The 42,815-nt window shown below is 43.7% G+C and carries 33 protein-coding genes and 1 pseudogene; 20 read left to right on the top strand and 14 right to left on the bottom strand.

Going from position 1 to position 42,815, the window contains the following annotated elements:
- Positions 1 to 72 precede the first annotated feature (72 nt).
- Positions 73 to 1,383, bottom strand: a complete 1,311-nt coding sequence (murA, locus tag K1M91_RS18575) for a UDP-N-acetylglucosamine 1-carboxyvinyltransferase (RefSeq protein WP_232803756.1) — start codon at positions 1,381 to 1,383, stop codon at positions 73 to 75.
- A gap of 140 nt (positions 1,384 to 1,523) precedes the next feature.
- Positions 1,524 to 2,402 (bottom strand): hypothetical protein, encoded by an 879-nt coding sequence (locus K1M91_RS18570; RefSeq protein WP_232803755.1) that lies wholly within the window; start codon positions 2,400 to 2,402, stop codon positions 1,524 to 1,526.
- Positions 2,403 to 2,547: 145 nt separating this feature from the next.
- On the opposite strand from K1M91_RS18570, the gene K1M91_RS18565 reads away from it, so the two are divergent.
- From K1M91_RS18565 to dtd, 3 genes are read left to right on the top strand one after another with little or no spacing between them, the layout of a single operon-like run.
- Positions 2,548 to 3,474, top strand: a complete 927-nt coding sequence (locus K1M91_RS18565; protein ID WP_282561190.1) for a virulence factor BrkB family protein — start codon at positions 2,548 to 2,550, stop codon at positions 3,472 to 3,474.
- Positions 3,474 to 4,451 (top strand): prolyl aminopeptidase, encoded by a 978-nt coding sequence (gene pip, locus K1M91_RS18560; RefSeq protein WP_232803754.1) that lies wholly within the window; start codon positions 3,474 to 3,476, stop codon positions 4,449 to 4,451. Before K1M91_RS18565 ends, pip begins: the two co-directional genes overlap by 1 nt.
- On the top strand, positions 4,426 to 4,863 hold the full coding sequence (gene dtd / locus K1M91_RS18555) for a D-aminoacyl-tRNA deacylase (protein WP_232803753.1): 438 nt from the start codon (positions 4,426 to 4,428) through the stop codon (positions 4,861 to 4,863). Before pip ends, dtd begins: the two co-directional genes overlap by 26 nt.
- A gap of 44 nt (positions 4,864 to 4,907) precedes the next feature.
- On the opposite strand, the gene K1M91_RS18550 is transcribed toward dtd, so the two are convergent.
- Together K1M91_RS18550 and K1M91_RS18545 are read right to left on the bottom strand one after the other, a co-directional pair.
- Complete coding sequence (locus tag K1M91_RS18550) at positions 4,908 to 5,939, bottom strand: acyltransferase family protein (RefSeq protein WP_232803752.1); 1,032 nt, start codon at positions 5,937 to 5,939, stop codon at positions 4,908 to 4,910.
- 59 nt (positions 5,940 to 5,998) lie between these two features.
- Positions 5,999 to 6,316, bottom strand: coding sequence for a hypothetical protein (locus K1M91_RS18545; RefSeq protein ID WP_232803751.1), 318 nt, complete (start codon positions 6,314 to 6,316; stop codon positions 5,999 to 6,001).
- A 180-nt stretch (positions 6,317 to 6,496) separates the two neighbouring features.
- Between K1M91_RS18545 and K1M91_RS18540 the strand changes: the two genes are divergently transcribed.
- Positions 6,497 to 9,355, top strand: coding sequence for an insulinase family protein (locus K1M91_RS18540; RefSeq protein ID WP_232803750.1), 2,859 nt, complete (start codon positions 6,497 to 6,499; stop codon positions 9,353 to 9,355).
- Between the two features lie 64 nt (positions 9,356 to 9,419).
- Here the strand turns inward: K1M91_RS18540 and K1M91_RS18535 are convergent, their stop codons facing one another.
- Positions 9,420 to 10,424, bottom strand: coding sequence for a D-alanine--D-alanine ligase (locus tag K1M91_RS18535; protein WP_232803749.1), 1,005 nt, complete (start codon positions 10,422 to 10,424; stop codon positions 9,420 to 9,422).
- Between the two features lie 227 nt (positions 10,425 to 10,651).
- Here K1M91_RS18535 and K1M91_RS18530 point away from each other — a divergent pair, with 227 nt between their 5' ends.
- From K1M91_RS18530 to K1M91_RS18510, 5 genes are all read left to right on the top strand, one after another.
- A complete protein-coding gene (locus tag K1M91_RS18530; RefSeq protein ID WP_232803748.1) occupies positions 10,652 to 11,002 on the top strand; it encodes a hypothetical protein in 351 nt (116 codons plus the stop codon).
- A 285-nt stretch (positions 11,003 to 11,287) separates the two neighbouring features.
- Positions 11,288 to 11,554 (top strand): YihD family protein, encoded by a 267-nt coding sequence (locus K1M91_RS18525; RefSeq protein ID WP_232803747.1) that lies wholly within the window; start codon positions 11,288 to 11,290, stop codon positions 11,552 to 11,554.
- Between the two features lie 97 nt (positions 11,555 to 11,651).
- Complete coding sequence (gene ccoG / locus K1M91_RS18520; RefSeq protein WP_232803746.1) at positions 11,652 to 13,076, top strand: cytochrome c oxidase accessory protein CcoG; 1,425 nt, start codon at positions 11,652 to 11,654, stop codon at positions 13,074 to 13,076.
- 8 nt (positions 13,077 to 13,084) lie between these two features.
- Positions 13,085 to 14,062: a serine/threonine protein kinase gene (locus K1M91_RS18515; protein WP_232803758.1), complete on the top strand. Its 978-nt coding sequence runs from the start codon at positions 13,085 to 13,087 to the stop codon at positions 14,060 to 14,062.
- Positions 14,063 to 14,094: 32 nt separating this feature from the next.
- Entirely contained in the window at positions 14,095 to 14,706 is a 612-nt protein-coding gene (locus K1M91_RS18510; RefSeq protein WP_232803745.1) for a thiol:disulfide interchange protein DsbA/DsbL, read from the top strand.
- Between the two features lie 761 nt (positions 14,707 to 15,467).
- On the opposite strand, the gene K1M91_RS18505 is transcribed toward K1M91_RS18510, so the two are convergent.
- The 3 genes from K1M91_RS18505 to K1M91_RS18490 all read right to left on the bottom strand — a co-directional run bounded on the left by K1M91_RS18505 (position 15,468) and on the right by K1M91_RS18490 (position 21,972).
- On the bottom strand, positions 15,468 to 16,841 hold the full coding sequence (locus K1M91_RS18505; RefSeq protein WP_232803744.1) for a glycoside hydrolase family 18 protein: 1,374 nt from the start codon (positions 16,839 to 16,841) through the stop codon (positions 15,468 to 15,470).
- Positions 16,842 to 17,596: 755 nt separating this feature from the next.
- Positions 17,597 to 19,048: a glycosyl hydrolase family 18 protein gene (locus K1M91_RS18495; RefSeq protein WP_282561189.1), complete on the bottom strand. Its 1,452-nt coding sequence runs from the start codon at positions 19,046 to 19,048 to the stop codon at positions 17,597 to 17,599.
- 155 nt (positions 19,049 to 19,203) lie between these two features.
- The gene (locus K1M91_RS18490; protein ID WP_232803743.1) at positions 19,204 to 21,972 is read right to left on the bottom strand and encodes a glycosyl hydrolase family 18 protein; all 2,769 of its coding nucleotides are present in this window, start codon (positions 21,970 to 21,972) and stop codon (positions 19,204 to 19,206) included.
- 351 nt (positions 21,973 to 22,323) lie between these two features.
- Between K1M91_RS18490 and K1M91_RS18485 the strand changes: the two genes are divergently transcribed.
- Positions 22,324 to 23,964 carry an AMP-binding protein gene (locus K1M91_RS18485; protein WP_232803742.1) on the top strand — a complete coding sequence of 547 codons (1,641 nt, stop codon included), beginning with the start codon at positions 22,324 to 22,326 and terminating at the stop codon, positions 23,962 to 23,964.
- 53 nt (positions 23,965 to 24,017) lie between these two features.
- Here the strand turns inward: K1M91_RS18485 and K1M91_RS18480 are convergent, their stop codons facing one another.
- Positions 24,018 to 24,530 (bottom strand): ACT domain-containing protein, encoded by a 513-nt coding sequence (locus K1M91_RS18480; protein ID WP_232803741.1) that lies wholly within the window; start codon positions 24,528 to 24,530, stop codon positions 24,018 to 24,020.
- 331 nt (positions 24,531 to 24,861) lie between these two features.
- On the opposite strand from K1M91_RS18480, the gene K1M91_RS18475 reads away from it, so the two are divergent.
- The 3 genes from K1M91_RS18475 (at position 24,862) to K1M91_RS18465 (ending at position 28,332) form a co-directional block, all read left to right on the top strand.
- The gene (locus K1M91_RS18475; RefSeq protein ID WP_232803740.1) at positions 24,862 to 25,824 is read left to right on the top strand and encodes an alpha/beta hydrolase-fold protein; all 963 of its coding nucleotides are present in this window, start codon (positions 24,862 to 24,864) and stop codon (positions 25,822 to 25,824) included.
- 233 nt (positions 25,825 to 26,057) lie between these two features.
- Entirely contained in the window at positions 26,058 to 26,885 is an 828-nt protein-coding gene (locus K1M91_RS18470; RefSeq protein WP_232803739.1) for a DUF6502 family protein, read from the top strand.
- Positions 26,869 to 28,332, top strand: coding sequence for a DUF5666 domain-containing protein (locus K1M91_RS18465; RefSeq protein ID WP_232803738.1), 1,464 nt, complete (start codon positions 26,869 to 26,871; stop codon positions 28,330 to 28,332). Before K1M91_RS18470 ends, K1M91_RS18465 begins: the two co-directional genes overlap by 17 nt.
- A gap of 88 nt (positions 28,333 to 28,420) precedes the next feature.
- On the opposite strand, the gene K1M91_RS18460 is transcribed toward K1M91_RS18465, so the two are convergent.
- Positions 28,421 to 29,680 (bottom strand): CBS domain-containing protein, encoded by a 1,260-nt coding sequence (locus K1M91_RS18460; protein ID WP_232803737.1) that lies wholly within the window; start codon positions 29,678 to 29,680, stop codon positions 28,421 to 28,423.
- Positions 29,681 to 30,139: 459 nt separating this feature from the next.
- Between K1M91_RS18460 and K1M91_RS18455 the strand changes: the two genes are divergently transcribed.
- Positions 30,140 to 31,084 (top strand): ChbG/HpnK family deacetylase, encoded by a 945-nt coding sequence (locus tag K1M91_RS18455; RefSeq protein WP_232803736.1) that lies wholly within the window; start codon positions 30,140 to 30,142, stop codon positions 31,082 to 31,084.
- On the opposite strand, the gene K1M91_RS18450 is transcribed toward K1M91_RS18455, so the two are convergent.
- Positions 31,070 to 32,578 (bottom strand): YifB family Mg chelatase-like AAA ATPase, encoded by a 1,509-nt coding sequence (locus K1M91_RS18450; RefSeq protein WP_232803735.1) that lies wholly within the window; start codon positions 32,576 to 32,578, stop codon positions 31,070 to 31,072. The two genes, K1M91_RS18455 and K1M91_RS18450, sit on opposite strands and share 15 nt — an antisense overlap.
- A 671-nt stretch (positions 32,579 to 33,249) precedes the next feature.
- On the opposite strand from K1M91_RS18450, the gene ilvG reads away from it, so the two are divergent.
- The 5 genes from ilvG to K1M91_RS18425 all read left to right on the top strand — a co-directional run bounded on the left by ilvG (position 33,250) and on the right by K1M91_RS18425 (position 40,059).
- Complete coding sequence (gene ilvG / locus K1M91_RS18445; RefSeq protein ID WP_232803734.1) at positions 33,250 to 34,893, top strand: acetolactate synthase 2 catalytic subunit; 1,644 nt, start codon at positions 33,250 to 33,252, stop codon at positions 34,891 to 34,893.
- A gap of 2 nt (positions 34,894 to 34,895) precedes the next feature.
- Positions 34,896 to 35,156 carry an acetolactate synthase 2 small subunit gene (gene ilvM, locus K1M91_RS18440; protein ID WP_232803757.1) on the top strand — a complete coding sequence of 87 codons (261 nt, stop codon included), beginning with the start codon at positions 34,896 to 34,898 and terminating at the stop codon, positions 35,154 to 35,156.
- A 154-nt stretch (positions 35,157 to 35,310) separates the two neighbouring features.
- Positions 35,311 to 37,158 (top strand): dihydroxy-acid dehydratase, encoded by a 1,848-nt coding sequence (gene ilvD / locus K1M91_RS18435; RefSeq protein ID WP_232803733.1) that lies wholly within the window; start codon positions 35,311 to 35,313, stop codon positions 37,156 to 37,158.
- A gap of 149 nt (positions 37,159 to 37,307) precedes the next feature.
- Entirely contained in the window at positions 37,308 to 38,840 is a 1,533-nt protein-coding gene (gene ilvA / locus K1M91_RS18430) for a threonine ammonia-lyase, biosynthetic (protein WP_232803732.1), read from the top strand.
- Between the two features lie 130 nt (positions 38,841 to 38,970).
- Complete coding sequence (locus K1M91_RS18425) at positions 38,971 to 40,059, top strand: hypothetical protein (protein WP_232803731.1); 1,089 nt, start codon at positions 38,971 to 38,973, stop codon at positions 40,057 to 40,059.
- A 272-nt stretch (positions 40,060 to 40,331) separates the two neighbouring features.
- On the opposite strand, the gene K1M91_RS21465 is transcribed toward K1M91_RS18425, so the two are convergent.
- Positions 40,332 to 40,454 carry a hypothetical protein gene (locus tag K1M91_RS21465; protein ID WP_282561188.1) on the bottom strand — a complete coding sequence of 41 codons (123 nt, stop codon included), beginning with the start codon at positions 40,452 to 40,454 and terminating at the stop codon, positions 40,332 to 40,334.
- 92 nt (positions 40,455 to 40,546) lie between these two features.
- The gene (locus K1M91_RS18420) at positions 40,547 to 41,239 is read right to left on the bottom strand and encodes a hypothetical protein (protein WP_232803730.1); all 693 of its coding nucleotides are present in this window, start codon (positions 41,237 to 41,239) and stop codon (positions 40,547 to 40,549) included.
- 129 nt (positions 41,240 to 41,368) lie between these two features.
- Between K1M91_RS18420 and K1M91_RS18415 the strand changes: the two are divergent.
- A pseudogene (locus tag K1M91_RS18415) lies at positions 41,369 to 42,025 on the top strand (IS4 family transposase); the annotation flags it as partial.
- Positions 42,026 to 42,226: 201 nt separating this feature from the next.
- On the opposite strand, the gene K1M91_RS18410 reads toward K1M91_RS18415, so the two are convergent.
- Positions 42,227 to 42,601 carry a hypothetical protein gene (locus K1M91_RS18410; RefSeq protein WP_232803729.1) on the bottom strand — a complete coding sequence of 125 codons (375 nt, stop codon included), beginning with the start codon at positions 42,599 to 42,601 and terminating at the stop codon, positions 42,227 to 42,229.
- Positions 42,602 to 42,815: the final 214 nt, after the last annotated feature.

Here is a 42,815-nt window from a genome sequence, read left to right as displayed (position 1 = left end):
CACTGGCGTTTGCTATAATGTGGCTGCCTATGTACTGCTGAACAAAATCTATACAGCAAAGATCAACAGACCCTAGCCACATAGGGACAGCAAAGGCGTTGTTTTTGTTTGACAGTCAGTTGTGTGGGAAGCGTGACGGTGAATTGTTACACCTAAATTGGCGAATTTACCGATCAGGTTTTGATAACCGCGGTCTAAATGATGGATATCTGAAATATCTGTATGCTCGGTTGCAATCAGTCCAGCCAGAATAAGTGCGGCGCCTGCACGTAAGTCACTGGCTTTAACAGGGGCGCCAGATAAACTAGGTGTTCCAATAATACTTGCTGTATTTCCTTTCACGCGGATATTGGCGCCAAGGCGGCACAATTCTGCGACATGTTGAAAGCGCTCGGGATATACAGTATCCGTCACTTGAGATACGCCAGCTAAGCTGACACACAGTGTCATCCATTGAGGTTGTAAATCAGTGGCGAATAATGGGTAAGGTCCAGTTTTAATAGAAATGGGTTTCAAAGTTCGTCGTTGAGCGTCTAAGGTAATACTGTCATCTTCACAGTAAACTAAGGCCCCTGTTGCGGTTAAACTATCAATTAGGGCAGTGAGGTGTGATGGTTGTACTTGTTTAACGGTCAATTTACCTTTGGTGATAGCCGCTGCTATTAAGTAAGTTCCAGCCTCAATGCGGTCTGCAATAGCATCAATTTCTGCAGCCTGTAACTCAGCCACGCCCTCTATCACTAAGGTATTGCTGCCTTTACCAAAAATTTGCGCGCCCATGGCGTTGAGCTGATCCACTAAATTATCTATTTCTGGTTCGATCGCGGCGTTAAACAAGCGCGTTGTGCCATCGGCTAATACTGCTGCTAGTAATAAGTTAACCGTTGCGCCGACAGATGAGATTGGAAAAGTAAAATCAGCCCCTTTTAGCCTGCCTGCATGGGCGTGAATATTACCGTGAGAAAGTTCTACCTTGGCTGAGAGGGCCTGCATACCTGCAATGTGTAAATCAACCGGCCTTGGCCCCCAGGCACAACCGCCAGGCAATGCCACACTGGCTTGACCAAGGCGAGCCAATAACGGGCCGAGAACATAAATAGATGCGCGCATTTTAGTTACTAAATGATACGGCGCCTGATAACCATCGCACTCTCGGGTATCTATCGTTAGGCGTGAGCCTTGCAGCTCAACCTTTGCACCAAGATAGCGCAACACGTCCGCCATGGTATCCACATCATCAAGTTGTGGCACATTATTGATAATTGAAGTGCCACGACAAAGTAGAGTGGCAGCCATTAGAGGAAGCACGGCATTTTTTGCGCCGGAGATAATGACATCACCTTGCAGTGATTGGCTAGCGGGTACTTGATAAACTTCTTTCATCACATTTGCTCTGATTAATTAAGCGGTATTAATAAGTTAACCTGTTAATCTGGCAATATTTGGGAGCAAAAATGACGAATTATGGCAAGCAGGAAAGAAAAATCAGCCGCCTTTTTGACGTGACGGCTGAAGGAGAGTGCTTAAATTGCGGTCCAAACTAATTCTTCACCGGCAAATTGCGTCGCTGATGATTGCTGATCATAGATGCCGTCATTATCTTCATCAAGAGAGAGTAAGTAACTCCCCCCTTGCTGTTCGATCTTAAGCTTGCTGTTGTCACCTGATAGTATCAAGGCTTCTTCAACCACGGAAAGACTTACAGCTCCTTCTAGACTATGAACAACCGTGCCACTGGCTGCAGTTGGTAACATGCTATTGCCGCTATAAGTTAAGCTGACAGTTTTACTGGTGATGCTGATACCGGTTTGATTCTCAGTACGCACCAAATCTTGTTTGATGGTGAAAAAGCTATCTCCTTGTCCATCCATCAAGATGGAAAATTTACCCTGAAGGGTATCATCAAAGGCTTGATAGTTGTTGAGTGAACTAGGTGCCATTTTTAGGTTAAACGCATCATAAGCGATAGCAATAGCTGTGCTGCTACCCTCCATAAGATCAAAGCTAAACTTGCCATTTAATGCCATATCGGCATTCATTTTACAGCTGTTAAAAGTAAATGAGGCTTTTTTTCCTTCATTGGTCATCGCGTAAACTAAATCACCGCTGAGTGGACAAGCGTCACTGCCTGCTAGATCACTTTGGCGCCCCTGAGCACTACTCGTTAATTGATTTTCAAATTGGCGAACTAAATTTAACGAACTCGTGCCCAAGCTGCCACTACCAATGGTAGCTTGGCTTAATACTTGTGCGTTGGTGGTATTGATGGCAGCCTGAGCCGAGGGGGTTGTCACAGTTGTTGTAGTTGCCGTTTCATCACTACCGCTGCCACCACCGCCACAAGCGGTTAATGTTGCTACAGAAAGGGCGATGCATATAAGCGATTTGCGAGCCGATAACATAATATAAAATTCTCAAGGTGGAAGAAAAAATCCATTATACTGTAAAGAGATAGTGTTGTTTGTGACTTTTTTTTGTCTTTTTTGTCTTTTTTGTCTTTGATCAAACAATCAAATATCAGTTCGTTATTTTCCAGGGAAGCATCAAATGCTAAATACACGCAAAGGTTACCAGCAACAGCTTGCTTTATGCGGCCGACACGGCATGGCGTTCGCAATTTACCTGTTTTATCGCTCTCGTGAAGATCGGGTTAAGGTGACGGCAGGCTACCTCGCTTATGTCACTCTATTATCTCTGGTGCCGATGTTGGCGGTGGTGTTTTCGGTCATGTCGGCGTTTCCCGTATTTCAAGAAATGCAGGGGCTCATTGAAGACTTTGTGTACAGTAATTTTGTGCCTGCGGCAGGTGATGCTGTAAGGGAAAACATGAATGGTTTTATTGCCAATACCAGCGAAATGACGGCGATGGGGATCGCGGCTTTAATGGTCGTTGCACTACTATTGATTTCTGCTATTGATCAAAACCTTAATCACATTTGGCGGGTGAAGAAAAAGCGCAACATAGCCAGCGCCTTTGCGATGTATTGGATGGTGTTAACCTTGGGGCCGGTGATTGTGGGCTCGAGTATTGCGATGAGCTCGTATGTGGTTTCAATGAACTTTATTACGGATCCTGATTTAATTACTCATGGGCAAAAAATGCTCGCGTTATTGCCACTGCTTATTTCCACACTCATGTTTTTAGGCGTTTATACTTTAGTGCCTAATATTAGAGTGAAAGTTCGCCATGCTATTGTTGGCGCGTTGGTGGCAGCAATACTGTTCGAGCTATCAAAGAAGGGTTTTGCTTTCTATATTACTCAGTTTCCTTCCTACGAGGCGATTTATGGTGCGCTAGCCGCCATTCCAATTTTATTTGTTTGGATTTACCTAAGTTGGACCATAGTGTTATTTGGTGCTGAGCTTACCGCTGCGTTGGGGGATTATCCCGGCCTGATGGTACTAGATAAAAAGCAGTCAACGACGCCCAATGAGGCTGCTGAGCTGCCGCCGATTGAATATAAGGACAATTAATGAAAACACTCTACCCTAACATTCAGAGCTATGCCCAATATCAAGTGCCTGTGAGTACAATACATTCTTTATACGTTGAAGAATCAGGCAATCCTAATGGTATTCCGGTGTTGTTTATTCATGGTGGTCCGGGTTCAGGTTGCAGTGCTGAGAGTCGTCGATTTTTTGACCCTGAGCTTTATCGAATTGTGGTGTTTGACCAGCGTGGCTGTGGTCGCTCGACGCCACATGCCAGCTTGGAGGAGAATAATAGCCAAGCCTTAGCGTCTGATATTGAAGTAATTCGCCAGCATCTTGGAATTAATGCGTGGCTGCTATTTGGTGGCTCTTGGGGCAGTACGTTGGCTCTTTTGTATGCTCAGGCTTATCCTGAGCGTGTTACTGGCCTGATTTTACGTGGCATTTTCTTATCTCGCCAGCAAGATTTTGACTGGTTATACCAACCCGATGGCGGTGCTGCGCAAGTTTTCCCTGATTACTATCAAGAGTTTGCCGCGCCCTTAGGTCATGAATTGGCTATCGAAAATAGGCTGGGGCAATATTACTCATTATTAACTTCCAATAATGAGCTAGAACGTTTAGCAGCAGCAAAAGCTTGGTGTATATGGGAAGGACGCATTAGCACCTTGCATGCTAAAGAGGATGTTTCTGACATCTATGGCGAGCCTCATTTAGCGCTCTCAATGGCACGTATATCGGCTCACTATTTTGTTAACAATAGCTTTATCAAGCAGCCCATATTATCGCAAATGGAAAAGATCGCGCATTTACCGGCTATGGTGATTCATGGTCGATACGATATGGTCTGCAAGCTAGAAAATGCGACTAGCTTAGTTGAATATTGGCCTAGTGCGCAGCTGCAAATTGTGCCAAATGCTGGTCATAGTGCAATGGAAACAGGTATGATTGACGCCTTGTGTAAAGCAACTTCGGCTATGGCTAAAATTATATATGATCGCTCTCATTCAACGAGTTAGCAGCGCTAGCGTTACTGTAGAACAGAACATCACTGGAGAGATTGGGCAAGGTTTATTAATTTTACTTGGCGTTGAAAAAGGCGATGATGCCGCTAAAGCTAAACGCTTGTGTGAAAAGGTGCTGAGTTATCGCGTGTTTAGCGATGCGCAAGGCAAGATGAATTTGAATGTGCAGCAAGTGGGTGGCAGTGTTTTAGTGGTATCACAATTTACTTTAGCTGCGGATACTAAAAAAGGCACTCGACCTGGCTTTTCTCGTGGCGCCGATCCCACTGAAGCTGAACATTTGTACGATTTATTCTCTGACTATTGCCGCCAAACAGGCATTAACACCCAAAACGGCGTGTTTGCTGCAGATATGCAAGTGCAGCTTAACAACGATGGGCCGGTTACTTTTTGGCTTCAAGTTTGAGTGCTGAGTTCTGCGCTATAGTGGCTCAACAATATTGAAGCACGTTATGGCACCAGTCTTTTTAAAATGGGTAGCTTGGCCAAAGTCATGGTCGCTAACAGAGATATAGCAAGCACGCAAATGGTCAATGCAGGAATGGCCAACCAGTTGCTGGCAAAAAAATCATAGTAGCCATTGCTTATTTCTCGTACCGGAATGAGAAACAATGGGTGAATTAAGTAAATACCTAAGCTGTACTTGGATACTAAACTTACCCATTGACGCCACCTTCCAGTAATACGCTCCCCATAGGTTTGTGCTAGCACAAACAACATGCCAGCAATAATGACTGTATTCAGGCTTTTATAACCCATAAAAAAGATGTGATATTCACCATGTTGATGGCTTAAATACCAAGTGCCGAAAAAGTTAAAGGTGAGCATCCCCAAGCCCGCAGCGAGCCAAAGGGGCAGCTCGGCGCTGTTATCACGATTGAACAAGTACCAGCCCAGTAATAGGTAACCACTGTAAAGAAGTAAGTTTTCTCGTAAGAAGCTCTCAACATTTAACCAGTGTATCAGTGTTAGTAGTAACCACGCCGCCAGTAATAATTTGAATCGTTCCGGGTTGATGACCCGTAGCAGTGGAATTAATAAAGGAATGACAAAGTACAAAGGAATGAAATCGTAGAAAAACCACAGGTGATACCAAACCGGAGTATTGGTGGCGGCTTCAACTAGGTCCATGGTTTTATCTTGTTGCCAGCCGCCATTGCTAAAGCCGCCGGCAAAGGCGTAGATAAGGCTCCAAATTACAAATGGTATCGCCACCTTAGCGAGGCGACGATGTAAATAGTAACTACAATCAAATTCACGCTTATCCGACAGTAGCAAGGCTCCACTTATTAGCATAAATACCGGCACGGCCCAACGCGTTAAACTGTTAATCCCCGCTGCTGCTAACCACTCAAAATCTGGAATTTGACCATACAAGTACCGCCACGGACCTAAGACATGGATCGCAACCACCGCGAACGCAGCGCAACAGCGTAATAAGTCGAGATAAAAAATGCTTGGACGAACACTAGTAAAAGTCATAACTCAATTTATTTGCTGAGTGAAACTAATAAGTGTCTTTATGGTAAACCATAACAGAATTATCTCGTTAATATTTCTACAATTTCACGCGTATTTTTGATGATCTTGACTGTATCGCTTTCAATCTCTACCCATTCATATATATCGTCTTTTTTGCCAGGGCGTTTAATGCCATAGTGATACAGGTCGAGGTCTAGTATCTCACCGCGATGTAGCTTTTTTTGCCAGCCAGGTGGTAGCTCGCCACCTCGCTCGACTTTCTTTTCTAACCCTGGAGGTAAGGGTTTGTCTTGTTTATCATTTTTGGCCTGAGCGACACTAGAAAGTAATACCGCAATAACAATTGTAATGAGCCGTATGTTCAATATGTTCATCATTGTTTTCCTAACGTGAAACCAACTGGATAATGAGAGCTTTAATGTGAGAAAGCATGGCATAGGCGTAAGCTTTTCACGAATTAAACTTGTTTAATTTTATATCCGCTTGAGCTGCAACCATTTTGCGCTAACATAGTCTAACTCCATCGAATCGATGTTCTTCATAATGAGGTTTGCTCTATGAGATCTACTCTGGCATTTTGTCGCCGTTTTATTATTTTATGCATTGTGGTTACTGCGCCCCTTCATGCACAAGTGATCACTAGCCCCAATGACGATCGCGCTTATAAGGTGATCACATTAGATAATCAGCTTGAAGTATTGCTTGTGTCCGATCCTGAAGCCAAAAACAGTGCCGCCACTATCGCAGTGCCGGTGGGCAGCATGCACAATCCAGACACTCAGTTAGGCTTAGCCCATTACCTAGAGCATATGCTGTTTTTAGGCTCAGAGCGCTACCCGGAAATAAACGACTATAGTAAGTTTATGCGCCTCAATGGCGGTTATACCAATGCTTATACCGCGCAAGACAAAACGGTTTATGGCTTTGAAGCTAATGACAAAGTGTTTGCGCAAGCGCTCGACCGCTTAGGTGACGTAATGCGAGCACCGCTACTCGATGAGCATTATGCCGATAAAGAGCGCAGTACGGTAAACGCTGAGCAGCAAACCTATAAAGGGCAAGATGCGCGTAAACTGTATGCTTTAGAGCGCTTTACGTTAAATCCCAATCACCCAATGTCGCGTTTTAGCACAGGTGATCTAAACACCTTAAAAGACAAACCAAACAGTAAGTTACAAGACGAGTTGGAAGGCTTTTTTAACGCATACTACAGTGCAAACCTTATGAAGGCGGTACTGTATGGGCCACGCGACCTAGTCGCTTTAGAAAAGCTAGCCAAGCAGTATTTAACGCAAATTCCTAATCGTAATGCTGAACAACCAAAAATTTTACCTCCCTTGGTTACCGCTAATGAATTGGGCATCGAGGCGAGCTTAAAACCTAGCTCAGACATTAAAGTACTAAAAATGAGCTTTGTGATGCCCAGTGTCGCCGAGTTTTATCCTTATAAGCCGGGCTATTATGTTTCGCGTATTTTAGGCTCTGATCGTGCGGGTAGCTTATCGGATTACTTGCAAAAGGCGGGTTTAATAGAAGCGTTAATGGCCGGTTTTGATGATAATTACGGCCCGAATGATAGTGGTTTAACGGTGCAATTTCAGTTAACGGATGCCGGCCTTGAACAGCAAGATAAAATTATCGCAGCGACCTTTGCCTATATTGATTTAATCAAGCAACATGGCGTGAATGAAGCGCAATATCATGCCTTAGAGCAAAGCTTAAAAAATAGCTTTGCTTACCTACCAAAAAGTGGCGGCTTTAATTACAGCATGTCGCTGGTGGCCAATATGCTTATGCTACCAACGGATGAGATTATCTATGCTGGCTTTCGTTTAGATAGCTTCAATCCTGAATTGGTACGACAAGTATTAAGTTACTTAACGCCTGAGCGGGTGCGTTTATTTGTTGCTCACTCGGGAGTGGTTGGTGACCAAGTGATGGAATCTTATGGTGATAGCTACAAGGTAGCAAAAATCCAATCGGCGCGCATGGATAAGTGGCGCAAACAAGCCCCAGAGCTGATGAAAAAAATGCATTTGCCGGAAGGTAATCGTTGGTTACCCGAAGATGAAACCATTGTTAAAGCAGAGCATCAAGAACAAGCGGTTGAGCTAGTTAAGTCACCAGGTCTGTCTTTATGGTTTAAACAAAGTCAATTTTACCAAGAGCCTAAAGGCAGTATTGCGTTAGAGCTAAATAACAATTTGCTTGACCAATCTGCGAAGCAGCGCATGGCGGGCGCGATTCTAGATGTGGTTTTGGCCAAGCAACTAGTAGGGCTGAGTTATGAAGCGGGTGAAGCCAACCTATCACTCAGTGTCAGTACTAGCGATGGTCTCATGTTTACTACAGGCGGCTTCACCGATAAGCAAAGCGAATTAATGCTGACCTTGATGGATACGGTGAAGCAAGCCAGTTTTAGCCAGCAAGAGTTAGATTTAGCGAAAACAGAAGTTCGTCGTCAAATTGAGAATAAACTCAAAGGCCCGACCATGTCATTGGCGTTTGCTGAGTTTCGTAATTTAGTCCGTCTGCCAGCTTGGTCTGATCAAGACTTATTAGGGGCCTTAGACAAGGTTACCCTGGCTGAGCTAACCAAGCTGCGTAACGATATGTTTAGCCAAAGTGGCGTGCGAATGCTGGTATTGGGCAACTTTACCTCTAAGCAAGCCATTGCGCTGCAAAAAGAAGTAGTTAAACGGGCGCCAGTTAATGCTAAGCCGTTTTATAAACTCACTCGAGTGAAGCCGGAAACTAAGCGCCGCCTTACTTGGTCGGCTGCCAGTGAGATGGGCGATGCTGCATTAGCACACATTTTTGTTTCGACTAAAGCCGGCGAGGCGGGGCAAGTTCAAGCCGAGTTACTTAATAAAATTGCTTATTCAGACTTCTATGATTTGATCCGCACGCAAGAACAGCTGTCTTACTCGCCTTTTACAGCCAGCTTTCCAATTGATGACTACGCCGCGTTTGGTTTGTTTACGCAAAGTCCAGAACAAGGGCCGAAGCATTTGCAACAGCGCTATGAATACTTTGTTCAGCAATTTGCGAAAAAGCTTGCCGATTATGATCAAGTTGAGTTTGATAAGATCAAGCAAGCCTATATTGCCAACTTTCAGAAAAAGCCAAGTAATTTAGACGAAGAGTTTGGTTATATCCAGGGGTTATGGAGCGAGCAAAAAGCCGATCTAAATAGCAAGGCTAAGCGTTTGGCACTCATCGAGCAGACCACCTTGAAACAGGTTCAAGACTTGTTTAAAGAGATGGTGCTGGGATCAAATAATGAGCAATACTTGATCCAAGTTCGTGGTAGCCAATTTTTAGAGTCGCCACTAGGTGAGCTAAAAGGTTCAATGGATATTCCGGATTTGCGGACTTGGCAAGCAAAAGCGAAGGGACAAAGTGGCGCTCAATAGCCAGCCATGAAATACGAAATTTTAGCGCTCAAGGGATACTTGAGCGCTAGTGTTTATTGAATGCCTAAGAATATGGCACCGCGCGTTTTATAATATCCCACAAGTAGTCGCTAAATTGATGGCCGTGATTCGCCAACATTTGTGGGAACATTGACGTTTTTGTCATCCCTGGGAAAGTGTTGATCTCATTCAATAAGATCTCTCCTTCCGTAGTGAAGAAGAAGTCAATTCGTGATAAATGACGTAACTTCATGCCTTTAAATACAGTGATCGCATAAGCCTGCATTTGCGCTATTTGTTCAGCCGTTAGATTTTGCGCGGCTACTTGAGTCAGCGAATGGCTGTCAGCGGCGTATTTTTCCTCATAGGTATAGAAGGTGTTATCAGGGCAAATAATCTCGCTTGGTACGGTAGCAATCACTTCACCTTGGTACTCGTAAGCGGCAATTTCTAGTTCGCGCGCCTTAATGGTTTTTTCGACCAGTACATAGTCTGAAAAAGTGAAAGCTTGACTGAGCTTATCTGATAATTCTGATTTATCGTTAACCGCGTAGCATCCTACTGATGAGCCCTGTGATGCGGCTTTAATAAATACGCTGCCCCAATTATCAAATGCTTGCTCCACTTGATTTAAGGTGTCAGCGTTTAGCTCGGTTAGAAATAACGATGGTGTATTTGCTACACCTAGTGCATCAAACCACATCTTTGAACTGATTTTATTGAAACACAGGTTGTTTGCTTCGGGACCACAACCTAAGTAGGGCAGTTTGATTAACTCAAAGTACGATTGGATAGTGCCTGTTTCACCAGGGTAGCCGTGAATACAAGGAATAACGAAATCAATAGCAATCGCTTCGCCTGAGCTTAGTCGTAGCTGCTTGTCCATGTTGAGCTGGCATGGGGCTTGTTGGCTATCTAAAAATTGCCCGGTTTTACTAATGACCACTTGTTGTAACTGAATTTCTGGTCGTTGTGATAACTGCTGTGCAATAAAACTAGCTGAACGCAGTGAGACTTCGTGCTCTGAGCTTTCACCACCAGATAGCAGTAATACGTTTATTTTATTCATATTCACCTTTTTTCAATCACAGCATTGAATCACATCGCTGGGTCGTCATTTTTCAATGCCAACAACCCCTTTGACGCAGGATTTTACCTGTCGTGCTAAACGCTGGCTAGCCTTTGAGTGAGTAAAGTGAGATGTATTGACAGAGGTAGCAGAGTGGTACAATTGTTTTAGTATATCGCGCCAGATTACGCTAAATTAGAGCGATTGTTTAAAGGACTAAATACACCATGTCGGCAGCTTGGCTTCAAAGACCCGCTTATTTGTTATCAGTAACCATGTTATTGATGACGCTTGCTGCCTCATCGTCCGCTCAGATAAATGCTAATGGTCTATTAGTTTGTAGTCAGGCTGGATTTTACAGTGTTAGCTTGGCTGATGATGGCACGACTCAAGCTGGCTCATATTGCCCTTTGTGCGTGAGTGGCGCCTTTGTTTTCCTGCCGTTACAACACCCTACTTTTGGTAAGAGGTTGGCTGCTTCTTACCTTGCTTGGCAACGTTTGGCTGCGTTGCCTGCTGTCGCTCCAACATTTTCAATGTGGCCTTTTACTCGTGCCCCACCATGTAAGGGACGTTAGTTTTGGTCAAATTGAGGATCGACAAGGGTGGCCCCCTTGTCGATTAATTTTATTGTTAATATTGTCGCTCCTACTTTGTCTCTCTCCTTTATCTAAGCAAAGCCGCCATTTTCATGTTGATGCAAAAAATGCAGTTGGGTGCGTTTCTGTTAGTATATGTAGCATTTCTTACCGTCTACCTTATTATTTGGTCCAGCCAAGTTAAAGATAGCGGGCAAAGTCAAAGTTCTCGCTAGCTTGAAGGCTTAAAATATCCACAGTTAGAGCAATTTTTTTGGAGTGATTATGCAGTGCCACCGTGTTAATGAAGTGATTGAATTACTACAACCTTACTGGTTAAAAAATGCCGAGCTAAGTTTAGTAGAAGTATTGATTCAGTTAGCGCAAGCGGCTGGGTATGAAGGGGAGCTGGAAGCTATTCCCGATGATTTAATTATTTATCACTTAAAAATGCTAAACAGTCCCGATGGTGAAATGATCCCTGGAATTAAAAAAGACTGTGAAGATGATTTTAAGACTGCGTTGTTAAAGGCGCGTGGTTTAGTTAAATGATGTGATTTTGTAACACCAATAATGGCTGCTAAAAAAATCAATAAGGCCATTATTGAAACATGAGCAGTGTTTATAGATGCTATATAAGGTGTGAGTAATGGACCGCAAAATAGATGTCAAAGATATCTCAGAGAAAGCAAAACCTGGACGTAAAACCCACAAAGCCAGTGTAGATAGGTTTGACCCAAGTAGTACCATTTATGTACGCAGTGTAAAAGGGGTTTATCAGCGTTTAAGAAAATTTATGGGCTGGTTTTTATTACTGTTATTCATTGTATTGCCTTTAATTCCTTGGGGTGATCATCAAGCGATTTTGTTCGATATTGAGAATAACCGCTACCATATTTTTAACCTGACTATTTTTCCACAAGACCTCACTTTGTTGGCTTGGATTTTTATCATTGCTGCGTTTGGTTTGTTTTTCTTTACCACTTATCTTGGTCGAGTTTGGTGCGGCTACACTTGCCCACAAACGGTATGGACCTTTATTTTTATTTGGTTTGAAGAGTTATTTGAAGGCAAGGCGAATAAACGTAAGAAGCTCGATGAGTCGCCTTGGGATGGAAATAAGACTTGGCGTAAAGCGGCCAAACATATCTGTTGGTGGTTAGTCTCACTGATGACGGGCTTAGCCTTTGCCAGCTATTTTGTACCCGTTTATGAGCTTTATACTTCGTTTTTTACCTTAAACGCGAGTTTTGCTCTGACCTTTTGGGTGTTGTTTTTTTCTACCTGTACCTACATTAATGCAGGGTGGATGCGCGCGATAGTGTGTACTCACATGTGCCCATATGCTCGTTTCCAATCGGCAATGTTTGATAAAGATACCTTTATTGTTGGTTATGATGCGAAACGAGGTGAGTCGCGTGGTCCGCGTTCACGTAAGGCCGATCCCAAGGAACTCGGTTTAGGCGATTGTATTGATTGTGATTTGTGTGTGCAGGTGTGTCCAACCGGTATCGATATTCGTGACGGTTTACAGTATGAGTGTATTAACTGCGGTGCATGTATTGATGCCTGTGACCAAACCATGGAGCGCATGGGGTATGAAAAAGGTTTAATAGCCTATACCACAGAGCATAAACTGACTGGAGCAAAAACAGATATCCTGCGGCCGAAAATTATTGGTTATGGTGTGGTGTTGTCTTTAATGTGTGGTTTGTTCGTTTGGAATTTATTGACCATTAAAGCCATTGGTTTTGAAGTATTACGGGATCGCAATGCGCTGTACCGTGAAACTAATGAAGGATTAGTCGAAAACGCTTACACCTTCAAAATAATTAATAAAACCATGGAAGAGCAGGAATATAATCTGTCTGTTACCGGTTTGCCTGAGCCTGTTTGGTCTGGCCCTACCGCGGTCAGAGTAGCGCCTGGGGAAGTATTTACGCAGCCTATAAGTATTGCCGTTGATCCGTATGAGTTGGAGAAGTCTATCTTACCTATTCAGTTTACGGTGCAAGATACCGACAGTGATGAACAAATTCAGCAAGAAAGTCGTTTCTTTAGCGGTGGCCGCTAATGACGCTAATGGTTGATTTTGCTTATTCAGCATTAACGCCCGATTTGATCTTAGATGCCATTGAATCCGTTGGCATCTATCCCGAATCTGGCTTACTGGCGCTCAACTCTTATGAGAATCGAGTCTATCAGTTTCGTGGTGAGGGGCTCACGCGCTATGTGGTGAAATTTTACCGCCCACAGCGCTGGAGTCGTGAACAAATACAAGAAGAGCATGACTTTAGCTTTGAGCTTGCCGAAAGCGAAATCCCTGTTGTGGCACCAATGCGTTTCAATGGCGAAAGCTTGTTGGAGTATCAGGGCTTTCTTTTTAGTATTTTCCCTAGTGCGGGAGGACGCGAATTTGAGGTGGATAATCTAGAGCAGCTAGAATGGGTCGGGCGTTTTATGGGACGAGCGCATCAGCTGGCAAAGGCAACGCATTTTCAGTATCGGCCGACTATTACCGCTCTGTCTTATCTACATCAGCCTCGTCAAGTATTGTTTGATTCTGGCTTTATTCCTGACTATTTGCATACTTCATTTTTCACTGTATTAGACCAGCTGATTGCAGAGTGTACTCGCCAGTATCAGCCTAAATCTTTAATCCGTTTACACGGTGATTGCCACCCCGGCAACATTTTGTGGCGTGATGGTCCGATATTTGTTGATTTAGACGACAGCCGAATGGGGCCGGCTGTGCAAGACTTATGGATGATGCTGTCTGGCGATCGTCAAGAGCAGTTATTGCAATTAGATGTGTTGCTCGAAGGCTATAGCGAGTTCTGTGAGTTTGATAATGATGAATTATCGTTAATAGAGCCGCTGCGTGCTATGCGCATGGTGCATTATATGGCATGGTTGACTAAACGCTGGCAAGACCCTGCTTTCCCACATAATTTTCCTTGGTTTAATACCACGCGTTATTGGGAAGATCAGGTGCTTGCTCTAAAAGAACAATTGGCACAATTGAACGAGCCGGTGCTCTCATTATTGCCTCATTACTAAACTGAAACATGGATGATTCAAAAGGAAATAAAATGAAAAAATACCTATTGATTTTGGCAGCATTAGTGATGTTGCCGTTAAGTGCCCAAGCCGCCAAATACGAAGAAGGCACTCATTACGAAATTGTCAAAGAAGTGGGCACTAAGCAGCCTGAAGTGCTCGAATTTTTCTCGTACTTTTGTCCGCATTGCTACAAGTTCGTCCCCTTTATGGACGAGATTAAAAAGCGCGCCCCTGAAGGCGTGAAATTTAAGCAAAATCACGTAGAGTTTTTAGGCAGTGATATGGGCCCTGAAATGGCGCGTGCATTTGCTGCAGCAGAGCTACTTAAAGTAGAGCCTGAGCTCTCAGCTGCGATGTTTGCTGCTATTCACGATCAACGCCGCCCAATGACTAATCGCGATGATATTAAAGCTGTATTTGAAGAGATTGGCGTGGAGGGGGCAAAATTTGATTCGGCAGCTAATAGTTTCCCCGTGAACGGTATGCTCAAGCAAATGCAACGCAACACCGAAGCGTTTAAAATTCGTGGCACACCTGCCGTTGTGGTTAATGGTAAGTATCTAATCAAGTCTGGCTCGGTGCGCAGTATTGAAGAATATTCTGCGTTATTGAACTACTTGCTTGCCCAAGTTGAAAAGTAAGCGCCACCACCTTCTAACGAACCGCCTTCGGGCGGTTTTTTTATATCTGTTACTACGATATGGGCGACCGGCTAGTAAGGTGAATGTTAGAAAGCTCAGAACAAGGTACCTTCAACACTGTTAAGCGTGACCCATAGCAAGAACCAAGCATTACATTATTCAATTTAATGAAGAGCTTGGCTATCGGGAATCCGGTTTCAAAGTCATCGATGGAGGGTGAGCATGGTATTAGTTTTATATGAAAACTAATTAGCCCTAGTTTGGATAATCAGAATAGTATATTTTTACAACAAAAACGCGGTGGATATATCCCTATACGCTTTGCGTTTTCATCCTTGAAAACGAAATTTTGCAGTAAAAACATACTGTGTCCTCTCGCAATAAGCTTAAGCAAAACTGAGCTTAATTAACCAGAATTCTGGATAAGCCAGCAGCATTTTTTCACAAAAACAGCCAATAGACACAAACAAGAGCTCGTAAATAAAAATTATATCGCTAGCGTGAGTATAGCTGGGTCAATGAGAGCTTTAGGCGATGTTTATTGCTGGGAGAGTTGCTGAAGATAAGGGCGTCAGAACGGGTATAAAAAATCCTTTTCCGGTGAATGGGCCTACAGCGGGGGAAATGGGTGCGACTGGGATCAAATGGTGAGTATACGAAGAAAAAAATCCTTTTCCGGTGAATGGGCCTACACCGGAAAAGGGCTCCTGGGATCAAATAGGGAGCAAAGTATAGCGATAAGGCCGAAGCCTCACCAAAAGCTATTTGGTTTTATGACCTAGGCCTTTGTTCATGGCGCGAAGGAGTGAACCGTCATCTTGGGTTATTTCCCAAGAGAAGATACCGCCGTAGCCTTGGTCAAGGACGAATTTACCTTTAGCTTCGATTGAGCGAGGGTCATCAAAACTGATAAATGCGCCAGTGTTCTTGTTGTAAACGTAAGGAGCTTCAGCTTCTTCGTCATAGCCGTATTGGTAACCATTTTGGTCAACAAACTTTTTCATAATATCTTTATAAGAGAAGTAACCAGGCTCTCCTGAGCCATCGGTATGGGCTTTGCCTTCTGTTCCGCTTTCTGGGAATTGTTCAGGCTTATCCCATTTTGCACCTTCCCAGCCGCGACCGTAGAAGGCCGCGCCTACCACTAGCTTCTCTTTAGGGACACCCGCGTTTTCTAGGGTTTTAAGCATGTTGTCTACGCCCATGCCCCACAATGTATCTTTCGTCGCGTGTAGGTTGGTTAAATGGCCAACCTGAGGGCCCCAACCGCCAAAGAAATCGTAAGTCATGGCATATACATGTGTCATGTATTGTTGCGCTTCAGCAAAGTTGATAGCCGCCACCTTACTTACCGAGCCGTTTACCGCCGCAGACAGCTCATATTCACGACCGGTTTTTTTGCTTAATTTATCTAACTCGGCACGAAGCTCTTTCATTAACAGGGTGAAAACTTCACGTTCATGGGCTTTTTCTTCCTCGGTAAGGGAGTTGCCACGCCAGCTTACGTGTGAATTATCTTCGCCACCAGGGTATTCCCAGTCGATATCAATGCCGCCAAAGAAATCATATTTAGCAATTAGCTCAACTGCTGTTTTAACGAAGGTTTTACGACCTTCCTCTGACTTAGCCATAGCGCGGAATGGCTCTGACATGGTCCAACCACCAAAAGATGGCAGAATCACTAGGTCTGGGTTTTGCTGGTGGATTTTTTTAAGTTCACCAAAGTGACCATAGTATTCTTGCGGTTCGGGTTTTTTATCAAAACGAACGTCAAGTGCGGCTTCACTGTCAACGATAGTGGCTGTAAAAGGTTCTTTCCCTTTACAGTTTTCTTCAATCATTTTCTTGAGGCCATCATTCACATAAGTGTGTGGAGCACACATAGATAAAAAAGCGTAAATGACATGGGTAAGGTTTTTTACTGGCATATTGCGTACGGTATATATATCACCTTGCAGTTTCCAGTCTGGGAAATAACTGGCAACAACTTTACCAGAGGTATTTGGCATAACCTTGTAAGGCTTGGCTTTTGGTGCTTGTACATAACGATGATTTTCACTGGCATCAGCCGCTGCATTGGCTGTGGTTGCCGCTAGAAACAAGCTGCTGAGTAACGATAGTTTAAATGTGTTCATTCGTTTCGCCTTCCTTATCAACATCATCCAAATAATGATGTAGCCATGTTGTCAGATAGCGACGATGAATAATAGCTGCAAACCTTAACCACTTCACAAACAGAAGTTTAATTACTTTTTAAACATAGGCTTACAGTGGTTTTGTCGATAGCTGTTTCTCACCGATAGATCACCAATCAGATGCTTTTGTGAGCGCGATAACTACTTTCAACTCGTGCGTGGAATTGATCTTTGTTTTGAGCGTTTATTGCACTGTTCATCGGTTCTGTTATGGCGGGAATTTCCCATGAAAACAGCCTGTAATATCTATGAAATGAAATGTTTTTATCTTAAATAACAGATCGTTAGGCTGTTATTGATGAGTGGGTGAAATGTTGTATTGATCATTTCACAATGTTGAAATATGCAACTTTAATGAGGGACCCTCACTCTTTTTGCTTTTACTCGTGAGGCTCATATCTTAGGTAGATTTGAGGAGGAGAGGGTGTAGATATTTATCTGTAGTGATTTATAAGGTGGATTATTGGTAAGTTCAGGTTTGGTTTATACCCCAGTAACTTCAAGATACTTGTTCAGCGAGAGTTTGTTGCTTGACTGGCAAGGCTCTAAACCCTGCATCTCGAGGTTGTTTGGGGGGGATATATCTAATGAGCTTTTAGGTGGTGTGATTTATCCGCTCACACGGAATTAAGATTTAATTGTCAGTAATAAAAAACGGAAGCTAATGCTTCCGTTTGATTTGTGTATCAGTGTAATTATAGCTTTTTCCAAGGTCCCCACTGCGCGACACCTGGTTCTTCTCCTTGGGTCCACCATTTCGCTTCATATTGGTTGCCTTTATAGCTGACTCTGTCACCAGACAAATAAATGCGGGTAGCTAGCCAAGAATCTTGCGGTGGCAGACTTGGCTCAACTGTTGGCTCTAAACTTGGTTCAACAGTCGGAGCGATTGTTGGCTCTACTGTAGGAGTTACAGTTGGCTCTGCTGTAGGAGTTATAGTAGGAGCAATTGTTGGTTCAACACCTGAAATTAATTCCCATGGGCCCCATTGAGTAGAGCCAGGCTCAGCTCCTTGGTTCCACCACTTCGCTTCATACGTATTGCCATTGTGGATAACGATATCACCTGATAAGTAAACCGATGATGCGCTCCACGCATCGCTGGGCTCAACACTTGGCGTTACTGTAGGTGTAACCGATGGAGTAACAGTGGGAGTTACCGTAGGGGTAACACTTGGCTCAACTGTTGGTTCAACAGCTGTGCCGCACTCACCTGTACTTAGGTTATTGATAACCTCATCCATTGCAGTTAACAGGGAGTATTGGTTAGGGGCATCTTGAGTGAGCTCCCAGTTCATAATACCGCCTGCTTGAGCAAGGGCCAGTCTCGTTTTCTCTTTAATTAATGGAATGCCGTTGTAATGACCACCACCTGATAAATCGCGGCAAGCTGCATTTGGGTCGGCAGCTACGATATCACGGTATTTCTGCCAAGTAGGGCGTGCATAGAAAGGTACACCAAGCACTATTTTTTCTTTTGCTAAGCCACGGCCAGCCCAGTAATTGATTGACTCGACTGCAACTTGGTATGTGGAGTGGTTAGTATTGTTTGCGTCGTAAGCCATTAAGTTAAGAAAATCAATGTCTTCAAATACTTCTGTTTCAACGCCTGCACCGGTATTACCATAGGCAACGACTGCAGCAGTTAAAAATTTACCTTGTGGTTTAAGGGCTTTACTTAACTCGTCCATTAATAGCGTGTAGCGTTTTGCACTTTGACCTGGATCGGGGTATTCCCAGTCCATATCAACACCGTCTAAATCATATTGGTTGATGAATGCCATTACATTGCTGATAAAGTTGGCACGCGCTGTAGGATCGGCTGAGAGTGTTTCAAAGGCTGAGTCGTTACCGCCATTCCAGCCACCGATTGCAATGCCTACTTTTACATTTTCAGCGTGGGCGCGACTGACTAAATCGATTAATGTTTGTGGTGCATCAATTGGCTTTAAAGAGCCGTCAGCATTAGGTAAAAGGAATGAGTAGTTAATGTGGGTTAGTTTTTCGTACTGCACTTCCGCAGTTGATCCCTGCCAAGAAGGGAAATAGCCAACTACTTTGAAGTCTGCTGCACTGGCTGCAACTTGTGCTGATGCGCCAAAAATAGAGGCAAACGCGACCGCTTGCGCTAACTTTTTTAATTTCATAATAACGTTCCTTGTTATGTTGTGTTTCTTAGCAATCCGTGCCAAGAACGCCATCATTACAGAAACTGTGGAATTTGTGAACACCTGATACTTAATCGATAGTGGTTTTGTGCGTAAGCTCGGATTTTTCCTCCTCACTACTTAAGTCGATTAAGTTAAATAAACCAATGTGGAAAATGTAGTTTCAGCACAGGAATATATGGGCGTGCGATAGGCAGCCTCTGGCCCTCAATTTCAACTTCGTACTTCAGTTTAGTTAACTGATGCACCTTAGTGACCTTTTTCGGATTGATTAGCCAAGACCGATGGATTTGCAGTAACACATCATCGTCAAAATATAACTTGATGGTTTTCAAGCGTAAAGTCAGGTAGATCGCGTCTTTTGTGTTGGGTAAGTAAATACCGCTGTAGCCTTTCTCCGCTTTAATATAAAGGATTTTATCTTTACGAGAAGCTATCTCATACAGCTCTGACAGCAGTTGTGGCTCTTTGGTTATTTCGTGTAGCTGGCGTCGAACCATTTGGATCTGCGTGACCAAACTATGGAAGTAGTAAACATCTTCCTCTGTTAGTGGTTCCTTGCTGTATAGCTCGAAACAAAACTCGCCTAAATCGGGATGAGCGATAGTCACGCTATCTTGTTGCTCTGTTTCTTGACCCTCGTTACTGTGTATCACGCTATCGCCTTGATACACTTTAACGATAGGTTGCTTCGGATCATGAATGAACACCTCAAATGCTTCTTTGATGAGCTCATTAATGTCCCTTAACTTACAAGCCTGAGAAGAAAAAGCCTGTAAGGTTTGTAATCGTTCATTCGCTGCTTCCAGTTGAGTTCTTTTCTGAACTTCTGGTTGATGAGGATCCGCAGGCAATATTTTTACTTTCGGTAGCGACTCTATCGGAGGTGTGTTGGCACTTTGTAATGATAAGTAGCAACTGTGTTGTGTGGCGCTAGCGTCGAAAGTAATCTCGGCACAAATCGCACTTACACATTGTTTAATTAGAGATATGTTTGGTATTTGTGCAGGGCTAACTAGAGGTGGTCGGCCTTCTGTCAACATACTGATCTGGTAGTAGCCTTGGCTGGCTTTGGCATCAAATATGACAGATTTACCTTTGTCACAGTTATCAACAGCCCAAGATACTAAGGTAATAAGTAATTTTTGTAGATATACAGGATCCGCAATCACAGTAAGGTCATCTGTGATTGCTTTGGCTGTCACTGAAACATCTTTATTCTTAATATAGGGCGTTAATATATTAAGGCTAACATTTAATATCTCCCTAAAACTTACTGGCTCTAACTCAGCGGTTCGGGGGTTGTGAGACAATGTGGTGTCATGTAATAAGCTGTGGATTAAATGGTTTATCTCAAGTCCTGTTTGGCCAATTTGTTGTAACTTAGCCTGACTCTCATCTGCGAGTAACCCTTGGTGTTGTTTAATGCGTTGCGATAATGCCGCAATGCCTTGAAGAGGGGTATTAAGTTGTTGTAGCTGTGATTTTAACTGCAGGTATTGTTCACGATCTTTTACGTCTGCTTCTTCCTCTTTGTAATGTCTATACTTGATTCTAATGAGCAATAAGATCATTAGTAATGAGAAGCCTGTGGTCAATAAAATCCGATTTTTATAATTGGCATAGAATAGCTTGGCTTGAAATAAAATGGCTTGCCAAGGGTAGAAAGCTGCGTAAGTTTGTCTAATTAAAGAATCTTTGCCTTTAAGATCATTGTGAATTTGCCTAATGGCGATACCAGCTAAGTTAAGTTGCTCTATGTAAGTAACTTTTTCAGCAAGGGAGTCTTGACTTTCATAGCTAACAAAGTGACCTCCATTTTTTTCTGGGTTGTAAATCCAAGCCGATTTAGCGCTGTTATCCCAACCTTTTTGATACTGAGGATTATCAAGAAAGCCAATCAAGTGGCCGCGATTGTATAAACCTGTACGACCTGAGCTGGTGGTATCCCAACTTCCCCAACTTATTTCTCCAGCATGGGTATAAAGCCCTTTGTCGTCACTTGGCACTTGGTCCCACGCAGTGGCAAAACTGGCGATATTCACGACTACTTTTTCCGCTGGTGCGCCCTCATTTAAAATAGCGCGCACCGCTAAGTTAACTGAATTGGCTTCTGTTTTAAGCGAAGTAAGTCTCTGCTGAGTACTTTCAGATAAATAGAGTGGGGTGATGTGGTTGGCTATCTTCGCCTCTTCCCAGTAACCATGCATGTAAGCAGTTGATAAACTGATTAAATCTAAGTAGCGACTGGCTTCCTTTACCTCCCAGTTCTGTTCGTAACCAATTGCAGCTGAGATAGTGCTAATTAATAAGTATTTTCGACGATCTTTCTGACCTTCTAAGTAAAGCTGTTCGTCTAGCTCCTCAAGTAAGAGAGTAAAATTTTTCTTATCTGCCGCTAAACCGTGCTGTTTAGCGCGTTGGGTCTTAACTGGAAAGTTCCAATCAATTTCAATGCCATCAAATTGATAGCGTTTCATAAACTCGGTTGCTGACTTAGCAAAGTCATGTCGTAATTCAGGGTCTGCTGCTATGTTTGAATAATGTTCAGATCGGCCCCAGCCACCAATAGAGATAATGGTCTTAATATGGGGATGACGCTTTTTAAGGCTCACCATCTGACCAAAGTTGCCACTAAAAGGTATGCTTTCGTCAGCGTCAGGATATTGTAAATTTAAATCTGCATATTCATCACCAACTTCTACAGTTCCTTCGGAATCAAATTTTGCACTTTGGTAAACCAAGTGCGTAACTTGGCCTACTGGAACATCCTTGATGTGATAATTAGGGCTATAGATCCCCCACTGCTTGTAATAAGCAATAATCGCTTTAGGTTCAGCTGCTTGAACACAGCTGAACAACAAATTGCCAAGAACAATGAACATGACCCACAAAGAACGCATGATGACTTGCTGCTTCCTTAAATTAATAGCTTGTAGAGTAACCGTTTTTATTTTTATATGCGCATTAAAGACTAGCAGTCAGTCATAAGCAATTACCTATTCAGTCTGCTGTGATCTTCATATCGAAAAGTAAGTGGATTGTGGGCATTTCTGGCAGGAGTATGAAAGTTGGTGGCGATGCTATCCCTATTATTACCTAAGCTCAAGCGTCCCTAGTATTTATAGTCGCTGTTAGGTAGCACTTATGGCATTTACACATCAACTATTATTGCGAGTTGAAAGTATTGGTTTATGTTATTTAGTCGCTTGTTCACCTAAAATGGGTATTAATTACTATCTTAGGGTTTAGTTATGGTATTTGCGCATCCAGTTTCTGCTTTGCGATACTGGCAAGAGCATGCTTCCGAGCAGGTTTTTCTTCGCCAGCCTCAAGGCGATATTTTTATAGAACACACTTGGGCTGAAGTGGCCGATGAAGCACGTCGCATTGCCAGTGCATTAAAGGCAATGGGCTTTGAGCCGGGTGAGCGAATTGCGATACTGGCGAAAAATAGCGCTCATTGGTTTATTGCTGATTTTGCGATTATGTTAGCTGGCTATGTTAGTGTGCCCATTTATGCCAGCGCCAGCAGTGAAACCATTCACTATGTGTTAAAGCACAGTGAAACGAGGGCGATTTTTGTCGGTGCGTTAGATCACTGGGCAGACCAAGAAAAGGGGATTGAGAGTGATGTGGTGCGTATTGCCATGGTCACAGAAACGATGCCAGCTGCATTGCAATGGTCGCAGTTAGTAAAAAACAACCAACCTATTCCGTACCCCGATGCACTCGATCCCAATGCTAAGATGAGCATTGTTTATACCTCAGGCAGTACAGGAGAGCCAAAAGGGGTAGTGATGAGTTTTGCTGGTTATGCTAAAGCGTCGTACCATTTAATCGAGCAGCTAGATATACAAGGCTGTGAACGAACTGTGTCTTACTTGCCTTTGGCGCATATTACCGAGCGTGTATACATTCAAGGTACGGCGTTATTTTCGGGTTCAATTAGTGTCTCATTTGTCGAATCGTTAGCGCGATTTAATGCTAACCTGCAAGCTATTAAGCCTACCTTGTTTTTATCTGTTCCGCGCTTGTGGTTGAAGTTTCAGCAAGGAATTTGGCAGAAAATGCCACCGAAAAAACTCGATTTTTTACTTAAAGTGCCTTTTCTTAATCGCATCGTGAAAAACAAAATTAAGGTGGCTCTAGGCCTAGAAGAAGCTCGCTTATTGGGTTGTGGCTCTGCTGCAGTTTCTACGGAATTGCTGCGTTGGTATGCTCGGTTAGACATTAACATTTGCCAAGCGTGGGGGATGTCGGAAACATTAGCTTATGGCACCCTAAATGTCCCCTTTAACTCAAAACACATTGATTCAGTTGGACGTACCGGTAGCGCTGCAGAAATTAAAGTCTCCGAGCAAGGTGAATTACTGTTTAAAAGTGATGCTATGCTCACGAAATATTATTTACAACCTGAATTGACAAGGCAGCTATATACTAAGGATGGCTTTATTCACACAGGGGATAAGGCCGAAGTTGATGATGAGGGCTTCGTGCGTATCACTGGTCGCCTAAAAGACATGTTTAAAACAGCCAAGGGTAAATATGTCATGCCAGTACCTATTGAAGCCAAGTTTGAAGATTCTTCCTTAGTAGAACAAGTTTGTGTGGCTGGTGATGGTTTAGCACAGCCAGTGGCTTTATTGATTTTGTCAGAATTAGCTAAAGAAATGGATAAAGTTACATTGGGGAAAAAATTAGCTGAGCTGCTGGAGCATATTAATGAGCGTTTAGAGTCTCACGAGCGGTTAGCTCATTTACTTATTTTAAGTGATGCGTGGACACCTGAGAATGGCTTGTTAACACCAACGCTCAAGATCCGTCGCCATAAACTAGAAGCAAAGTATAAAGCGCTCTTTACACAGGCTGATGAACAAATAGCTTGGTATTAAAGCTAATGGGACTTAACTTACTTTGTTAAGTCCTGCTCTCTCTGGTGAAGTAGCTAAGCTATTTCTTCAACTTCGACTCTTAAATCACTGGATAGCCTTTCAAGCTCTTCCACCAGAAATTCAGTGCCCATATCCACTGGCACCATCAAGCTAAGCTCAGCAATGAATACTGTTGTACCTAAGCCTATAACGCCGAAGCGATGGTTTTCCATGTGTTCAATGGCGACCCCTTTACTGTCTAAAAAATGCGCTATATCGCTAATAATCCCAGGTCTATCATTAGCTTCAATTTTTAGATTAAGCTGCGCGCATTCAGTGATAGTCACTAGTTTCACATCAGAAGTGCTGACGTGAAAATTAGGAATACTGTTAAAATCTGCCTTTAACGCGGATAAATTTTCATTGGGTATATCAATTTTTATGATGCCTGCTATCTGGCCTTCAAGGCGGCTTATCTTGCTATCTAGCCAGCGACCTTCGAGTGCGTGAGTTTTTCCTGCTAGCAACTTGAGTAAATCGGGACGATCTTCGCCGGCAATTGTGGCCATAAATTGTGTATTCATCATTTCCCCCTTCGGGCTAGAAGTATAAAAACAACTACTACTTTTTGGTTAGTTGATGTATCAACAGTAGCAATTATTTCATCGGCAGTTCGTGATCTTCTTCACTTAACCCATTGATGAAAAAGAATTAACTGAGGCTGATTTAATTATAGTCGATATCTTTACGATTAATCCTTTTGCTCGCTTTCTATCGAATAGATAAATTTTATTTTTATATTTCAACATGTTGAATTTGTTAATTTGGTGTTTATTTGTGTCAATTTCGTTAACTAGCTTTGGTTGAGAGGATTTTCGATGCTAGATCTGAATAAGGGGTTACAGCGAGGACTTAATTATGGGCAAGATGACATCAACGAAAATAACCTATTGGCTCGTCGCAGTTTGTTGCTACCTGCCAATTTTTACGCTAGCTGAAAATGGGCAGCTAAAAACCATTCCGATCCAAGCTCAAATGCTTTCGGGTAATCGACTTGGCACCGATGTGAAGCAAGAGGTGATGGTTTATTTACCTCCGTCTTACCGAGCTAAACACACTAAAATATACCCTGTGATGTACTGGCTACTCGATTTTAATCAGAGTATTTATGAGTTGAGAAAAATTCAACCCGTACTGGATAAGTGGTTCAGCCAAAGTAACCACAGTGAGTTTGTATTAGTCGCGGTGTCGGGGACGAATGATTTCGGAGGGAGCTTTTATCTTAATTCAAGTTTAACGGGGGACTGGCAAGACTACCTTCTGTTCGACTTACAAGCTCAGGTGCAAAGACAAATCAGGGTAAGTCACTCACCGAATGAAGCGGCATGGCTTGGCTTCGGAATGGGTGGGTTGGCGGTACTGAATTTGGGGCTACAGTTTCCCTCTAATGTTCAGCACTTCGCTGCATTTAGCCCTATGGTGTTGCAAAATAAGCAGCTAAAGCAATCGATTTCGCGTATTCCTAGGCCTATCCTCAATGCTTATTCCGCTGCAGTTAGCCCAGTAGAGGGTGAGCTATACGGACAAATACCACAATTCACCGATACGGAAGAAGATGTGTCAATGCAGCAGGCTTGGTATACAGGCATGGGGGATTGGAACAACAAACTTGCCATCTATTTTCGAGAGTATCCGCAGTCCGACATATTTTTGGCTTGTGGGGGCAGTGTCGCGGCTGACTTTAGTCAGGGCTGTGAAGGGCTACATCAACTATTTAATGAGCATTATTTAGCACATGATTTTGAGAATGCGACGGCTAGTTGGCAAACACAGATGGAGCAAGTGGCGTTGCCTTGGCTACAACGTAATTTAGGGCGCTAATTAACTCGAACCTTAGTTAGCTAAATGAATTTATGCTTGCTGCATAAATGTTTCTATACGTTTCCTGTTTACCCTCCTGAAAATGACCTTTTGCCGTACAGCATACTTTATTTGGCTACGATAGACGGAAACGGATCTCTGGCTCATTAAGCTTTTAGACTGATTTTGGCCATCTTAGTAATAAAATTGTCATATAACTTGAAAAAAATAAATTTGGGAATATAATCCCAAATATGAATGAAATACGTGAAATAGCCCTTAAAAAGGCACTACTAATGATCCTGAGACCACTGGTGCGCATTCTACTGCGTAACGGTGTCGTGTTTAGTGTTTTCAGTGAGTTAGTAAAAAAGGTTTATGTAGACGTTGCGTTTGATGAGCATGGTGAAAGTGGTAAAAAGCAAACGATCTCTCGTGTCGCTGCTCTCACTGGTTTAACGCGTAAAGAAACTAAACGTCTGCATGATCTCAAGCAACCATTAAATAATGTTACTGGGAATAAGTATAATCGGGCCTCCCGGGTTATTAGTGGTTGGTTGAATGACGCTGAGTTTTCAGATGCACCTTTACACCCTTCTATCCTGTCAGTTGAAGGTGACAGAGGTTCATTTGCCGCACTCGTTAAGCGATATAGTGGTGATATCCCCACCAAAGCTATGTTGGATGTGCTTAACGCGGCGGGCAACGTTGTTATTTCAGAACGCGGTGTTATGTTGGTACAGCACGCCTTTGTCCCGCAAGCAGATGAAATAGCAAAATTGTCAATTCTTGGCGCGGATACCGCTGAGCTGATCAGCACCTTAAATCACAACCTTGTTTGTGATGCTGATCAGCTCTGGTTCCAAAGAAAAGTATCGAATTCATTAATTCAGGCTAAAGATCTGCCTCTGTTCCAAGCGTATGCCGCTGAGCATTCTCAAGCATTGTTAGAACAATTTAACCTGTGGCTCGGCGAACAGGAAATCCCAGAAGGTGAAGATGAATCAGATTGTCATTATGTCAGTCTGGGAATTTATTATTACCAGAATAAATTAGGAAATCAGGATGATGAAGTTAAGTAACCTGGCGGTTGGTTTAGGTGCCCTAGTGATAGGGTCAACACTCGTGGCTTGTGGTGGTGGTTCGACAGCGAATCGTGGCGGTGGCATTGGCGGTACGGGGGTTGCGTTAAGTAATAACTATTCAGGCGTTATCAGCGGCTTTGGTAGTATCTACGTAAATGGTGTCAGATTTAACACCGATAACAGCCAGTTCTTTGTCAATGGCAAATTAGTGAATGAATCAGCGCTTGCCATGGGTATGCTAGTTCGTGTTGAAGGCGATGCCGAAGGCGAATCGGGCACGGCCAATAAAGTCTATTTTGATGCGGGTATTAAAGGCCCTGTTAGTGGCAACATCCAGATAGTAGGACGTAATCAAATCATGATCCCAGTGATGGGAGTGACCGCTGTTGTTGACAGCCAGGCAACGGAATTTGCAGAGGTGACATTTGAACAGTTGCAACAAAACGCCGATTTACTTAAACCCGGCAGCATGCTTGAGCTAAGTGGTTTCTATAATGCACAAGGCCAATTCCAAGTGAGTTATTTTGAGCTTGAAACTGCCCCTTTTGTTGCCAATGTGTCTGAAGTTCAAATGATCGGTAATGTGACAAACCTAAGCGATACTCAGTTCTCCTTAGTTGTCAGTGATGGCGTGGCTCCATTCACAATCAGTCTAGCGACCGCCAACTTTGATGGGGAGCTTGCTGAAGGTGAGCGAGTGAAAGTGGAAGGGACGCTAAATACGATTGATAGCCAAGATATTTTAGCTTTAGAAATTGATTCTTTAACACCTTCAGAGCAACAGGAAGTTGAGCTACAAGGCTTAATTTCAGCGTTAGACAGTCAAACTAGTTTTACTTTAAATGGTATAACGGTTGATGCCAGTGCCGTTCAGCTTGAATCTGAGTTAAGTGTGGATTTGTTAGTTGAAGTTGAAGGTGTGATGGTAAACAAAGTGCTAGTGGCTGAATCCATTGAGGTGTTACGTCGCAAAGATGAGCAAGAGGTGAGTCTGTCAACACGGGTTGAAAGTGTAGATCTTGACGCTCAAACGCTCAGCTTATCTGCCTTTGGTCAGCCGATTAGTGTCGTTGTTAATAAGCGTACCAAATGGGACGATGATCGTGACGATGTACGTCGCTTTAACCTAGAAGATATTGCGGTAGGTGATTATCTTGAACTCGATTTATTTGAATCTGACTCGCAATGGGTTGCCGAAGAGGTGGAGCGGGAAGAAAGTGAAGCCGATGTGATGCTTGAAGTTGAGTTAGCATCAGCTCATTTAGATGCTGCTAATCAACAAGTCAATGTCGCTGGTTTCACTCTTAGTTTGACCGCTGAAACCGATATTGAAGGTGGTATGTCTGTGGCTGATTTTTTCACCAAGGCAGCACAGCTTGATGAGGTGGTACTTATTGATACTAATGGCGATCAGCAAATAGACAAGATTTTACTCGACGATTAGTTCCATACCCTTGAATCACTGTCTACTCAGTGTTTGTTTGGCGAGCCTCGGCTCGCCTTTTTTTACCTCATGGCTTCACTAATGGTCATTAGTACTGGCGGTTATGCACCGCATACAGTGCACCAATTAAGTCAGATTGAGTGATGATGCCACATAACTTTTGCTGCGCATCAAGTACCGGAATATGGTGCAAGCCTATGTCTGATAGCAGAGGAACCAGAGCCACAATATGATCACTATCTTTGACCACAGTTACGTTCGTCACCATTAAGTCTTGCACCCGATTTTGAATTTCATCGTTATGTTTACGCTTAATTAATAGCGCATTTAAATGACGCAACAGGCCCGCGTAGCTGGGTACAGTTAGCTGCTTTAAAAAATCGGTACTGGAAATGACTCCTAGCAATTCTTGTTCTGAATTTATTACTGGCAACATACTAATTTTATGTTTTTGTAGTAATTTCCATGCAGTGCCTAAAGAAGCGTCTTGGTTTATGGTGATTAAATCTTGCGACATGATATCGCGACTTAGTATTTCCCCGCAGCGCTTTTGGTATGCATGCAGTTGAGCTTGTTGATAAATCTGTTCTAAATCCTGCTCACTAATATCGACAACAGAATTAAAGCTGTTAATGGCATGCAATAAGTCGTCAGTTTGCAGGCCTAATCGTTTAAGTGGAGTATGATCTTGATGTAAGTGTATGGGGTCATATTGCTTCACTAACTTAGCGGAGGCGCGCTGTAAAACGAAGCGATTAAGCAATATGCTCACCGCAGAAAATACTACTAAGTTAATTGCCACTGATGTAATAATGGTGTAATTAACTCCACCACTTTGACTGGCGATCACCGGCACTAGCGCGGTGGCGGCCGCAGGCGGATGGATGCACTGAAAAATGTACATCAGCATCAATATTGCCGCTACCGTGAATCCTGCCATCAGAGCAAAATCATGCACAACATACGTCATCCCAAGCCCGACCAAACAGGCAAGGCTATGGCTTGCCATAAAATTCCAGGTTTTGGCCAACGGACTGCTGGGCAAAGCAAAAATAATGACCGCCGATGCCCCCATTGAAGCTAATAGTACTGTGGTAGCTTGGGGATTTTGAAGCGATAAGCTAACCCAAGTGACCAAAAACAAGGTAATAAATGCAGCAATAGCCACTTTTACACGCTCTAGCAGTGGAATACCTATTGTGCTTTGGCTGTCTTTAGGCTGGATACCCAACTGTGCTAGTAAACGGAAAAACCATTTTTGACCATGGGGGAGTTGTGATGGCATATATTTAGTATCAATCATGGCAACAAGAAAGGCAGCATAATGGATCTTTGATCTCGCTACCAATAATGAGGCCCTAATTATCCTTTCTAATAACAATCTCTCGAATTAGATAATGGTAACTTACATCGATTAGCAAAAAAATTGGGACTGAAGTAGTGAATGTTTGCCCCATGGATGCGCCAACGTTGGTTGTGTGTTTTTCGAGTCAGTTATACCCAATTAACTTGAAGATGCATGTTTCAGAGCGCCGCTCCCAAAGGGCAAGTTTTACAGGCGTTTATGCTGCGTTATTGATTTTGATAAGGGGAAAGCCATTACTTGCAATCAATGCCTTGTCTAAACGCGTGTAAAATCTTGCTGAAATCAAGCATCTCCAGATTGATTGGGTATAATTGCCTTACATCATCGACACTGTCTGCGGTATTGGTTATTTTGTACTATGAATCATTGCTCTATTATTTATTTGTCATGCTTGCTTGCGATGATCACTTAAATTTTAATTATTGAATGTAAGGGCGGGCAATGAAAAATACTTTGTTACAAAAGCTAGGCTTTGGGCTAGAAGATCGTGTGGTGTTGTTTCATTGTGACGATATCGGCATGAATCTAGGAAGCGTGCAGGCTTATCAAGATTTAAAAGATTTTGGCTTGGCCCGATCGGGCTCTGTGATGGTGAATTGCCCGTGGTTTTTATCGGCAGCAAACTTAGCCAAATCGCAATCTGATGCAGACTTAGGTGTTCACCTGATGCTAACGTCAGAATGGCAAGAATACCGCTGGCGTCCATTGACTAATCCTACGCCAGAATCGGGCCTAGTCGATGCTGAAGGCTTTTTTCATCGTAGTGAGTATACTTGCTGGTCGCTGGCGCAGGCTGAAGCTGTTGAGCAGGAAGTGGTGGCACAAGTAGAAGCCGCACTGCGAGTAGGCATGCCTATTTCTCATTTAGACTCGCATATGTTTGCGATGTTATCAGCGAAAACCTTGCCGATATTTTATCGTGTGGCTCAGCGTTATAACTTACCTATGATGGCCTTACATTCGGATTATCTTAATAGGGTTGAGCCCTTTATCAAACATACACAAATGCAACGTAGCGAAACCCCTCTGGTTCCAGAATGGCCTGATGTCCTAGCAACGACGTGGGAGATGGAGCAAGCAGATACTCCCTTGTTTGATAACTGGTGTAGCCTGCCTTACAAACATGCGGATGATCGCGTGGGGCACATTAAACACTTGTTAACAGAGTTACCTGCAGGCGTCAGTTTCTTTATGTTACATCCTTCTCTTGATACCCCTGAGTTGCGTGCTATTTGCCCTGGCGCTGATTGGCAAATACGGGTGGCAGATTATCATGCAATGCTCAGCAAAGAATTACAGGCATTTATTAAGCGGCAAGGCATTCACCTGATTTCATTTAAAGATATTCAAGCCTTACTCTCACATAAAGGGTCACATTTTACCTAAGCTGGCTAATAGGCGTTCCATCGCACGATAATTTAATGCTTCAGTGAGATGAGATCGGCTAATCTTCGGATCATCTGCCAAATCCGCAATACTACGTGCAACCTTGATAATACTGTGCCAAGCACGAACCGACAGGCCAAGCCTTTCGATGGCATTTTCTAAAAACTCACTGTCACCAGCAGTTAACGGACAAAACTGTTTGATTTCGGCCGCGGTTAAATGCGCATTAAGCTTATCTTGTCGAGCGAGTTGTCTATCGCGACTGGCTATCACCCGTGCTTTAATGACGGCACTGTTTTCTCCTTCTTGGCTTGGCTTACTTAAACTCCCTTTAGGTAAAGCAGGGATCATCACCGAAATATCGAAGCGGTCGAGAAAAGGGCCTGATAAGCGTTGTAAATATCGCTGAACTTGATCGGGAGTGCTTCGACTCAGCTCACCTTGATGAAAGCCACATGGACTCGGGTTCATCGCTGCAATAAGTTGGAATTTAGCTGGAAAATTTAACCTAGCGGTGGCGCGTGAAATAGTGATTTGCTGACTTTCCATCGGTTCGCGCAAATTGTCTAAAATAACACGGGAAAATTCTGGCAGCTCGTCTAAAAAAAGTACCCCATTATGACTTAAGCTTATCTCGCCCGGTTTTGGCTTACCGCCGCCGCCAACTAAAGCCGCCGCTGACGCACTGTGATGAGGCTGGCGAAAAGGCCGAGTTTGCCAAGGCAAATCAGGTAAATCACTAATTGAATAAATCGCTGCTGTTTCAAGGGCCTCAGCTTCGCTTAGTGTTGGCATGATGCCTAGAATACGACTGGCTAGCATGGTTTTCCCCGTGCCTGGTGGACCGATCAAAAGCAGGTGATGACCCGCACTCGCAGCAATTTCAAGGGCGCGCTTGCCTTGATATTGCCCAATAATATCAATCAAATCGGCACACTTGGTGCTCTCTTGTGATGGTTGATGTGGTGGCGCATGGTCGAGTTGCTCTTGTCCCGCGAGAAAGCGGCACACTTGTAATAAATTATTAGCAATTTTATGTTCGCCACTGACACAACTGACTTGGGGCGCATTGGCTGTTGGTAACACTAAGGTTCGTTTCGCGTCCCGCGCCGCCATGGCCACGGGGATCATACCTCGGCAAGAGCGAAGCTCGCCTGATAATGCCAATTCGCCAAAAAACTCATACTTGCTTAGCTGCTGCGCAGGGATCTGCCCTGAAGCTGCTAAAATGCCTAATGCAATCGCCAAATCAAATTGACCGCCATTTTTGGGTAAGTCAGCGGGTGCAAGGTTTACCGTTAATCGCGAACTGGGAAATTCAAATTGTGAATTCTGAATGGCGCTTCGAACCCGCTCCTTGGCTTCTTTAACGCTGGCTTCGGGCAGGCCGACCAAATTAAAGGCGGGTAAACCTCGGCCTAAATGCACTTCTACCATCACTTCTGGCGCATCAATCCCGAGTAAGCTGCGACAATATACAATAGCAAGTGACATGACGGCTCCTTGTTCAGTGCGATACCCAATCAACTAGAAGGTACATGTTTCAGAGCGCCACCGTGTTTTCAATAGTTGGTGCGCTGGCAAAGGGCAAGCTTTACTGGCATTTATGCTGTGTGATTGACTTTGAATAAGGGAAGGTCATTAGCTGCAATCAATGCCTTGCCTAAACGCATGTAAACTCTTGTTGAAATAAAGCTGTTCCTCGTTGACTGGGTATAAGTATTAGCCAGATATCTGGCATCGCAAAATTAATGGAAATTTTTTTAGTTATTTTAGCTTTGAGTCAGATCGGGTAGATTGGAAATTTGCCTTGTCTATATATTGCATATTTAATCAATACTGGTCTATTGTTCTGTGTATTTTAATTATGTCTGGATCTTGTATAGGTTTGCTGAACCAAAAAAACAATTTACAGGTAAAAACCACCTTTGTACTGTGTTGATGCTCTAGGGCATTTATGGTAGTTATGTAGGCAGTTTTTGTATTAATTCGTGACTGAGTGCTCAATGTTTAAAATAGTTAGCCTGATTATTCTGGTCCTAGTGGTGGTCATTCAACCATCGCTCGGGGGAATGTTGGCTAAGATAAAATAACTCAGACAAACATTTTAAACCCCCGCACCTTAACTGGTTCGGGGGTTTTTTTTTGACTTAGGATGTGTGGTTATGAACGGTGCCCATTTTGTGGTTAAGGCATTACAACAGCAAGGCGTGAAGCAAGTGTTTGGTTACCCTGGCGGGGCCATCATGCCGGTGTATGATGCATTGTATGATTGTGGTGTAGACCACTTGTTATGTCGCCATGAGCAAGGTGCGGCAATGGCTGCGATTGGTTATGCACGCTCAACGGGTGGCGTGGGGGTCTGCATTGCTACTTCTGGCCCTGGTGCCACTAACTTGATCACCGGTCTTGCTGATGCGTTGTTAGATTCAGTGCCTATTGTGGCGATTACCGGTCAGGTGGCCTCACCATTAATTGGCACCGATGCGTTCCAAGAAGTTGATGTGTTAGGCATGTCCCTTTCTTGTACTAAACACAGCTTTATGGTGCAGCGCGCGGAAGATTTAGGTTCAGTGATAGCGCAAGCGTTTGAAGTGGCACGCTCTGGTCGTCCCGGTCCGGTGTTGGTCGATATTCCTAAAGATATTCAATTAGCCGCCATTGAGCATGCCTGTATTACTCACGAAGTGTCTGAGCCAAATTCACCTGAACTAACAGATATTACCGCTGCGCGTGAATTGCTTAGTCAAGCAAAAAAACCGCTGTTATATGTAGGTGGTGGCGTCACATTAGCTCACGCCGAAGCCGAACTGCGCGACTTTTTAGCGAAAACCAAAATGCCGAGTATGACCACGTTAAAAGGCATTGGCACCATCGCACCCGATCAGTACGCTTTCTTAGGCATGGTGGGGATGCATGGCACTAAAGCTGCTAACTTTGCGGTACAAGAAGCAGACTTATTAGTGGTGGCAGGCGCGCGCTTTGATGACCGCGTGACAGGTAAACTGGATGAGTTTGCGGTGAATGCCAAAGTTATTCACCTTGATATTGATGCTGCTGAACTGGGTAAATTGCGCAAAGCTGACGTTGCAATTGCAGCAGATTTAAAACAAGTATTACCGCAGCTAGCGATGCCGTTGGATATTGACGACTGGCAACAACACACTATTGCCATGAGGCAAGAATATCACTGGCGTTACGATCATCCCGGTGAAGCTATTTATGCACCGCTGCTATTAAAACAGCTGTCAGATATGGCGCCAAAAAATACCGTAGTCGCTTGTGATGTGGGCCAACATCAAATGTGGGTGGCGCAGCACATCGAATTTGATAGTCCGCGAGATCACCTTTCAAGCTCAGGGTTAGGCACTATGGGCTTTGGTGTGCCAGCCGCCGTTGGCGCGCAAGTAGCACGTCCACACGATACCGTTATTGCAGTGTCGGGTGATGGCTCATTTATGATGAATGTACAAGAGCTTGGCACCATCAAGCGCCGCAAACTGCCAGTGAAAATTCTACTGATAGATAACCAGCGTTTAGGCATGGTACGCCAATGGCAGCAGTTGTTCTTTGAAGGTCGCTACAGCGAAACTATTTTGACCGATAACCCAGATTTTGTTGCTTTAGCGGCCGCGTTTGATATTCCGGGTGAAACTATCGTCGTTAAAGAGCAAGTGCAGCCAGCACTTGAGCGCATGCTAAACAGTAAAGGGGCGTACATCTTACATGTCGCCATCAGTGAAGAAGAGAACGTTTGGCCATTAGTGCCACCGGGTGCAGCCAACGATAAAATGATGGAGGAATGCTAATTATGTTACATCACCTAACGGTTACGGCTCAGCATAGCCCTGAATTATTAGAGCGTGTATTACGCGTGATGCGCCACCGCGGTTTTAGCGTGCAAACCATGCAAATGAATTTAGACAGCGAATTACAACAAGTTGAACTTCAGGTTGCACTAGAGAGTGAACGTGCCATTGCCTTGCTGACCGCGCAACTGAGCAAATTGATTGGCGTGACTTCAGTCGCGGTTAGTGAACGGGCGGTGGAGCCAAAATTAGCCGTGGTTTAACTCAGCGTTATCCCTTAAACCTTTCAAAACCGCAGGTTTTGAAAAACAAGACAAAATAGCCCAGTTAGATTATGTTAGGGCGCATAACCCAAGCGATTGATTAACATCAGCGCTTGGTAAACTTATTTAAAACTGAATGTGAGAGAGAATTGTTATGCCTAAGTATCGTAGTGCAACGTCAACTCATGGACGTAATATGGCCGGCGCAAGAGCCCTTTGGCGTGCCACCGGGGTAAAAGATGATGATTTTGGTAAACCAATTATCGCTATTGCCAACTCTTTCACACAGTTTGTACCGGGCCATGTGCACTTAAAAGACATGGGTCAGTTAGTTGCCAGAGCCGTTGAAGAAGCGGGCGGTATCGCCAAAGAATTTAATACCATCGCCGTCGATGATGGTATCGCCATGGGTCACGACGGTATGCTATACAGCTTGCCATCACGTGAGCTAATTGCTGACTCGGTGGAATACATGGTTAACGCCCATTGTGCTGATGCTATCGTATGTATTTCAAACTGTGACAAGATCACCCCGGGCATGCTAATGGCGTCAATGCGCCTAAACGTGCCAGTGATTTTTGTTTCAGGTGGGCCAATGGAAGCGGGTAAAACCAAGCTTTCCGATCAAATCATCAAGCTCGATTTAGTGGACGCCATGATCAAAGGCGCCGATCCTACTGTGTCTGACTCAGAAAGTGAGCAAGTAGAGCGCAGCGCGTGTCCAACTTGTGGCTCATGCTCTGGTATGTTCACCGCCAACTCAATGAACTGTTTAACCGAAGCGTTAGGTTTAGCGCAGCCGGGTAATGGTTCGATGCTGGCAACGCATGCTGATCGTGAAGCCTTGTTTATTAATGCCGGTAAACGTATTGTTGAAATCACTCGTCGCCACTACGAGCAAGATGATGACTCAGTATTGCCACGTAACATTGCTTGTCGCGCGGCATTTGAAAATGCCATGGCACTCGACATTGCCATGGGTGGTTCAACCAACACTATCTTGCACTTGCTAGCAGCTGTGCAAGAAGGCGACATTGATTTTGATATGGCCGACATGGACGAAATGTCACGCCGTATTCCTCAGTTGTGTAAAGTGGCGCCATCAACCCCGCTTTATCACATGGAAGACGTGCATCGCGCTGGTGGTGTAATGGCTATTTTAGGTGAGCTTGATCGCGCAGGTTTACTTAACAACCAAGTGACTACTGTATTGGGCACCACCATGGCGGAGCAGCTTGCTCAGTACGACATCATGCAAACCCAAGATGAGGACGTGAAAAAGTTCTACCGTGCTGGCCCTGCTGGTATTCGCACCACTAAAGCATTCAGTCAAGACTGTCGCTGGGATACGTTAGATACTGATCGCGTAAGCGGTTGTATTCGCTCAATCGAAAATGCATTTAGCCTAGAAGGCGGCCTAGCGGTATTAACCGGTAACCTAGCCGTTGATGGTTGTGTGGTGAAAACAGCTGGTGTGACCGATGACAACTTTACTTTCCGTGGCCCAGCTAAAGTGTTCGAAAGCCAAGACACGGCTGTAAAAGGTATTCTAGGTGGTGAAGTCGTGGCGGGCGAAGTGGTTGTTATTCGCTATGAAGGCCCGAAAGGCGGACCGGGCATGCAAGAAATGCTGTACCCCACCACTTACCTTAAATCCATGGGCTTAGGCGCAAAATGTGCCTTGATCACCGATGGTCGTTTCTCTGGTGGTACTTCAGGTTTATCTATCGGTCACGTGTCGCCAGAAGCGGCATCGGGCGGTGAGATTGCGCTAGTGCAAGATGGCGATATCATTGATATCAATATTCCAACTCGCTCGATCATCCTTGATGTCCCTGCTGATGAGCTAGCGGCGCGCCGCGTTGCAATGGAAGCCAAAGGTAAAGATGCATGGAAGCCGGGTGAGCGTCCACGTAAGGTGTCATTATCGCTAAAAATTTACGGTGCTAACGCTCTGTCTGCTGACAAGGGTGCCGTGCGCGATAAATCTAAGTTTGAGTAACGTCAACGTAGAATATCGCTAGTTTGACGCCATGTTGAGCTGAAAGGGCTTTGCATGGCTGAAACAGCGTAATAATATCAATGTTATGCTCGAATAAAGGTCGCTTGCGGCCTTTTTCTGTTTTAGATGGTTTGAATTAAGAGGTTGAAATGACAGAGCAAGAATTTACCGCGGCGGATTATTTGAAAAAAATCCTATTGGCGCCTGTTTATGAGGCGGCCGTTGAAACGTCACTGCAGCCACTTAAAAAACTGAGCGCACGTATTAGCAATCAAGTATTGTTAAAGCGTGAAGATCAACAGCCAGTGCATTCGTTTAAACTGCGCGGCGCTTATAACAAATTAGCCTCGTTATCCGATGCGCAAAAAGCGCAAGGCGTGGTTGCGGCTTCAGCGGGTAATCATGCTCAAGGCGTGGCGATGTCAGCATCGAAAATGGGCATCAAAGCCATTATTGTGATGCCACAAACCACCCCTGATATTAAAGTTTCCTCGGTGCGTGAACTCGGCGCGCAAGTCGAGCTGGTGGGCAACAGTTTTGATGAAGCCAGCCAACACGCCAAACAGCTTTCGGCTAATCAAGGCTACACCTTGATCCCCCCGTTTGATGATGCCGATATCATTGCTGGCCAAGGCACGGTTGGTAAAGAGTTGCTACAGCAAGATACCCACTTAACCCATATTTTTGTCCCCGTTGGCGGCGGCGGTTTAGCAGCAGGCGTTGCCGTGTATGTTAAGCAGTTAATGCCGCACGTTAAAGTGATCGGTGTTGAATCACAAGACTCCGCCTGTTTAAAAATTGCTTTAGAAACCGGCGAGCCCACGGCATTGGAAAAAGTCGGCTTATTTGCCGATGGCGTGGCGGTAAAAACCATTGGCACCGAAACTTTTCGTTTATGCCAGCACTATTTAGATGAAGTGATCACCGTCAGCACCGACGAAATCTGCGCTGCAGTGAAAGACGTTTATGAAGATACCCGTGCTATTTCTGAGCCATCTGGCGCCCTTTCATTAGCGGGCTTAAAGCGTTATGTGCATGATCATCAGTTATCTGGGCAGCGCATGGCGGCGATTTTAAGTGGCGCTAACATGAACTTTCACAGCTTGCGTTATGTGTCTGAGCGCTGTGAGTTGGGTGAGCAAAAAGAAGGGGTGCTAGCGGTTACTATCCCTGAGCATAAAGGGGCTTTCTTAGACTTCATCAACATGCTCGGCGGTCGTGCCATCACCGAATTTAACTACCGTTATGCCAGTGATCAAGAAGCTAACATTTTTGTCGGCGTGCGCATTCCCGGCGGCTTTGATGAGCTGCACCAGTTGACCGATAATCTTCAACAAGCCAATTACCCAGTGGTGGACCTGTCGAATGATGAAATGGCCAAGCTACACGTGCGTTATATGGTTGGCGGCAGGCCTAATCGTGCCATTGAAGAACGCTTGTTTAGCTTTGAGTTTCCTGAGCAGCCGGGCGCGTTAATTAAGTTTTTGCAAACCTTAGGCACGCGCTGGAATATTACTTTATTCCACTATCGCAATCACGGCGCTGCTTATGGCCGCGTATTAGCTGGCTTTAGCTTGCCGGATAATGACAACGACGAGTTTACTCAGCATCTCGACAAGCTAGGTTATGAAGTAAAAGAAGAAACCCACAACCCAGCATATAAGCTGTTTTTGTCGCGCTAGGGGTGGTCTTAGCTAGGAGTAGGGGCCGAATTTATTCGGCGATATTGTGCGGGCTATTAAAGCAGAGAAGTTGAAGTAAAGTGGGAGAGTAATAATGATAAAGTTAACCCCTTCAAAGGATTGGTAGGTAGTGATAAAAATAATAACGCTTTTACTGCTTGCTTCGGCAAACTGCTTTGCCGGCACATTTGGTTATCAATCTGAGGATAAGGAGCCCAGTTTCGCCATCAGTGCTGATATGGTTAAGTTTGATGAAATTGAGGTCTATCCCGATGCAAGTAAATCTCAATATCAGCACCTTAATGAATTGATATTATGTGCAACGAATAAGGCGTTGGATGAATGTTACCCAGAAAAATCTGATGGCGTGATTAAAGGATACCGAGGCGATGATAGCTTCCTATTGGGGTTAAAAAGCCTCAGCGTTGATGGCTATATCAAATGGGGAAACAAGATTACCTATACCGTTCGTTACCGCTCAGGAAGGAGCGACCGAACCAAAAAAGGCTTAGTGAGTTTCAACTGTAGTGACGATAAATGTTATCCGTTGAACGCATTGAGTCACTGTTCCTACACCGGCTGTTCAACATCGAATTGGACTGTCCTTGCTACGATTACTTCTATTTATGATGATGGCACTGAGATAGTCGACGTTAATGCGTCTAAGAAGTTGAGCTCTTTTTGTGTGTTGTCTGAGCATAATGATATCTCAGTGCATATGGATATTGAAAAGCTACAGTCTGAGCTACCAGTTGCCTTACATTATCAAGATATTTTTAAGACAACCACTGCTTGTTTAAAAGACGGTGCTTGTAATGAAGCTGAGCAGATACCCAGATTATTGGGTCAAGACTATGCTACCCACCTTTATGCTGTTCATAAATTTGATAACGACGAGCATCAGTTCAGTGGTTTACTAAGTGCCGCGACCGTTTTTGATGTATTTAAGAGAAGCGATAACTGTGAGGCGGCATTAAGCTTAGAAGTGCTAAATGCACAAGTGATTGTGTCAAAATGTCAATTTGGTAATGAGCAATTTTTCTTGATCAATCAATACAAAGGTGATGTTTTTACATATGACTACGAAACAGAATATGTGGTGTATTTAATGGCGACGAAAGCATTCGCTGGTTTCGTTAAGAATGTGTTGAATGTGGCTCAAGTGCCGTATAAAAATAATGACTTTATTAATGAAGTGCCAAATTTACAATATAAGTAGCAAATTTGCTGTTCAAGTAAATTTAAGTATATTTTCTTTTGTTCATTGAGAGATTGCTCTAAAGCTTGTTCACTAACCACACTCAGCTCACGCTTTTGCGTATCTAAAGTCTCTTGTTGAAGGTTATACAATTTGGTGAACTCGCGATTTTGCGTTTCTAGCAACTGTTTCTGTAGCTGAATTGTAATTACAATCGCTATCAATGTAGCAAATGCAATAATTGGGGTGAAAATACCACCAAAGAAGCCTCCAGCATCCCCCTAATCTGATGGTCACTCAGATAGAGCGCCATCAAATACACTTCTATAAGCTAAAATACTAACGATAGTCCCTAGCACAATAAGCGCCACTAAAGATACGACTAAGCGTTCAAAATGCTTTATGTGATTTTCCACAAAATCTCCCAAAAATATAACGCCTCAATAACCGGAGAAGCTTTGCTGCGTCCAGGCTGAAGGTGCGTAGTTAATTGACTTGTAAGGATTTTTTACTCAATGCTTTGTATATATTTAAGTTCACCTAAAGCGGATTTATCCTCAGGGTTTAACTTTAAACACTCCTGGAACTTCACTTTCGCCTCACTTAATCTCCCAAGATCAATTAGAACAGATCCAGTTCCACGCTTTGCTCTTGATAATTCATCAAGTTTCACTTTATCTGGAGAAAAATTTTGTGCCAATTTTTCTGACTTTATAAAAGTAGCGAGAGCGAGTTCAAATTTTTTGTTTAACTGGTAGATATACGCTAATTCTGATAGATAGTAAGAATTAAGTGGAGACATTTCTACCGCTTTTTTTATATACTTTTCTCCATCGTTAATTTCCCCAATCTCTAAATTTGCATACCCCGTATAGTAAAACGCTTTAGCACAAGGAGTGTTTATTACTTTAGCATTTACCCCTTTAAATCCGGCAGTTAATAACAAATATGTAGTTCCAGTATTACTTCTTGAAACATATACAGTTTCATCAGAATCACTAAACTCAGCTTCACACTCAGTAGCTAATGCTTTTAAATGTTTATCAAGCGCTCCTGTATAATTACCTTTTAATATCATTCTATAAGCAGAATTCAATGATTCTTTCTTTGTTAGTTTTACAGCTTCATTAGCATTATTAATTTCTGGTTGTGAAGCACATCCATACATTAATAATGTTAAAAATATGAATATGACTCGCATACAGATTAAACTCCTAACGCCTCGCACTAGCGAATCCCCACAAAATATCTTCCGCTATCAAATATATAGAAACGCATCTCGTTGTGTGATCTAATTAATTTCGCCAAAAACAAACCAGATTACAACGAGATGCGTGAACTTAATATCATACACCAACAGCTACAAAATCAATGCCCTTTCATTCACAAAAAACGACTTCAATCCCTCATCGATTCTACCCAAGCATTGCTCCAAGGTGACCGCCTCACCCTTACTCAACTTGGCCGCTCCATGACGGTAAGACATCCGCTAAACATGCCATTAAGCGTGTTGATAGGTTGCTTGGCAATGCGCAGTTGCATCGCGAGCGCATCGATATTTATCGTTGGCATGCGCAGCTAACTTGCAGCCTCAACCCCTTTCCATTTGTCCTTATCGACTGGGCTGACGTGCGTGAACAGCTGCGAATGATGACATTACGTGCATCCATTGCCGTCAATGGTCGCAGTGTTGTTTTGTATGAACGTACCTTTGAATTCAAGCATTACAACTCTCCTCGCAGCCATCAACGTTTCTCGGATGAATTAAAACAAGTGACAACTATCCTGCCAGAGGGGGGAAGGGGCCAGCTGCACGCCCATTCTGATCACCGATGCCGGTTACCGAAATACCTGGTTTCGTCAAGTTGAAGCACTTGGTTAGTATTGGCTTGGCCGTTTACGCGGTGAGGTGGGTGTGAAACTAGCCAAGCAAGGCTGGCTATCGAATAAAAGCTTTTTTACCAAAGCGAATACACAGCCTCAGTATCACCGGCAAAGGGCCCTGCAGAAGCTCGAAAACCAAAGGAATAAACATAGGTATAATAAGCAATGAGTTCTTTGCTGCTCAAGGTCTGGTATCACTGAAGGACATTTGGATTACTATTCATTACGGAAGATGAACCGCCCATTGCGGACCCGCATGATGGGTGGTGTGGGGGCTGGAGGTTAGAAACCTCCGGCTACCCGATTATATTGCTTCTTGCAACACAACCTTATGATTAGCTTGATTTAGTGTAACACCAAAGCTGTTAAGATAAAGTAATTGACCATACTCATCCATATTATTGTCGCGACCAGTTTGTTGTAACCACTCTTGATAGAAAACGTCGAACTCAGAATCTTCGAAGTGCCTAATTCCCTGCGATAACACCCAAGAATTTTCTACATCATCAATGTCAGGTAAATCCACTGATTTTATACAAGTTCCAAATAGCTTTAGTAATATTACCAGTTCATCAAACGATTCTAGAGCTACTGTTTCTTGAAGCCCAATTCTTGCTTCAAGATCATTAAGGAATTCTGGTTTGATTGAATCAGATGCTACAAACGAAAAGTATATCAAGAGATGCTCACTCCATTAGCAATATAACGCCCGGCTCACCAAGCAAATTTTTGGTGGCGGCTTTTGTGCGTGTTTTGCACAAAAGGTGACAGCGGAAATTTGTCCGTTACAGCCGTTTGATAGTCATTGAGCCCCCGCCCGCACATCTCTAACCGAGGGATGCTTAAGGTGTCTAAACCGAACAGGAGAAAGCTCAATGAACTTTTATAATAAC

The organism is Motilimonas sp. E26 (assembly GCF_021278025.1).
GTDB lineage: Bacteria > Pseudomonadota > Gammaproteobacteria > Enterobacterales > CBDFNC01 > Motilimonas.
Note: the sequence above shows the minus strand (reverse complement) of the source record. Positions and strands in the feature narration are given on the sequence as shown.

Excerpts from the sequence above, each read along its gene's own strand:
- K1M91_RS18515 (WP_232803758.1), top strand. The coding sequence starts at position 13,085 with ATGGTTGATTTTGCTTATTCAGCATTAACGCCCGATTTGATCTTAGAT.
- K1M91_RS18525 (WP_232803747.1), top strand. The coding sequence starts at position 11,288 with ATGCAGTGCCACCGTGTTAATGAAGTGATTGAATTACTACAACCTTAC.
- K1M91_RS18485 (WP_232803742.1), top strand. The coding sequence starts at position 22,324 with ATGGTATTTGCGCATCCAGTTTCTGCTTTGCGATACTGGCAAGAGCAT.
- K1M91_RS18455 (WP_232803736.1), top strand. The coding sequence starts at position 30,140 with ATGAAAAATACTTTGTTACAAAAGCTAGGCTTTGGGCTAGAAGATCGT.
- K1M91_RS18490 (WP_232803743.1), bottom strand. The coding sequence starts at position 21,972 with ATGCGTTCTTTGTGGGTCATGTTCATTGTTCTTGGCAATTTGTTGTTC.
- K1M91_RS18565 (WP_282561190.1), top strand. The coding sequence starts at position 2,548 with ATGCTAAATACACGCAAAGGTTACCAGCAACAGCTTGCTTTATGCGGC.
- pip (WP_232803754.1), top strand. The coding sequence starts at position 3,474 with ATGAAAACACTCTACCCTAACATTCAGAGCTATGCCCAATATCAAGTG.
- K1M91_RS18540 (WP_232803750.1), top strand. The coding sequence starts at position 6,497 with ATGAGATCTACTCTGGCATTTTGTCGCCGTTTTATTATTTTATGCATT.
- ilvG (WP_232803734.1), top strand. The coding sequence starts at position 33,250 with ATGAACGGTGCCCATTTTGTGGTTAAGGCATTACAACAGCAAGGCGTG.
- K1M91_RS18550 (WP_232803752.1), bottom strand. The coding sequence starts at position 5,939 with ATGACTTTTACTAGTGTTCGTCCAAGCATTTTTTATCTCGACTTATTA.
- dtd (WP_232803753.1), top strand. The coding sequence starts at position 4,426 with ATGATCGCTCTCATTCAACGAGTTAGCAGCGCTAGCGTTACTGTAGAA.
- ilvM (WP_232803757.1), top strand. The coding sequence starts at position 34,896 with ATGTTACATCACCTAACGGTTACGGCTCAGCATAGCCCTGAATTATTA.
- K1M91_RS18545 (WP_232803751.1), bottom strand. The coding sequence starts at position 6,316 with ATGATGAACATATTGAACATACGGCTCATTACAATTGTTATTGCGGTA.
- K1M91_RS18495 (WP_282561189.1), bottom strand. The coding sequence starts at position 19,048 with ATGAAATTAAAAAAGTTAGCGCAAGCGGTCGCGTTTGCCTCTATTTTT.
- ilvD (WP_232803733.1), top strand. The coding sequence starts at position 35,311 with ATGCCTAAGTATCGTAGTGCAACGTCAACTCATGGACGTAATATGGCC.
- K1M91_RS18535 (WP_232803749.1), bottom strand. The coding sequence starts at position 10,424 with ATGAATAAAATAAACGTATTACTGCTATCTGGTGGTGAAAGCTCAGAG.
- K1M91_RS18465 (WP_232803738.1), top strand. The coding sequence starts at position 26,869 with ATGATGAAGTTAAGTAACCTGGCGGTTGGTTTAGGTGCCCTAGTGATA.
- K1M91_RS18420 (WP_232803730.1), bottom strand. The coding sequence starts at position 41,239 with ATGCGAGTCATATTCATATTTTTAACATTATTAATGTATGGATGTGCT.
- K1M91_RS18510 (WP_232803745.1), top strand. The coding sequence starts at position 14,095 with ATGAAAAAATACCTATTGATTTTGGCAGCATTAGTGATGTTGCCGTTA.
- ilvA (WP_232803732.1), top strand. The coding sequence starts at position 37,308 with ATGACAGAGCAAGAATTTACCGCGGCGGATTATTTGAAAAAAATCCTA.
- K1M91_RS18450 (WP_232803735.1), bottom strand. The coding sequence starts at position 32,578 with ATGTCACTTGCTATTGTATATTGTCGCAGCTTACTCGGGATTGATGCG.
- K1M91_RS18530 (WP_232803748.1), top strand. The coding sequence starts at position 10,652 with ATGTCGGCAGCTTGGCTTCAAAGACCCGCTTATTTGTTATCAGTAACC.
- K1M91_RS18570 (WP_232803755.1), bottom strand. The coding sequence starts at position 2,402 with ATGTTATCGGCTCGCAAATCGCTTATATGCATCGCCCTTTCTGTAGCA.
- K1M91_RS18470 (WP_232803739.1), top strand. The coding sequence starts at position 26,058 with ATGAATGAAATACGTGAAATAGCCCTTAAAAAGGCACTACTAATGATC.
- K1M91_RS18505 (WP_232803744.1), bottom strand. The coding sequence starts at position 16,841 with ATGAACACATTTAAACTATCGTTACTCAGCAGCTTGTTTCTAGCGGCA.
- K1M91_RS18475 (WP_232803740.1), top strand. The coding sequence starts at position 24,862 with ATGGGCAAGATGACATCAACGAAAATAACCTATTGGCTCGTCGCAGTT.
- murA (WP_232803756.1), bottom strand. The coding sequence starts at position 1,383 with ATGAAAGAAGTTTATCAAGTACCCGCTAGCCAATCACTGCAAGGTGAT.
- ccoG (WP_232803746.1), top strand. The coding sequence starts at position 11,652 with ATGGACCGCAAAATAGATGTCAAAGATATCTCAGAGAAAGCAAAACCT.
- K1M91_RS18480 (WP_232803741.1), bottom strand. The coding sequence starts at position 24,530 with ATGATGAATACACAATTTATGGCCACAATTGCCGGCGAAGATCGTCCC.